This window comes from Rhizobium sp. BK619, from assembly GCF_014195245.1.
Taxonomy (GTDB): Bacteria; Pseudomonadota; Alphaproteobacteria; order Rhizobiales; family Rhizobiaceae; genus Rhizobium; species Rhizobium acidisoli.
On sequence record NZ_JACIBH010000015.1, the window covers coordinates 113,434 to 169,727 of the forward strand.

The following is a 56,294-nucleotide window of genomic DNA, read 5'->3' on the forward strand; positions in this document are numbered from 1 at the left end:
CTTGCGTTGTTCATCGGCCGCTTCTCCCTCCCAGTAGCAGAATTTCGACAGCCAATCTTTCGGATCGTCTCCATATTCTTCGAGCAGCATCTCGACCTCGCGCACGGTCTCCTCGCGGCCGGACAAGACCTTGATGAACTCCGGCATGTGGGACATGTCGACGCGCGCAATCACACTGCTCTTCGCCTGCTTGATCAGCATGAACCGCGAGCTCGGGTCGCCGTTCTTGACCCATTCGAATTCGGCCCTGGAGAGGCCAAAATGCTCCATGTAGGAGTGCTCATCGGCCTTCGGGTTGGCGAAAAAGATGTTGGTCGACGTCTGTTCGATGATCGTGCGGCTGACACTGGACCGCACGACGTCGTCGGCCGATTGCGTGCCAAAGATCACCAGACCGTTCCTTTTCCGGATGGTCTTGAAATAGTCTTTCATGGTGCGCTTGAACTCGTCGTCGTCGAGCAGTTTCCAGGCTTCGTCCATCAGGTTGATGATCGGCGCCTTGCCGTCGTAGATCTCGTCCAGCCTGTGGAACATGTAGAGGAGGGCCGCGGTGCGCACCGTCGGATCGTCGAGGATCGAGGTCATGTCGAAACCGATCATTGGCCTGGAAATGTCGAGGTCGTCGTCGGCATTGTCGAAGAGCCAGGCGTAAGGTCCCTTGTCGACCCATTTGTCGAGTCTGGCGATCAGGCTGCCTTCGGTCCTCTCGCTTCCGGCCAAGAGGGCACGCAAGGATGAGAGCCGGCGGTACGATCTGTCCTTCGTCTTGAGCACGGACTTGATCGCGTTGCGAATGATCGCCTCTTCCTGCGGCGTCAGGCTCTCGCCGTCCTTTGACGGCTTCAGCATGAAGCTCAAAAGCCCGTACAGAAAAACGCGGTTTTCCTCGGTATCGTCGAGCAGCAGCGGGTTCCACCCAGACGGTTCGCCGGGCTCGAGCGTCATGTATCGGCCGCCCGCCGCGCGCACCATGATGTCAAGGCCACGGTCCTTGTCGAAGACGATCGTTTTCAATCGAGGACTGACGCGGTAGGCCTGCAGGATCAGAAACGCCATGATGACGGTCTTGCCCGAACCAGTCGGTCCGAACACCGTCGTGTGTCCGACGTCTCCCTGATGGAAATTGAAGAAGAAGGGCGTGCCGGAGGTCGTCTCGAAAATGGTGATCGCCGGTCCCCAGTGATTGCCATCTGGCTTGCCATAGGGATAGGCGTGAAAACTGCTCAAGCCCGCGCAATTGAGCGTCGAGATGAGCGCGCGCCGCGCGATATAGGCCTGGTTGCCAGGCAGTTGCGCCCAGTAGGCCGGCTCGGCGTTCAGATCTTCGCGAACATAGGAGGCGCCTAGCGCCCCAAGTTCGTTTCCGATTAGCGCAACCGCATCATCAAGCTGGGTTGTTGTTTTTGCCACTGGCATGACGGTGAGGTGATGCTCGGTGAAGGCGACGCGTTTGCGGGCGAGTTCATCGCGAGCAATGTCGAGATTGGCCTGAACGCTGGAGCCGCCCTCGTCGGCTTTCGACATCTGACGATCGAGCCTTTCGATGCGGCTGCGGGCGGCCATGTCGTCGACGAACGACATCGACTGGGTCAGCACCATCTCGAAAGGGAGTTTGAGGATATAGTCGAGCATGCCGGCGCCGGTTTCGGGCGGATATTCCTTCAGCGACACCATCGCGGCATAGCGATCATCGCCGGATGTTTCGCCTTGGAGATGGATGATCCGGTTGCCGATCGACGTCCGCCGCGCCGGCAGCATCTCGTCGATCGGTGTATTGCCGAGACGGATCGGCCGGACCCGGCCGCCGTTCAGCAGTGTGTAGAAGAACTCGCATTGCTCCGAGAACCAGATTGTTCGCGTGCCTTCCTCAAGCATCGTGTCGTCGGAGATGGTCCGGTAGATCGTCTTTCCGTCACCAAGATCGACCTCGGCGCGCCGCACGTCGCGCAAGACTTTCGGACCGTAGGCAGCAAGCGATTTTTCCAGAGCTCTCGTTGCCTCGACAAGCTTGTCGCGCATCGCTCGGAACTGCTCCCTGCGCACGACATTGCCGCCGACGCCCATGATGCGGGACAGCGCCGAGCCTTGTCTGAACAGCGGCCGAACGACCACGGACACACAGGTGTCGTTGACGAACATCTCGTTCCTGGAGATGCTCGACTGATAGACGTCGTCGAGACGCCGCATAAAGGGATCGGCGAAAGCCGATGGCAGCGACGGCGCCACCTTGCGGCGGACCACATGGGTGTACAGCGCAAAATTGCCGACCGACGAGATCGCGCGGAACGCGGCGTTGCGCTGCCGCTGCAGCATGTTGATCGTCTCGATATCGGCAGTCTCGAACGAAAAGCCGGTCAATTGCACAGTGGAGACCAGGCAGTCGTTCTTCAGTCGGATAATGCCGTTTTCGATCGGCACATAGAACGGGACGTGTGTCGATATGCTGCGGTCGGCGAATATCTCCCAACCTTTCGACAAGCTCCCTTTCAACGATCTCGCCATGGTGCCCATCGATCACGCCCCATAGGTCCTGATGCCACCGCCGAGCCTTCGACCCAGAGGATTGACGCCGCACATGCTGAGGCGTCCGACGATCTCGAAAAACCAGAGGTCGAGCTTCACCGTCAGCACATAGAGGATGCTGTGAAGGATCACGAAAGAGACCGGGAACCAGAGGATGGAGCCCAGGACCATGAACACCATCAGCGAAATGAAGCACTCCGCCAGAAAGTATGTGTAAGGGATCCCCATGACCGTTGGCGGCCGCGTCAGAGCCAGGATGACGGGATAGGATTCGATATACTCATCGCCACCGTCGGCGGTGTTGACTGATCTAGCCATGGTTCAAGATCCGCTGCCAGCGAGGAAGTCGACGAGTTCGGCGGCCGCAAACATGCCGGCAAGGCTTCCCCCGACCCGAAGCAGGGCGCCCCAGGACCAGTATCCGAAGGCTGCGGCCAGAAACATGCCGATGAAGGCGATCGCTCCGACGGAGCGGCCGAAGGGGCCGGTAAAGAACTGCACCAGCCGGTCAGCGGCGTTTTGCAACGCGTCAAGGTTCTGCGCCGCCGCTGGCTCGAACTGGCTGACAAGCAGGATCAGGCTGGCCGCAAACACCATCGCGGCATTGCCGACCCACTTGCGCTTTGCCCTCGAACGCCAGGCGACGCTGCCATAAAGGACTGCCATTGCAATTACATTCATCAGTGCACCTCTTCCTTGACGATTTTCACGGGGTTGCCGATTTCGACCGGCCTCTCCTGCTGTTGAGAGAGGCCTTGTGGTGGGAGCGGATCTGCAACGGAAAAAACAAGCATCGGCGACTTTGCGCGATCGGCATTCCCTGCCCCGCGCTTCGAGCCGGACTCCGACGGAAGTGACAGGCCGCCATGCGGGCCCCTAGAGGTCGTCGCCACGCCAACGTAGAACCCGACGACCCGCGTGACATAGTCCGCGGTTTCCCGGATCAGTGGCAGGGAATGGCGAAGGTCTACGTTGGGTTCGCCGGCATTGTAGGCCGCGGCGATGAGCACTGGATTGCGATATTTGGCAATGAGAGCACGGAGAAATCGTGTGCCGGCACGGATGTTCTGTTCGGGATCGGTGAGATCACTGGCGCCGAAGGCCGCACCGATCCGCGGCATTACCTGCATCAATCCAATAGCCCCGGCGGAACTGACGAGACGTGGATCGTAGCCAGCATTTTCGGCCCGCATGATCGACAGCACCCAGTTCGGATCAACGTCTTCTGCAGCGGCGATCGCCAGTGCGAGTTTTGCATATTCTTTGGGAATGCCGGAAAGCAAATCGGGTCGGGGCTGTATCGACGACAGGTCGCTATCGGCTTTCGACGCGGTCTGCGGATCGACGATGTGAGGGGACGGCGTCTGCTCAAAGGAGAAGACGTCGATTGGCGAATGCACCGTGCGTTCGCGGCGCGTATTCGCGCTACCAGCCGCTTCTCCTGGTAATTTCGCGCGACTGTCTTCAAGCTCTTCCACCGTGTCCAATGAAAGAACGCCGGGTCCAATCGGATGTCCATCTTTCGGCGCGTCAAAGCGCTGACTGAAGCTGACCCAATCGATTGTCGGCTGTGGCGGCTGCTTGGCTGCAACGGCCAGACTTGACGCGGCGATTGGGTTCAACCGGGCTGCCACTCTCCCCACCCTCTCAGTCGTGATACCGCCAGGCCTACCGGCCTGAGCAGGCGTTTCCGAATAGGAGGGCAGATCGTTATCGCGAGGGTCGGAAGCGAAACCGGTGAGCAGGAAGCCCGACATTCCAGCAACCCACAGTACGCTTCGCGACCATGCCTTTTGCGGTCTCTTCACGGGCGAAAATGGGATGCGATCCATGGCCGAACCAGTCCAAAATTATACTGCGGTATAATATTTTGAACTGCATTCCGTTACGGAAATCAACCTTAAAGTTTCACTCGGGTATAATTAATGGCAGCAGTAGCGATGGCCGGGGTGCTCGTTTCCTGAGCAAATTCAGTCGTGTAGCCGCGACCATTTATCTGGCATCCAGCGATATTGGATCTGTTCGCGATCGCCCAGAACACGCGCCAGGCGCACCGCAGTGCCTCCTTTGATCAACACCGGACTGACATCCGTTCCTGATCGAGGCTCATAGATTCGGCAGACGAAATTGGGCAATTCCTTCTGGATCCTCGAGACCGGATAGCAGGACGCGACCTGATAGCGGCTGTCACCGCCACTGATATTAAGACCCATCTGCTGGACAGGACCGAGGCGTTGGCGTCCGAACTGGGTACCATACTCAAGCTGGCACTCGACGATATTGCTGGCATAGGCTCTGCAAGCGGTGAGGCTGAGGTAAGCAAATGGGACTGGGGGCAGCGGTCGCGGTGGGTGTATCAGGCCGCCACATCCGGACAACAGGATCACTATCGCCAAAGATCCCGATCGCGTTTTGGAAATCCGCATCGTGTTGCTTTCTAATTTTCCTGCCGATATCCGGCATGGGCAAGGGTTTCGAGAAAGAGAGCACGGGCAAGCCGGCAGTAGGGTGATGATGGCTGTGCCAGGTGGAGCTGCGTCAGGACCAGTCCGAGATTGGAAATAGTGGCTACTACGACCGCGAGGTCATCATGGAGGGTGTCACGGAAGATCTCCCGACCCTCATGACCTTTCACGGTGATGGCGTAGTCATTACGCGCGATGCTGTGCCACAGTTCGACGGTACCGGTTTCGCCGCCTGCGCTTTCCGCATCGCAAATCAGCATGAGCGCGTAATCTGGATGCGGCAGGCCGCTTTCCTCGATTGACGTGCCGCCATGGAATTCCGTCAACACAACGCGCGATGCGAAGAGCAGCATCCGTTCGTTGACCAGCAGACGTCTCTGCCCAAGGCGGACGAAGCCGTTCATGGCGCCAGAGCGGGTAGTGGCAGGTGAAAGACTCTCTCCGCAATGCTCACAGATCGACAGCAAGCGATCGTCCTTGAACTCGAACGCGCTGTGAAAGCGGTTGACGATGAACTGCTCGATGTTCTCCGTCCGACCGCCCAGCCACTCGACGAATGCAAAGGCCCCAAGCGGTGACCACGGCTGCTTCAGAACATCCTTCTCCGAGGCGAGGTCGGCAATGACGAGGCTCGATGGCCCGACGACAATGCTGGCGGACCGGGTCTGTGCGCCGCAGCCCGGGCAATCAGTCGATATCGGAACTTTGTACCATTCCTTCGTCAGTAGAGATCGATTGTGTGTCAGACGAGAACCGGGCTCCTGATAGGCGGTTCGATTACCGCAAGCGGGACGCCGGACCTGGGTACGAGTTCCCTACCCAGAGGTCAGCGTTCAAAAGGTGGACTTATACTTCAGTATAATTTATCATCCAGATGCGGAGAACTCAAGGCTCCTTCGCCGGGCTCGCCCGTTCCGCATTGATGCTGGTTTCTTGGATGCCAACTCTCATTCGAGGTTTCGCATTTCGCTGTCCATCCAGCCGCAGAATCGCCGAGTAGCTCTTGATTCCGAGCGGCGCGCTGGTAACGACATGTACCGCTCTCGACCGCCTCTTGGCGCCGATTGAGTGGCGTGTGGCGCAGTTTGCATTTGTCGGGCTGCGGTCTATATGCTGAATCTTCTGTTTCAGTGTTGAAGAGCCCGGCCGGGAGTATCCCAATGACACGCAATCAAACCTTTTCTATGGATATCGGGTGGCAAGCATTGCTTAAGGACTTCGGTGTCCAGCCCGGCCATGTGCTGCGTAGGGCTGGCCTTCCTGAAGACCTGTTTTCGCGTGAGGGACATGGGCTAACTACGGAGGAGTATTTCCGTTTTTGGCGGTCCTTGGAGGCGGAGGCCGGTGATGTCATGTTTCCGTTGCGGATCGTTGAGACCGTCTCAGTGGAATCTTTCGATGCGCCTCTGTTCGCAGCGCTATGCAGCGCCAACCTGATGCAAGCGGTGCAGCGCTTGGCGAAATACAAGCAGCTTTTGGCGCCCATGAGTCTCGAAGTCGAGGTGAGCAATGGCGGGGAATTGACGGTTTTGCCTCGCTGGCTGACCGTACGGATGCAGGTGCCGTTTTCATTGCAAGTGGCCGAAATCGCATTCTTTGTGCGGCTCGCTCGGCTCGCTACCCGCGAGCCGGTCAAGGCGTTGCGCGTAGCGCTTCCAGTACTCCCTCCGAGCCCTTATTCTCGGCGCTACGAGAACTTCTTCGGCGTTCCCGTGCAACAGGGGCCTGCGCCAAGCATCACCTTTTCGGCAGCAGATGTGTTGCGCCCGTTCCTCACCGTCAACGCAGGCATGTGGCGCGTTTTCGAGCCCGACTTGCGCCGCAGGCTTAGCGAACTGGATGCGACCGCCACGACAGCCGACCGCGTGCGTGCAGTTCTGCTGGAGCTGCTGCCGAGTAATGCGGCCACCATCGAGAAGGCCGCTAAACGCCTTGGCATGAGCAAGCGTACGCTGCAGCGCCGCCTGGAGAATGAGGGAGAGAACTTCCGCGCCATAGTCAATGCCACCCGAGAAAACCTGGCACGCCACTACTTGACTAACACCAAGATGTCCGGTGGCGAGATCGCCTTCCTGTTGGGCTTCGAGGATCCCAATTCCTTTTATCGAGCATTCCAAGGCTGGACTGGGCAGACGCCCGACAGTGCCCGCAACGCCATCCATTTGAACTGAGGAAATCATCCAAGGTGCCCGCTGACGTTAGCAACTGAAGTTTGGCGTAGTTTGCTTGGAGACTGGCGCGAATCGCTAGGGAGCTGATGCCTCCCGCTGCGTACAGTAGGCAGCACAGAAGGCGAACCAAACCCCAAGGCGCCATGCACATCAAATTCTCGAACCGTGGATTTTAGAGATGAATACGAAAGTTGCACTCGTCACAGGCGCATCGTCCGGCATCGGCGAAGCCACCGCCCTCAAGTTGAAGGCCCTCGGCTACACGGTTTACGCCGCAGCGCGCCGCGTGGACCGGATGCGTGCCCTAGCGGGCGCTGGCATCAACATCTTGGCTATGGACGTGACGGATGACGCCTCGATGCAGGCGGGCGTCCAGGAAATCATCGACAAGTCGGGCGGTATCGACGTCCTGATCAACAACGCCGGTTATGGCTCCTACGGTGCCGTAGAGGACGTACCCCTCGATGAGGCCCGCGCGCAGTTCGAGGTCAACGTGTTCGGTGCTGTGCGCCTTATTCAGTTGGCCCTGCCGCACATGCGCAAGCGGCGCTCGGGAACCATCGTCAACATCACCTCGATGGGCGGCAAGATCCACACGCCGCTGGGCGCCTGGTACCACGGCACGAAGTTTGCGCTCGAGGCGATCAGCGACTGCCTGCGCCTGGAGGTGCAGCCTCTCGGCATCCACGTGGTGGTCATTGAACCAGGCGGCATCAATACCGAGTGGGCTGGAATTGCTGCGGAGAAGCTGCGCGAGACCTCTAGCGAGGGCGCTTATGCCGGACAGGCCGATGCCGTGGTCAGGGCGATGGTGAGCGAAGCCAACCGCAAGCGCATGTCACCGCCTGATTTGATCGCGGATACGATCGGCAAGGCACTCAGCGCCCGCCGTCCAAAGACGCGCTATGCCGTCGGTTTCGGTGCCAAACCCATGATCTTTCTGCGCCGCCTGCTCTCCGACCGGGCCTTCGACAGTTTCATTCGCATGGCTATGGGGATTCCGCGTAAAGGCGTTTAAGACGGTGATGAGCAATTCCCGGGTATTGGGAACCGGCTGCCCACCGGCATTTCGGGCGCCTCGATGTCGTGCTGAACAGCGCAGGCTACGCACTGGTCGGCGCCATCGAAGAAGCGAAGCTGGAAGACGTGAAGGCGGAGTTCGCGACCACCTTCTTCGGGCGACATCGTGCTGGAGCCGTCGGCAATCATAAGGCCCTCCCGAAATGATTGATGAATCTGCCTCATATCTACAAGCGCACTGGCACCACTAATTCCGCTTCGCCCTATTTGCTAGTTGTTAAGCGAGAATGAGTATCCGGCGAAAGCTCGCCAGAAGCAGAGGCTGAACTGACGTTGCTCAAGCGTTTGATCGGATGACGCAGCATGTCCAGTCTACCGTGCACCGCAGATCGCTAATTGCATCTGCGACCGTCCAACTGAAGCCGGAGATCTGGAAACGAATCGTTCGGTACATCTCCAGGTGTGCCGCGCATCTCTTGTACGCAACAGGATTCATGCGGGAATGAAAATAAAGATTGGATTCTTTGGGGTCGCATTACTGGGCGGGCTACTGGTTTTTGCCGTCGGCTATCTCATGCTTCCTGAGGGGATCGGAGCGACACCTGCTCATGCTGAGACGCGTGCAGCGACTTTCCCCGAACTGGAGAAGCTCGTACACTATACTACCGTGCGCCGCGGGATAACACGCGAGCACATGCTTACCAACCAGACCGCACTCGACGCTATCCAGGCAGGGAAGCCGGTTCCGACCGGAACCCATGTCGTTCTGGTCGATCACCAGAGTGACGTCCTGGCCCGGTATCTCGTCGCCGAAAAAACAGGAAACGACCCCGACGACTGGGCGTATCAAGCATTTAATCCAGACCGGTCAATCAAGACGGATGATGAGAGTCCGGCACGCTGTTATTCCTGTCATCAATCCCGTCAGGACCGGCAATACATGTTCACCTTCAACGATGCGCGCAGTTTCGAGAACTAGCGCCTTAGCTTCCCATTCAAAGAGTACCTCATCGTGAAGTCGTCCCCTCTTATCAATCGTCTCTTGCTGCCCGGCGCAATGGCGATTCTGCTTCTGCTTTCGCTGGCCTATTGGTGGCTCGAAAACGTGCCTCACGAGATTTTCGGCACCGCGATGTTCGCCTTGCTCGCCTACCACATCGTGGTTAACCGGTTCTGGTTCAAAAATCTATTCACGGGCCGATATGATCGACGCCGCGCCTTCGTTGTCGCCCTCCATCTGGCTTTGATCGTCAACATGATCATCATGCTGGTTACCAGCGTCGTGATCTCGAAATCGCTGTTCAGCGCGCTCCCCATTCCCGACAGCATCTACCTGCGGGAAGTCCACTGGTTCTCGGCCTATTGGGTGATGATCATTGTCGGCATCCATCTTGGCCTCCACTGGGCGCGCGTGATGGCGTTAAGCCGTTCGATCCTGGGGCTTTCCCCTATTTGCGCCGTTCGGACGCTCTTGCTACGGATTGCTACCGTTCTTCTCGCCGGGCTCGGCGTGTGGAGCTTTTCGGTGCTCGGTGTCTGGACCAAGCTGACCTTCACTTACAGCCTCGATGTCTGGAACTTCAAAACCTCGGTAACGCCATTCTTCGGACACTGGGCGGCCGTGGTGGCGCTTCCGGCGATCGTCATGCACTATGCAATGGCGAGCTGGAGAAACCGGCAGCGTACACGGCCGGCAACCGGCAGGCTACGAAAGGCGTCACGGGGAGAAGTCGCGCAAATGCCTTGAGAGATCGGCGGGCTTCCTCTTGAAAGCGAGCTATGGCTTGGACAGCGCTGCACGACCGCATCGCCATCATGACTCCGCAATCGCACCAGATCGGTCCGCTACGTCGCTCCCTCTACGCACAACGGCGCTTGGCAGCCGTCCTTCCATCCTAGCACTACGTGCGATGGCGCAACGCTTCGACGATGGCGACGAAAGCCGGCGAGGACTGACGACGGCTCGGATAATATATGTAGTAACCATCCCATTTTGGGCTGAAGTCCTGGAGCACACGCACCAACCGTTTCTTCCCAATATGCGGCAAGGCGACATCCTCAGGCACATAGGCCAGACCGAATCCCGCAACCGCCGCCTCGACAGCCTGGTACGAGTTGTTGAAGACGAGCTGTCCCGTAACGCGGATTTTGATCTCCCGCCCCTGATCCTCGAACTCCCACGCCCAGAAGCCCCCACTGGTGGGAAGGCGCTCGTTAATGCAAGTGTGCCGGATGAGGTCTTGGGGGTGCTGCGGTTCCGAATTGTTCTTGAAGTAGGATGTCGCCCCTACCACCGCGAAGCGGAAGTCGGGACTGATACGCGCCGAGATCATGTCCTTCGCGAGTTGCTCGCCCATGCGAACGCCGGCATCGTATCGCTCTGTCACGATATCGGTGAGGCCGTTTTCGCGCAGAAGCTCGACCTTGATATCGGGGTAGTTGGGCAGGAATTTTTGAAGTTTCGGCCAGAGAACGGAATTGATCGCGTGGTCGGGGGCCGTAATGCGGATATTACCCGCGGGCTTGTCGCGTAAATCGCTCAGCGCGTCTATCTCCGCGTCTATCTCGTCGAAATGAGGGCCGATTCCATTCAATAGCCGCTCTCCGGCCTCGGTCAGCGAGACGGCTCGTGTCGTGCGCGTGAGGAGCCGAACGCCAAGCCTCGTTTCAAGCCCCCGGATGGTATGGCTCAAGGCCGATTGGGAAATCCCGAACTTTGCGCCGGCTTTGGTGAAACTTCTTTCCCGGGCGACCGCCAGGAAGGCAAGCAGATCATTGACATTCTCGCGCGACACTCATGAGTCCTCTTCATGTTATGATCTGATTTATAACGCCTAATCAGGCTGCGGAACAATCATTGGGTTAAAGCTCGTGCGCAAGAGAACTTCACGAACAAACCCCATTCGATGCATTTGCAGGTACGTCTTTGCTTGACGGCACCAGCGATGCCCACCCGACTGGGGCGAGACCCTGAACGACCACCGAAGTCGATCTCGCCATCCTGGGTGGCGGAGCCGCGGGTATTGCGGTGGCCCTGCGCCTCCCGCCAGTGGTTTCTCGACCTGGTTGCTGGACGGGTCGAGCTGCCTTGGCGGCGGCGTCTGGCCCCAGGCTTGCAGCTTCCCCTCGGTTGCGGATGGATCCACTCGGCCGATCGTAATCTCTGGACAGCCATTGCCGAAAAGGCAGGCTTTGCGATCGATCGGAGCGATGCTGGATTAGGCAGGCAACATGCAGATCTCGGCTTTCTCCGGAACAGCAGGTCGCTGGTGCAAGGCAGCAGTCATGTCTGGGAACAGAAACTGCCGCGCCTTGTCTCGATGAGCGACAGCGCCGAGGATCCCTTGCTACCGGGGGCCGAATGGAACCCGTATGTCCATGCGGTCCGCGGCTTCTCCAACGGTGTCGCACCGGATCCTATGTCGGCGGCTGACTATCTCGCCTATGAGCAGCGCGCAGCTATCGCAATTGGCGAGCGCCGGTGGCCTATAGGACCTTGATCTCCGCAAGGCTGCCATCCCACGGCCGTCCGCCTCGCAACACCGGACGAGGGCGAGCACCGCTACTGCCTGACGATCACCATTACCAGCTAGGACAATGCACGCCTGCCACCGCAATCCCCCACGTATCCACGAACGTGCTCGTTGCCCGTCAACCGGCCTGCCTTCAGCCATCGATCCATCGCGCCCTTCCACAAGCGTCATTCCGCTCGCAAGCGATGAGAAACTGTTCCTCCAGATCGACGGCCAGGCCCTTTTTCCGCACGAGCCCATCGCATCGAGGATCCTAGGACACCCGGACCTGCGACTACTATATCCGCCCGTACGGCTGGCCTGTTATCGATTGTTGACTGGGTGACAGCGCCAGGGTCGTTTCTGTGGAAGGGGTCGTCGCCGCGTTCGACCTGGTCCTCGAATAATTGATCAAGCTCGTGGGCTTCGGCGTCCGCTTGAAGCTGGAAGGTTTGGCCGCATCCGACTGGAGCCGCTCGAGACGGTTCGGCGGCGCCTATAGCTGCGCCTTGCCCCGTCATTCGCAGGGGCGACAAATTCCTTTCCCGTTCCTGGGAAGGCAGAATCTTCATTGCCGACAAAGCGACCCGGGGGCATGGTTTTTCTACCGCACATGGTGCCTACGACAGCGGCTTACGTGCGGCCGACGAAGTGCTCGCGGCGCTTCAGCCGTGCGAACTGCTTTCGCTGCGAGGCTGAAACCTCGCACGCTATCGCCGCCAGCGGTTGCGCGGTGCGGTCCATCGACAAAAAGAAACCCGAGTGGAACATCCCCTCGGGCTTTATCGCGTCACGATGCATCAGCCCCGCCCAGGACTCAGTTTTGGGCAGGGCCTTTCGATCCGCTCACCAGGGCAGGACCTGCTTATCCTGATAGAAGCCGCCGGTGCCGCTGTCGGCGGGCAGATCGATGACATGCAGGATGCTGGCTGCGCCCTCGGCGACGGGCCGTCCGCCTTCGCCGCCCAGTTCGGTTGCGGTCCAGCCAGGGCTTGCGGCATGGACGGTGATACCCTCGTCAGCCAGTTCAGCGGCAAAGACCCGCGTCAGGGCGTTGAGAGCAGTCTTGGATGTCGCGTATGCCGGAACGGCCGCGCCCATCCGATCGAGCGACGCAGCCTCGCTGGACACATTAACGATGCGCGCCGCCTTTCCCTTGCGCAGCAGCGGCAGCACTGCCTGCGTCACGCGCCAGGCGCTGAAGAAATTGGTTTCCAGTGCCTGCTGGGCAACCGCGAGATCGGCTGTGGACGCCTTCTGGCCGTAGTCGTAGATCCCGCCCACGTTGTTGACCAGCACGTCAAGGCGGCCATAGCCCGCTTCAATTTTCTCGGCCGCAGCGCTGATACTGGCAAGGTCCGAGGTGTCGAGCTGAATCGGGTGAACGTCGCGGCCAATCTCTGACGCCGCCTTTTTTGCGGCGCCCGCGTCGCGGGCGCTAAGCAGTACGGTGTCACCGGCTGTGGCAAGCTGCGCGGCAAGTTCGCGGCCGATGCCGCGGTTCGCGCCAGTGATGAGGATGATGCGGGTCATATCTGTATCTCTCCTTGAAATAGTGGTTGAGGCGGCCGCGACGAGCAGTGACTTCGGTCGCCTGTCGGCTTGCGTACAGCCATCATTTAGGCAGCAGCTCCCACATTGTCAAACTATTACCCATTGAAAGCTGTTTAGTTCAATAATGTGGAATTTCGCTTGAAGCACTTCGGGCCTGATGATCGTCTGCATTTGGCTGGAATATGCGGCAGGGGGATGATAATGTTCAGCATTATGGAATCCTCGCCCTCTTCCGACCGCGTCATTCAGTCCGTGCGACGCGCCTTCGATCTCCTTGAGCGTATTGCCGCGCAACCCGGAGGCGCGCGGTTGAGCGAGCTTGCAGATGGCTTGGGCCTCAACCGCAGCACCGCCCACAACCTCCTCGCGTCTCTCGAAGAGCTCGGCTACATCGCGCAGGAGAAGAAGGGCGCCGCATACCGGCTGACCGGCAAACTCAGTCGTCTCGTGCGGCCGGATGCCGAAGCCGAACACGCCTTGCGCGCCCGCATCCGGCCCGTGCTTCAAGCCATGAGCGCGGCATCCGGCGAGTCTGCCTTCCTGGGCCTGGCCGCCGGCGCCGACTATCTCTGTGTCGATGCCGTGCAATCGGAACAGCCGCTGCACCTCGCCGTCAGGCCTGGAGAACGCAAACCGCTGATCGCTGACGCACTTGGCCATACCCTCCTGGCGGCCGATGCCGAGTTGGCGCGAACCGTTCGGGCCGGCGATCCGCTTTCATGGGATAGCCATGCCGAGGAAATCGCCGAGGCGCAGCGCAACGGCTTCGCTCTCGACCTTGACAGCCACCGGGCTGGAATTTCCTGTGTCGCGATCGCCCTCACCCCTGGCGCCGCCGTCGCCATCGCCGGACCGACGAGCCGCCTGCCCAAGTCACGCCTGATATCGATCGCCGAGCAGATGCGCCAGGAACTGGATAAGGTCAGGCCCGCCGGCCAAGGCTGGCTGTAATCGCAGCTTCCGGGCGACGCGTCGTCGCTGCAGGCTGCCGACAGCCCTGGCTCACCTCGCGTGCACCTTTTCTGCGGGCACACTGGATGACGTTCCGACTACCGGTTGAGCGCTTCGGTCGGCACGATGTCGTGCGGGCCAAGCCGGTCGGAGGCCGACTTCGCATGATGCCAGAAGGGATAAATCAGCGCGGGCGCGGACACCCGTTCCAGCCGGACGCGCTCGTCATCCGTCAGGTGGAGGTCGGCTGCGGCAAGATTGTCGATGAGTTGCTGTTCGGTTCGCGCGCCGACAATCAGCGAGGACACGCCCGGCCGGGCGAGCAGCCAAGCCAGCGACACCTGCGCCGCCGACACGCCGCGCGCGTCGCCGATGGCGACGAGTTCATCCACGATATTGTATAGAGCATCCTCGTCGCGCACTGGCGGTTCACCCCAGCCGTTGAGCTGTCGTGAGCCTTCCGGCGCCCGCTGCCCGCGCTGATACTTTCCTGTCAGAAGACCGGCGGCAAGCGGGCTCCAAACCAGCACGCCGACGCCGGCATCCTCGGCAATCGGCAGCAGTTCATACTCGGCCTCGCGTGCCTGCAACGTGTAGTGGATCTGCTGGGAGATGAACCGCTGATAGCCAAGCTTCTCGGCGATACCAAGTGCCTTCGATAGCTGCCATCCCGCATAGTTCGAACTGCCCACGTAGCGGACCTTGCCGGCCCGGACGAGCGTGTCCAGCGCCTCGAGCGTCTCTTCCAGCGGCGTTTGGCCATCCCACTCATGGACCTGGTAGAGGTCGATATGGTCGGTGTCGAGCCGACGCAGGCTCGCTTCGCACTGCTCGATGATGTGCTTGCGCGACAGGCCCGCATCGTTCGGCCCATCGCCCATTCCCATGCGCACTTTCGTGGCGATCAGGGCGCGATCACGACGGCCCTTGAGCGCCTGTCCCAGGATTTCTTCGGAAAGCCCATGCGAATAGACGTTCGCGGTGTCGAAGAGATTGACCCCGTGGTCAAAGGCGACATCGAGCAGGCGCCGGGCTTCGTCGACGTCGGTGTTCCCGGCCTTGGCGAAGAAGCCCGTGCCGCCGAAGGTCATCGTTCCGAATGTGACGGTCGAGACTTTGAGGCCCGACCGACCGAGATAGCGGTATTCCATCTGCATTTCCTTTCGCATCCTGTTGCGGCCGATGGGACGCACCACAGAAGTTCACGTTCGGTGCGCCGATAGGAGCTGGCCCGCCAAGCAAAGCTGCTACATCGGTGCCAGCCCAGGATTCCGTCGATGCGTTCGAGCCAACTTCAATTGCTCATGGCGAAGAAATCCGGAATGAACGGTTTGTTCACCCAGCTTTCCGTCCAGGGTGTCACGACATCGATCTTCCCGTTGATACTCTGGAAGTACCAGGAGCCGTCGATCTTCGTGAACGTGTCGTTGAAGGTGCCTGCAAACATGTAGGCTTCATCTTCGCCGTCGTCGTTCTTCAGAGTCTGGAAATCCAGAATGTAGAAGCTGGCCTTGGCGGTGACGCCGTCTTCGCCGATCTCGATCACCGACGGGATGAAGTAGTGGATCGACCAGGAAATCTGCTTTGCCACGGTCACGCAGAGCTGCTTGATTTCCTCTCGTCCGGTCTGGGCAGCCTGATCCTCGCCGACCTGCCACGTGGCCAAACAGCGCGGAAACCTGATCGCCGTTGAACCGGTTGTCGAGCGCCTCGGCGTATCGCGCCTTCAACGTCCTGATCTGCTCGATATCTTCCAGCCGCTGGAGCCGCTGGGCGTCGCTCAGAGCATTGGTCGTCATGTATCACCTGTTATAGTATTGGGATCATTGAGATCGTTTTAGCGCCGGTCGACGTGGACGCGCCGCTCCGTGAACTGCCACTGGCCGTTGCGCAGGGCAAAGCTGTCCGCATACCGTCCGCGCGCGGCTACATGGATGCCCGGCCCGTCCACCAGCTGGGATACGATGAAATAGGAAAGGCTGGTGGCCGTCCGCCCGTCGTCGGCAACGTCGACGAGGACATTGCCGATCAGATGCTGCGGGCCGAGATAGGCGTCATGCGCGGGGGTATTCTCGCGCAGCCAAGCAAGTTTCTCTGCCTTGCCGTGCGTCGCCCGCTCCGGGGAAATGTGCCAGGCCGCGTTCTCGAAGAAGGCGGCGACGGCCTCGAGGTCGCGTTCGTCGAGCCGGTAGAAGTAGCTATGAATCAGGCGCGCTATCTGGCTTTCGGCCTCGCGGCGGTCGTCACGCGAAATCATCGCGCTGTCTCCCTTCAAACATCGGTTTCGGACCCAAGCGATCCCACGGCGCTGGAGCATGATCGTGCTGGCGCGACGCGCGCCGATCGTCGTCCCGTTGCGTTTGCCCGTTGGTCTGGGACTGACAGCCCCGCGATCAGAACCCTTCCAGCACGATCTTGCCGCGTGCCCTGCCGCTCTCCAGCAGCCGGTGCGCCCGCTTGAGATTGGCGGCGTTGATGGTGCCGAAAGTTTCGGCCAGAGTGGTCTTGATCTTGCCGGCCTCGATCAGTTCCGCCACTTGCCGCAGGATGTCGCCCTGAACGCCCATATCGACGGTCTGCATAAGCGAGCGCATGAAGACGGCTTCGAGGTGAATGGAGATGCACTTCCATTTGAAGGGGTTCGCATCGAACACCGCCGGGCTGTCGATGTAACCATAGCGCCCCTGCGGCGAAATCAGCTGGACGATGTCATCGCGATATTCGATTGAGCCGGCCGTCGCGAAAACGAAGCCCGGCGCGCCGATGCCCAGAGCCTCGATCTGCGGGGCCAGCGGCTGGCTGTGATCGACGACATGATGCGCGCCGAGGTTGGAGCACCATTCCCTGGTTTCCGGGCGTGACGCGGTCGCGATCACCGTGAGGTCGGTTCGGGCACGCAGCAACTGAATCGCCATCGACCCGACACCGCCGGCACCGCCGATAATGAGCACCGCCGCGGCCGCGCCGGGAACAGGCCGCGTCACGTCGAGGCGCTCAAAAAGCATTTCCCAGGCCGTCAGGGAAGTCAGAGGCAGAGCAGCCGACTCGGCGTCGGAGAGGGATGCCGGGGCTCTCGCCGCGATCCGGGCGTCGACGAGGTTGAACTCCGCATTCGTCCCTTGCCGCCGAAGGGCGCCGCAGTAGTAGACCCGATCCCCAATCTCGAAGCCTTCGACCAGCCCACCCTTCTCAACGACAATGCCAACGGCATCCCACCCCAGGACGCGGAACTCACCGTCTGCCGGTGCGGCATTTCGGCGGATCTCGTAGTCAATCGGATTGACGGCCGTGGCCGAGATTTCGACGAGCAGATCATGATCGGTCGGAACGGGCTTCGGTAGCGTGATGTCCATCAGGGCATCGTCGCGGTCGATGGGTCCGTTTTTGCTGTAACCCACTGCTTTCATGGCATTGTCCTTAGCTGCTGAGGCGATTGATTTGCTGACGCGACATGATCGCGACGCGAGCCAGCACGTCTCACCAACCTAATGATTAATTCCCTAATGTCAAACGAATGGCATTATGATTATCGCTTAGTTCATCATTACCAAACTAACGGTGAGCCTTATCCGTCGTTTGCCGCCGCCTGCAGCAACGCGGGGTCCTGCCGGCGAGATCGCGCGAGCAAGACCGCAGACTAGCTGCGACCGTCACTTGCCGATCAAGCAAGTTGGGCTGAGGAGACGTGCGACCCGCCGCGTTTCCTCAGCGATTGCGCTGGATTTATCGCGTCGACACCGGCACAAGTTCTGCAGAAGCTAGGCTGTTCGAGCGGACCATATAGCCGACCTGAGCAGCGCTCATCTCCGTGTTGATTTCCAGCTTCTCGACCGACAGCGCCCAGATCTTGAAGTGGTAATGGTGCGTCTTGTCGCCGGCTGGCGGGCACGCTCCGCCATATCCGGGCATGGCAAAATCGGTACGGCCTTGCACGGCGCCGGCAGGCAGTTTGCTGCCATCGCGCTGGCCTGCATTCCGATCCAGATGGTTCACGGAGGTCGGGATGTTCAGCACGCTCCAATGCCACCATCCACTTCCGGTCGGCGCATCCGGATCGTACATGGTTACAGCGAAGCTTTTCGTGCCGTCAGGCGCACCAGACCAGGACAGTGCCGGCGATTGATCCCCGCCTCTGCACCCGGACCCGTTCTGCACGTACAGGTCGGCCAATTGCTTGTTGTGCTCCACATCGGAACTCGACAAACGCATATCGGCGGCATTCGCCGTCGTCGTTAAGAGCGACAAGGCAGCCGCCAGAACTATCTTTTTCATTTTATCACCATCATTTTGGTTGCGCCGCCGAGCGGACTGTTATGTCGATTATTCGAGCTGGGCACTGTCACCCTATCACCGGCCGTGGGTTTCGGGCGGCGTGGCTGAGAGCGGCGCCTTTCAGCGCTGTTCCCAGGCGTCACTCACGCAACGAGGTGCTGTTGAAAGAAGGCCGTGAGCCGGTCGAACGGGATCAGGTTAACCCGGTCATAAAGATCAACGTGGCCTGCACCCTTGACCCAGACCAGTTCCTTTGGTTCAGCGGCGCGGGCATAGGCATCCTCGCTGAATTCCTTGGAATGCGCCTGGTCGCCGGTGATGAACAGCAGCGGCCGCGGCGAGATCGTCTCGATGTCGTTGAACGGATAGAAGTTCATCTGCTTGATTTCCGCCGTGATCGGGCGGTTCGTCGTGAGATATAGCGACGAGCCTTCCGGCACGAACTGGCCGCGCGGCGTGCGATAGAAGTCGAAGAACTCGCGCTCGATCGGATGGGCGTTGGGCCGCAGCGTCTCAAGCATGCCGTCGCCATACTTCTTTGCGCCACCCTGGAACTCGACGTAGCGCTGTTCCGCAGCGGCGGCGATCGCCTGCTTGCGCTGTTCCAGCGACTGCGACTTGTTGAGGCCATTGCGAGTGACCGAGCCCATGTCATACATGCTGACGGTTGCGATCGCCTTCAAACGCGGGTCAAGCTTGGCCGCGCTGATCGCGTAACCGCCGCTGCCGCAAATACCAACGATGCCGATCCGGTCTCGATCGACGAATGGCCGGGTGCCGAGAAAGTCTACCGACGCCATGTACACTTCGGTGTAGAAATCGGAGGCGACGGCGTTACGTGGGCCCTCGCTCTCGCCCCAGAAGGTCAGGTCGGGCGCAAGCGTGACGAAGCCCTGCTCGGCAAGCTTCTGAGCGTAAAGGCTGGAGCTCTGTTCCTTGACCGCGCCGTTCGGATGGCCGGCGATGATGGCCGGATATTTGGTCGCGGGATCCGCGTTCTTGGGCGTGTACAGGTTGGCGACGATGTCCATCCCGTACTGGTTCTTGAACGTGACCTTCTGGTAGTTCAGCTTATCGCTCTTATAGAAATTGTCGGCGCCATTCGACATGTCTTGGGCCCTCGCTGTTACGGGAATGTTGAGGATGGACATTGCTCCGAGCGCGGCCACGCCGGCGCCCGTGAGCTTCAGGAGTTCACGACGGCCGACGTCAAGATCGGATACCGGCTCGGGCTTGTTCAGGATTTCATTCTGCTGGGTCATGGCGAACCTCCTTCGATGTTCGGTTGCACGGGTCGTATGTAATTGACTGAGGCTCTAAGGATTAGATCGGCCGGCTCGCTTGTAGTGATGAATCGGACTCATGAATGAGAAAGGCTCGATCAGGTTAAAAACGCGACTTGTTCAATGAAGTGACGCCTGCAAGGAGCCACATCAATCCGATGGTGAGTACGCGGAGTCGTGGCCTCTCCTGCCCACGAGGAACGGGGCTCCGTCCCGTTGCTCGTGACCGCCGTGTAAGACGCAGACTGAAAACAATTTTCCCCACGTCTTATGGCTCAGGGCAGAGTGTGACACCCTGAAGCGGACGGCGGCACGGGTGAAACTTCGCTCTTCTGCAACTGCTTTTGAAGATGTCAGGTGAGAGATGATAGTCGAACGACATTAGTGAGCCATTGTCATAAGCCCTAGCGATTTGCGCCCACTAATCAATGAAATCGATACTTTGTATGGTTGCGTTAACGTCAGCCCAGTTAAGGAGATACCGGCATGAACACGCACATTACCAAGGCGATTCGAGCGGGCAGTTTTACCGGCCGGCGCGCAATTCTGACGCTGGTTATTGCAGCGATCGCGGCTTTCGGCGCGGCTGCCACCTTCGCGCCCCTCGCCGTTGCGCAGGACGCAGCCGCTGCGAAGGCCAGCGTTTTCGCGGTCATTTACGAGCGCGGTCCCGCCTATGAAGATAACAAGAACATCACTGAGCAGGCCAACATCAAGGACCACGTTGCCTACGGCCAAACTCTCGGGGACAAGTTCCTAGCCGGCGGACTACTCGGCACACTCACCGACGACAAGGTGCTAGGCATGGTCGTGTTCGAAGCTGAGAATATCGAAGCGGCGAAACAATGGGTGAGCCAGGACCCTGGAATACAAAATAACGTGCTAAGCGCGACTGTGCGCCATTGGCAGGTCACCAATATCAAAGCCTTTCAGGGCAAATAGCTGCACGGGCTTGCTCCCTCTCTCGCCGGATCATCGGATCTTGGGACCGTTGAGACGAGCCCTCTGTTTTCGTCTCGCTCCTAGCGGACGCGGCTGGGCAACGTGCGGCCGAAGCCAACGGAGGGGAAGTGCGATATACGTAGGAGCTCCGCTTGAACGAATTGGCCACCCGACCGGCGACGAGGTTTTTGACTTCTACCGGCGTCCAGAAGTGGAGTTCACGTCCGCCGGCGCGTCGGCGCAGAGCACCATGACCACGCTGGCGTAACGTGAAATTTGTGAACTTCTATCCTCTCCAAGACCGTGGGACGGGGTCGCCCGGGCCGCTTCTTTTTATCCCCGGGGACTAAGCTCACTCGAGAGATTTCACCGAATTGGCCTACTCCAAAGCCTCCGAGCCGAAGGAGCTGCTTTGGGTGGAAGGCCGGTCACGTCGATCTCTATGACCGCGTCGAGCTCATCCCGTCGCCAAGGTTTTCCATGGGAAGCGGCCGACCGTTGAAGCGGCACAACCGACCGAAGGATATACACATGTCTGACAATATTGCCGGCAAGGTGATTGTGATTACCGGCGCAAGCAGCGGCCTGGGCGAAGCTACCGCCCGGCACTTGGCCGAGCGCGGCGCGACTGTGGTGATGGGCGCGCGTCGTGCCGATCGGATCGAGGCGCTGGCGCAGGAGCTGAACGCAGCAGGCCACAAGGCTTTGGCCATCGCGACAGATGTCACTGTCGCTGACCAGGTCAAAAGTCTAGTCGATACAGCCGTGCGCGAGTTCAGTCGCTTGGACGTCATGCTGAACAACGCCGGTCTCATGCCGCTCGCACCGTTGGAACGTCTCCGCATCGATGAGTGGGACCGCATGATCGATGTGAATATCAAGGGCGTGCTTTATGGCATCGCTGCAGCTCTGCCGCATATGAAGACGCAGAAATCGGGCCATATCATCAACGTCTCCTCCGTCTACGGCCACGTCGTGGATCCGGGCGCGGCCGTCTACTGTGCCACCAAATTCGCGGTGCGGGCGCTGTCGGAGGGTCTGCGCAAAGAGGTGAAGCCTTACAACATCCGGACAACCATCATTTCGCCCGGCGCCCTCAAGACTGAGCTTCACGACCATATCAGCGAGAAGGACATCCATGACGAGACCAAGGCCTTCGTCGCGGAAATCGCTGTGCCGGCAGCCACATTCGCCAGAACGGTTGCTTTTGCAGTCAACGAGCCGGACGACGTCGATATTAACGAAATCCTGTTCCGGCCCACAGCGCAGCCGGTCTGAAAAAACATCAGGACGAGCAGGTGACACGTCTCTAGAATGAGACTGCTTGTTGTACCAAGTTCAGCAAGGCTGCCGTCCGTGATGAGTGCATAAATGATCAGCCGTGGTGGTCACGATCGGGCACGATGAACATATCCCAATGCCCAGCACCACCGCCCGTAATCCGCATATTAATCCTGCAAACGCAGCACCTTATGGAGCGCATTGGGCTACTGCACAATCACCCGGTTGCTTGAACACCGATTCGCACATTCGCCGATATCGCGCTTCAGACATTCGCCGATGCACTCCGTCGCAGATATGACCATTTGCCCAATCGCATATGTTGCGGTCCGCGCAGTATCGCATTCGCCATCTATCTCGATTCCGCAATCACCGATCCGCGTATTTGTCTGGGCACTGATTGGCCGAGTGACGGATACGCCGTCTAGAACAGTCGCCGAATTGCTATCTCGCTGATTAGCGCATTTGCCTATTCGCTGAGCGGTTGGTCTGGGGCCTAGAACGCACTACCGGTCATGGCGGTCTTCCCTTCCGGTAGAGCGATCCGCGTCAGAAAAGCCGGGCTATCCGCCAGTCCGTCTTCCGTCCGATCAGCCGGCAAACATCGCCAGGGCTGGGCATCGCATGCGCCGCCGCGACAATGGCCCTGCGGGCGACACGGCTAACGGTATACCGTTAGCCTATCCTGCCATCTATCACTAAGCCGACTTCGTCACCGTGCCCGAGGCGCCCATGCTGTTGCGAGTCATCAGACAAAGCAACAGCGCCGGAGGAACAGCAGTGCCGAAGTCGGCTTAGTGATAGATGCTGAAGCGAGCCGTCGTCGTGAGGTGCCGGGATGTGCGTGACCGGAGGGAGCTGACATCGATGGCACACGAGCGATGAGACGGTGAGCGCACCGCAGGAGAGGACGGCCACTTGCAGCCGGCGCCCGAAACATGAGGGCACAGCGCAAGGTAGCCGTCCTGTCCGTCATTGTTTGGGGAAGTCGCGGCAGCGTCCGCCAACCGGCCCGAAAGGCCGGGCGGGTCTTGACCCGCACCACAGGGAGAGGAGTGTTTGACGGGTGAGGCGGCAAGTCCTTCCCTTCACTACCGCACGCAGGCTCGATGCCTGCAAGCGGTCAACCATGAAAGAAGCGAGAGACGGCAATGCCGCCTCTCGCGCTCAACCTCAGCCCTAAACGACACGGGCAATGCTGATGGCAATGCCTGTCTCCCGCGCAATATCGCGGATGATCGTCGCGAGGGAGCCGATCTCCATTTCGCTCACGGAGACGGTCGTCGGATAGCGGATCTCGATGCCGTCGCAGTCTGCCGACAAGGCGTTATGCCACTCGCCGCCGTTGACCCGATATTCATTGGTTTCGTAGCCGATCTCCAATTCATCGAGCAGGATGATCGCGTGATTGGCAAGGATTTCCTCCTCAACTTGAAGCTGGCATGAGATCACCCCGTCGGTATCGTCCTCAGCGATCAATTCACGCTGCAGGGCAATGATATGGCGCGTCAAGTCGATCGCTCCATCGAGGCCGGCAAGCAGCCGGTCGTGGAGCATCTTTGAGAATTCATCCTCGAAACCGACACGGTTCGCGGTTACGAGAAGCTTGAAGCCGGCAAACTTGGCATGAAGCATGAGAAAGTTGAAATCAGACATAAGAAGCCTCCTTTTCGTTCTGACGAAAAGGTGCCCGCATTGGCGACCCAAGGGGTCAAGGATCGCGAGAGCGACCGCCAGCGGCGGCGAGCGGAGGAGCCGATTTTTTTGTCGTGTCGCGTCAGCGGCGCGGCGGAAAAATTGGAGGGGCCGCGATGTCCTTGAGGCCGCCGGGGCGAATGCGACAATAGGAAGTCAGAGAGAGATAGACCACGGCGCCACCAGGCGCCGTGACCGTTTGCGGGCTTGGTGACTGCAAGCGAATAGCACCGTCCGCCGCACGCGGTTTGCTCTCATCACGCGTTTCGCTGGCCCATCCATCTGCCGCGATAAATCGATCTGGATCGACCGATTCAGATCGATGGGCGGACGATCCGCTCTCCTCGACCAACTCTGTGTCGAACGCGATTTTGCGTCGCCGATCGAGACAACAAGGCTAGTCGTCCTCACCACCACCGAGCAGTCCATCAAAGACTTCCAGGAGTGCCTTGGTGATCGCTTGGCCAAGTGCGTTTCCCGCCAAGCGAAGCTCTTCCTCCGTCCCGTCCCGCGCTGCTCTCGCCAGCTCGAACCCCTGATCGCTGACGATCTGCTTGGCGGCTTCAATCGCCCAAAGCCCGAAGTCACCGCGATTATCGATCTTGATTGCGTCGTCCATTATGCTCTGCCCATTGTTGCAATGCGGCTTCTACCGCGACCGATCGTCAACCGCCAGCACTCATCAACGTCGTGAATCAGAACCCTCGCATCGATTCAAAACTGTCGTTGGACGCGAGCGGACGCCTTCGTCATGGTTTCACCATGACACTCTATAGTTTCAGGCTTTATTGCCAGCGTATCGACGCAACGAAAAACATGGCGCGCTATTATGCGCTCTCCATGCAGCCGACCCTGTTCGGCGAGACGGCGGTGGTTCGCTGCTGGGGACGGATTGGAAGACGCGGCGGAGAGAAGTGCGAGGTGTTCGCGACCGACAGGGAAGCTGCGCGGCATTTCCTGGAACTGGCACGGACAAAGCGCGCCAAAGGCTACCGACCGGTCGGAAACTGTGGAAATCCCGGCAATTCCACGCCACATGCCGCACCGCCTCAATGACATCGGCCAAATCCGCTGTCAGGGATTCCGTATCAACAATGATGCGGAGACGTAGAGTGACCACCACGAATGAAATCGCCGACAAGATCGCGGGCGAACACAGCCTGACCAAGGCACAAGGCAAGGCAATTGTCGAAGCGGTGATAGCCTCGATCACTCAAGCCGCGATTGCCGGCAACGAAACGAGCCTGCCTGGCTTCGGGAAGTTCAAGGTCAAAGCGACACCGGAGCGCGAAGCGCGCAATCCGGCGACCGGCGCGACCATCAAGGTCGCAGCGGCCAAGAAGCTGGCCTTCACGCCCGCCAAGGCTTTGAAAGATGCGCTGAACAAGTGAAGCGAAGCTTCGAGCCTGACGGCACCGGTCGATCCGGTGCGCCAGGCTCGATGATATGGCAAAAGCCGCCCTCAGAAGGGCGGCTCGGCGCTGATGCGGCCTTCCTGTTCGGCCATGACGACCTCGCGCTCGGCCAGCGCCAGATCGAGTTCGGCCTCAATCTGGCGACGCTCCGACGGATCGGCGTTGCGCAACTCGGCCTGCAGTTCCACGATGGTCCGTTCCAGTTCGTTCGTCATTGTCGTCTCCTTGACGTTTGTGAAAGACGACGTGCGCGGTCATGGCGGCATGGAGGGGTCAAGGATCGCGGAGCGACCGGCGGAGCCGGCGGGTGGGGGAGCCGAATTTCTGGTTCGGGCCGCAGGTCCGCGCCTGAAATTTGGGGGAACCGCTCGTCCTTGAGGCCTTTATGCCGCCATGGCACCCTCGGGCGGACTGAGCAGGCATTCCCTCTCCGTATGGCACCCGAAAGCGGCAAACAGGCTCGATGCCTGGTTGCCGCTTCTTCATAGTGAGAGAAGCCCCACCTTGCGGCGGGGCCCCTGGATCATGGATCAGGCGGCTTCGCGGTTGGGGCGGGACCAGACGAGGACGTAGTCGCCCTCGGCCTCAGTCGGCCACAGGGCCGCATTGATCGGAGCGTTGAAGCTCGGGTCGTCGAGTTTGAGCGAGATATAGGGCTCGCCGCTTCCCGAAACTGCCTTCCAGCCTGCGCCGAGCTCGGCGCCGTTGGGAGCGAGCGCCCGAAAGTCGGGAGCGTCGCGCGAGGTGCGCTCGATTGGGGTTAGGCGGAGCTTCATGCCGACCGTAAGGGTTCGAACGTTGCCCTGAATGACGTTGCCGTTGGTGGTGAATTCGCCGATGACTGCCATGACTTGGTTCCTTTCCGTTCTCGGGCCGCGCCCACCGCGGCCTCGATGGGGGTGTCAGGGCCGGTGGCGATCGCCACTGCACCCGCAGGGCCGGAACAGCGTGGAGGGCGGCTGGAAAGGGCTTTTTGTTTCGCGATGCAAAGGCGGGCTCGTCCCGCCGGCGGAAAATAGTCCGGGCCAGCCGTTGCGGTCAGGCAATCGAGACGCAGTCGTCCTCCGGTCACACCCAATCCATCGAGGGCTGCGTGGGTGTGCCGGTGTAGATCGGGAAGGAATCTGGCAGAGCGCAACGCCGTCGGCATTCGCTCACCGCGGCCGCAGCCTCATTCGGGTACTGTCGGTGCCTATCAAACGGGGATGGTCGCCCACCCGTCGGAGACTTCGCGGATGCCGCTCCCAGGGGATCATCCTTCGGTGGCTGCGCTCGCCGGCAGTGAACAGGCTTTGAGCAGAGGGGCGAGTTCCTCGATCAAACACGGTAGCCGCGGCACACTCCCGGTCGCTCGGCGCCGCCGACCTGAGATGAAACGCTGCACAGATAGATCGCCCCCGCCGGTAAAATGATATCTGGATTTCCGACTTCGCCGACGGTGGTTTTGTCCCGGCTCTCATCGGGTGCGATCGACGCGTCCGCGATGGGCGGCAAGGACCGGGCGAAGCGCCTGGCGGATGTCATCGAGAAAGCGCGGTCCGAAGCGCCCGCGCGGCGTCTGAGTCGGCTCGAAATGAAACGACCGTTCAGCGATGTCATAGTTGTATTCGCTGACGGTGATCCAGCCGCGCTTGAACACCGACAACCCAGCGCGGCGCAGTTCGAGGTCGGGGATTTCAAGCGCCGTCTGGTCGGCGCGCGGCGGCGTACCGGAAATCGGCAGGATGACAAGATGGGTGATATTCTGGCGAGGATCGGCGACAGTCAGCGCCAGGCAGACAGGCCGATCCTTTTCGCCATGATCGCGGCCCTCATCGGCCTGCCAGCGCCAGAGGTAGGGATAGCTGACGATGGTGCCGTTCGGGAAGCGATCAGTCATCCTTGCCCCCCTCCTCTCGATACGCGGCCGACTGGCGGTCGAGTTCGCTCAGCAACAGATCCGCCAGTTCCGGCGGCGTCTCGCCGGCGGCATAGACGCGGCGCGGATCGTCGCGTAGCAGACGCTCATAGACATCCGCCGAGAGCACGACGACGGAAGGCCGACCATGTTTGGTAAGCGTAATCGGCGAGCGCTGTGCCTCATCGTGATATCGCCCGAAGTGGCGGATGAATTCCACGGTGCTAATGGTTTTGGTGTCCATGACAGGCTCCCTGATTAGATTTCTGTATTATACAGAAAAGTCAGAAAACAGCAACCTTTCAGGCTCAAAGGCATCTCCACGCCAACACTGCCGGCGCCGGCTGCACGCCGCGTCTTGGCGCGGCGTGTCTTTGTGGGTTGGTCCATGGCAGAGTGTGGAGGCTCGTCACTTTTCCTCCCGGCGCGCACGGGCAGCAGCACGGACCATCCGCTCCGCAGCCCTGATGCTGCCGATCTCGCGTGCCGTTTGCGCCCAGACGGAGATGGGAAGGAGACCGGCGAAGAGAAGATCTCGTTCGATGCCCATGCCCCGTGGCAGGCGAAGCGATGCAATGCCCCTGAAGCCAAGCTCGGGATAGCCGACGTCGGCGAGACCAAAGACGCCCTCTCCCAGAGGGTTGAAGAATTTAACGACCGGGACATGATCGGCGCCGCGGTTGCGACCATTAATCAGCAAGGCTGCGCGGATTTCCAAAGTCAGGAGGCGCATGCGTGCCTCCTATCAGCCGCCCGAGCGCCGTCGGGATAGGAGGATCGGCCGGCCGGGAGAGCTACGCATGGCGGACCGAGCGGTTGAAGCTTGTCCATCACGCCGCCTCCCGCTTGACATCGGCCGCCGGTTGCACGCTATGCAAATAGGCGACGGCGCGTTGCGCGTGGGCGGCGGCCTGGAAGATTGCTCGCTTATCGTTGGAGAGAACGCGCAGCCAGCTTGCCAGGTACGAGGCATGATCGGGACGCGGCTCAAGTTCGGGAACAAGTCCGAGATCAGCGCAAATGAAGCAACTGCCGATTTCCGCGATCAGTTCCTCGCGTGCGCGTTCGCTTCTGTCCTTGGCATAGCGGCTGAGGTCGCGGCCGGCACGGTCGGCATGCGCTGTCCAATGCACGGATTCATGCGCGAGCACAGCGACATAGGAGGCTGCGTCCCGAAAACTCTCAAAGGCAGGCATCTGGATGAAATCGCCAGCCGGAGCGTAATAGGCCTGCGAGCCACCATGCCGGATCAGGGCTCCGGTATTGGCGAAGAATTGGTCGGCATGCTCGATCCGCTCGGCCCGATCGATGATCGGCTCGGGGTGCTGATAATAATGGTCCGGCAGCCCTTTGATCTGTTCGACGTTAAAGACGCTATAGGTCTTCAGGAAAGGGATATCCCGCTCGACTTCGTCGCCGCCAGCGTCCGTTTCCGTCCGCGTGAAGCGGCTGGCATAGACGACCGTGGTACCGCCCTCCCCCTTGCGCACATGAGCGCCAAGCTCGGACGCCTGCCGGAACGTCATCCAGATCTGCGCGGCAAAGCCCCGAGCGATGCCCTCCGACCACAACAGCAGCACGTTCATGCCGCTGTACGGTTCGCCGTTATGGCGCAGCGGACGGGTAATCCGACCGGCTGCGTTTCCTGAATTCCATGGCTGGACCCATGGACGCACACCCTTTTCGAGATTGGCGACGACGCGCTCGGTGATGCGAGTATAGACGTCGACGCGGTCGTTTCTGTCTTTGCTGTTCATTTCCTGAACCTCCATTTGAAGGCCGCGCCCATCGCGGCCCCTCACGGAGGTCCGCCAGCCGGAGCGGTCAGGAGGTCCGGGCACCCGTCAGGGCCGGAACGGAGTGGAGGGCGGCAAGGCCGTTGAGCGGACCGCCGGCTCCGGCAGGACCGTTAGCCGGGAGGGACCGCGATGGGCGGTTCTTTCCCATTGTTTTGCCTTTTCTGCCTGACTGTCTTGATGTACCGCCGGGGCCAGGAAGCACGAAAAGGGCCGCCTCCGGGACACAACCCTTCACAAAGAGGGAAGGAGCGAGGCCAAAGCCTCGCCCCCAACCGCGGCTCAGTCGAAAGCCGATATCTGCATCTCCGCCGCCCGGCGGTCGAGCGTCTGCCCGCTGTTTTCGGCCGGCCGTTCGAATGGCTTCCATGTCTCGCCGACGACCAGTTCGTATGCGGCGACGGCTCCCTCCGCTGCCATCCGGATCGCATGAGCCTGCAGACCGACGTCGGCGGCAAACTCGCGCTTGCGCTGGGCATTGCCGTCCAAGCCGACGGGACCGTCGAGGTCCTCGTCGCGGGCATCGCAGGATGCCTTGGCGGTGGCGTCGCGGGCATCCGTTACGGCGCGAGAGTAGAACTGCCCGGCGCCGTGGGCTGATCCGACATAGGCCCCGACGATGCGCTGCAGATGGATCTGCATGGCCCGTTCGGCGAGGCCTTCGTTCAGGGCATCGGCAGTTTCGGTGATCAGCCGCTCGTGCAGGTCACGGATACCGGTGCTATCGAGAACCGCGAGACCAAAACTCTCGGAGATCCGGCTTGCCTGCGTGGTGTCCGGGCAGGTGAGGCGGACCATTTCGAGTGTCGAGCCCTTGCGCAGCGGCACGATGCGGGTGGTCTGCTGAGGGGAGCGGTTGGTCTTGGTCATCGGAGTATCCTTCCATCGATCTCCCGAAGGCTCAGTCCGGCCCCTTGCCAGTCTTCCCTTCGGGTGCGGTCGAGTAAAACCGGCGCCAAGGCGGCCATGTGCAAGGTCCGGGACCGGCAAGGCGAGCGAAGCTCGGTTGCGGACAAGCGGGGCTTTCAAGCCCTGGCGCAGCACGCGGCCGACCTTTGCCGAGCACGACGGTTCCGGCCGCTCCGCGGCGCGGAACGCGACCTTGATATGGGCGGCTGCCGGTTTACGACCGTGACAAAACCCGAGGGGAGGAGCGGCACGGCGTTTGGTTCCAAGTCGGGGTCGGCGGAAGGGCAGCCGGAGCAGGAGCCCGGGGAATTTCCATGTATGTCCCGCACCCTAGTGCAGTTCCGCATCAGGCGTCGCCGCGGGCCTCGGCCTCGCCGGCCAATAGAGCTTCAAAGTCGGTGCGAGCCGAAGGCGGAGGACGATCGACACAGTCCAGAGTGGCCGCGCGCTGTCGGCCTGTCAATCATGACCGATCATTCCGCCCCGATCGGCCAGCGAATGGAGCGCATAGACAAGAGGACCGCCCGTCTCCAACCGGTCGCGCCGGTAAAATGTCGCCGAAGTTTCGGATGGCAGACGACGTGGAGGCCCTCCTAATTGTCTCGGGCGAGGCGCCATCCAAAAGCAGTTGCGATGATCTTCCAGTGCATGGTCCACTCCTCACCCCTTCCAGCCGACGAAGTCCGAAGGGCCGGCGTAGACGCGATGACAGCTCTCATCGATCACGAAGCCGACCTTGTAATCGTCGGATGGGACCAAAGAAGCGGCGCTCTTCGCCGTGCGCCTCACGACGGCCCCCCGTGTGGCAATGGCTTCGGTGCAGCCTTCGTGATGGTTCGACCGGATTGCGGAGATGACAAATCCAGTCGTCAGCATGCTCTTGCTCAAAGGCACGGCGATCTTTTCCATGCGACGCGCCTGGCTGCAGGATCGGCCCAACGAGCTCGGTGTCTCTGCCGAACTGATGACTACCCTTGCGGGCGCTGTGGCGCGAGCGATCCGCGTGCCCTGATTATGCGAATACTTGATTTGCCCCCTTTAAGGTGGCATATAAGGCCATGGAGAAGAAACGCCCGACTTATGATCTGGAGGCGGTCAAGGCCGTGCTTGGATCAGTCGAAACGTTGGCCGTGACGTCGTCTGCCCTGCGTGATGCAATAGCGCTGGGCATCGACCGCAATGGCATTGCCGAGACGATCCATGGCATGAACAGGCGGATGTTCTACAAGTCGATGACGACCTTCGCCGATCATCGCATCTGGCAGGATGTCTATCATGTCCCGGCACAGGGAATGGTGCTTTACGTAAAGTTTCAGGCGGACGTCGTGACAGAGTTCACGCTCATGTCGTTCAAGGAGAAATGAGATGGCAGTCGCGGAAAGGATATATCCGGAGACGATGGTCTCTCCCGAAACCGGGGAAACACTGTATCGCGGCGTCCGGCCATTCGTTGTGACCTACAAGGGCAAGAGCATCACGGTCGAGCTGCCGGGCTACTATCCGGAGAGCGGCGATGAGGGAGTTCATGTCGGTGACGACATGGCCGTGACCGATCTTGCACTACGGGCGCTGAAGGAAGAGATCGACGGCGTTCCATCGCCATCGACGATCCAGAGGATCCGGCGGAAGCTGAAACTCTCCCAGCGCGAAGCGGGCGGCCTGCTCAAGGTCGGCGAGAACGCCTTCGACAAATATGAACGGGGACTGATGGAGCCGAGTGGCCCGACGAGCCAGTTGCTGCGTCTCCTGGATCGCCACCCCGAGATGATCGAGGAACTGCGCCAGCCGGCGACATGAAAACGGCCGCCGCGCCATTCGACGCGGTCGGCCTTTCGCATATTGTCAATCAGGCTGCTTTCGCGCCGGCGTCATCAAGACCTTCGATATCGGTGGCCAGCGTCATCTCGATTCCGGCAAGCTGGCGGCGCTTTTCCAGCAGATCGCTGGCAAACGCAAAGTCACCACCCGCGCGACCGATAGCTAGCCTACGAGGGCCTCGCCCGGCCTCGTCGGATCGAGAGCGCGGCTCATCCTGCTGGATGTCCATCTTCTCTTCGGTCTTCCTGACCCCTCCCCCTGCGTCCGCCATCCCGGCCGGTCGGGTCAAGGGCCGGCTTCAGCCGGGCGAAGCTTCATCCTTGACGCGAGCGGCGGGCGTGCGGCAGACCCATTTCCCCTTCTTCTGTTCCCTGTCTCTCCATCGCCTTCAGGTCCTCATTCCAATCCTCGCCAGCCGGACGCAGCCGCTCGTAACCGCAGTCGGCATCTTGGGCGATCGCCGCGATGCGGCCGGCGTAGACATCGCCCTGCCCGTTATTGTCCGTCGCCGCGACCAGCAGCGTGCGCGGTCGCTCCGCAAGTCGGCGGATCGACGCGGCGGTTGCTGGCGCCCATCCGCCGCCGGTGCTGAGATACAGGCTGTCGGACAACCGGCGCTCGATCGCGGCGAGGCTCATTGCATCGATGGCGGCTTCGGTGACGCACGCCCGCGTCGCATCAAGCGAGCCGAAGCGGAAGAGCACTTTAGAACCGCCGCTGGCAAAACCGCGCCACGTTGGACCCCGCTCTTCCCAGCCAGTGACGCCTCCATCCTCGTCGGTGTGTGCCGCCCACATGCTGCCGTATGGCCCTTCGCGCACCCTGTCCTGCTGGATGCCCATGTCCAGAACTTCATCGGACAGGAAGCGCTCGCCAGCGAGGTATCGCCAAGTCAACGATCCAGGCCATGGTTTGCGCCGCCGGCGCCAGCGTTCGTCAATCTTAAGGTTCTTCGACCATGCCTTCGGCTGGATCGTCCACAGCGGCGTCTCCGGCTCATATGCGACCAGGTCGGCGACTCGATCAACGCCGTCAGAAAAGCCGACGCCTGCCAACTGCTCGACGAGCGAAAATACGTCGCCCTTTGCTTCGCTCAGCGGATCGAACCAACCTCGGCCATCGTGGATGACGATGATGATCTCATCGCCGCGGCGGTATTTGAGGGCGCGGCGTGTGCTTTCCTTGATGTCGACCGCAAACCCAGCCTTATCCAGCACGGCGCCGCAGGACACCTTGTCTCTCAATTCCTCAACCTTGTTTCTGTTCATCCTTCTTTCCGGCCATTCGTGCCGACCTTTCCCGTTTTCCTCACTCCCCCTGGGGGTCAACTTCGGGAAAGGCCGCGAAGAGCGGCGGAGGCAAGGGCGCGGCTGACCCAAAAACGGAAGAGCCCAACCCGGTGCTAGCGTAGCCAGGCGCGGCGCAGCCTCCCTTGCCGCCGCCTGCTCGCCAGCGGCAGCTAAAAACTTCCTGAGCGACAAAGGCCGGCTTGCCCGGCCGCGAGTAGAGCGGAGGAAAATGGCGGACATGCCAACAGGCGTTGACATCTACGCTCTACGCCGGGACGCAAACGCGGCGCTTGCGACCCAGATGAAGCGATTGTCATTTATGGCTTTCAGGCGCCGCTAAATCGCCGCAGCATGGATTCGAGCCGCTTGTTCTCGTCGCGGAGCTTCGCGACAACGAGTCGCTTCAGTCGACGGTTTTCAGCCTCGAGAGCGGCAAGCCCCTCCTCCGAGTCATAATCCACCACGAGAACGCTCGTGCGATCGAGCGCCGCCGTCTGTCGAGAGAGCTCCAAGCGGTCTTCGCCCTCGGCTTTGAAGGGTTCCGAGCTCGCGCCGGCGCCGAAGTCGCTTGCTCTTGGTGGGAACGACCGTCATCGAAGTCAGCGTTCTGAACAGCTACTGGCTTGATCATTTCATTGGATGGAGAAGCATTGGGAGGGCTGTTTGGCAAGCGATTGGGCTCGGTCCCCGCACGCGAGTCAATCATGCCGGCGTCGATTGCGGTAGCATTGCCCTGGACCGCAGCGGCTTGAACCAGGGCTGGCTCGTGCATGGCTCCGTCGGCCTCGACGGCGCGCGCCACCGCCTGCAAATCTAGATTACCCCAGATTGACGTTGGTCGAGCTTTGGGTTGGCGACGGTTTGTCTTGTACTCGACGACGAAGTTTGATCGTGGTGGTTTCATGCGTCAGAAAATCGGAACCGAATAGTGATCTGCAGTGCTCAGAGGGCCTGGACGATTTGATTGCATCGATTTGCAGCGGGATGGGCGAGAAGGGATGCTGTACAGCATCCGCACCGCTAGTCCATCCCAAGTCTCTTGCGCAAGTTGGCGTTTTCTGCCCGCAGTTTTTCAGAGAGAAGTCCTCTTAGTCGGCGATTTTCTTCCTCGAGCTGGATGAACTCCGCAAGCTCGTCATCCATCGAAAGAGGGGCGCCGGGACCCGGTGCGACTGATTGAACCAATGCTTTCTTCCATATATAAAAGGTCTGGTCCGAAATACCGGCGCTCTTGACGGCATCTTTCAAGGTCGCGCCGCCAGCCATCTGAGCTTCAATCTGACGGATCTTTTCCAGTTTGTCCTGGTCGCTGAAGCCCCGAACTTTCGGCTTTGCCGGTTTCGAGGAGCCCGCAGGTGTCCTTTCAGGTGTTGGTTTCTTTGTTCTTGAAACCTTTTTCGGAGCATCCGACGCAATCTCGGTCGCAACAATACCGTCGGGCGGGGTCTGAATCTCTTGGTCAGCCATTGATCGTCCTCTATAGGTTATCGCCTTGTCCGCCAGTTTGACCCGCGAGTCAACGTTCCCGCGCTGTCGCGTCCACTCGAACGGATCTGGCTGTGCTACACCGATGCGTCTCACGAAACTGGCGGGTAGCGTCAAATTCATCCAGCGCTCGGTTGGCTTGGAACGGGAGACGCCACGCTGCGCCAGTCACATTCAAGGCGGTACTATTTGGCGAGTGCCCAGCCAGACCCCATGCGGCATGGTTTCACGGTGAGGTAGTTGACCCGGCACTCAGCCGCAGACCGAGTGCTGGCGCAGGAGCGCTTCATGACCTTGACGCGAGTCAAGGAGCCACCCTCGCCGGCCGACGTTACGATTGAAGTTAGGCGCGCCTAACTCGCAGACACTCACCATGTGTACGTTCCAATGCACGCCTCGACCGTCAGCCTGTTCCAATTCTGGCGCTATTTCTTGGCGTCAATTCCAATGCTCAACTCATAAAAATGACGGGCAAATAGACGTCGGATCCATGTAGCGCGCGCCACGAAGACAGACGAGTTAGGCGCGCCTAACTTCACATGGAGCAAGTCACCCGGCCTTCTGCTCAACCTACGCGCTGTTCAGAGTGGCCAGCACCCCAGTTCCCTTATCTCGCATCGGAGGCGCCGACCCCGATGGGCTGATGGATGTTCGTCCGACTTGCGGAACTCATTCGCAAGCATCCCAACCAATTCGCAAACGCCGATGCTGACGGCGCTCGGGAGCTGCAATGATCGCCGCGCCGGTCCCAATATGTTCAAAGCTCCGACCTCTGCATACGCGTTGCTACTCTTACCAAAAAACCTCGAACCTCATTGGGGTCCGCCGACCGAACACTTGAAACACCGGCCAACTCCACATTTCTATATCGGCATCTCCGGCTCGACATCGAATGCAGCACTTTTTGAGATACAAACTCCGAGGAGAACTGGCGGGGCCGCGCCCGGCACGATGGGAACCCATCTCAAACGGCCATGAACCTGACGCCCCGAGAAAACATTCGAATAAAATATAGGGCAGGGGGTTAGGCGCGCCTAACTGCTCCCCCATTGTTTGCCTTCAGCTGCGCCATGACCATCGGCCCAAGCGAAAACTCTCCCCGTTCCCAGCGCCGCGTCAAGTCGCGCAGATAGCCACCAGGCGAGGTGATAAAGTTCGCCCTCTCGAGAATGCACGCGATCGCGATCGCAGCATTTTCCGGCCCCATCGCATCACAAGCATCTTGATAGGCCGATGGGCTGATACCCAGCATCGATCTGACCACAACCGCAGCCGACATCAAATCACGCCAGCCTCCCACCGCGCCGCCTTGTCCATAGTCACAAATCTGCGGGCATGCCTTCAGCACGACACCCAATGGGAAGGATGTGCTCGCCAGACGCGGCGGTAAATCAGTTCCACCAGACTTTGCCCCCGGCTCTTTTCGGGAGCTAGGTTCAAGTTCACGGATAGATTCGGGTTTTGAATTCTGTATGTGGCGCTCATCATGAGCATCATTGGTGCTAATAATTTCCGTTTCTTCGTGAGTTTTCAGGCGGCTAAGCACCTCAGCGTAAAGCAACTGCATTTCATCGAGCAGACTGTCTATCTCGAGGCGCGATGGTGTCCGGGGGAGGCGCGACGTCAGACTGATGTAGATGTCCTCGATTGCTTGCCAGTCGCCCTCCGCCCCTTCCTCGACTGCAGCACTGATTAATTTCCGGACGTCCCTCCGGCAAATTGTTAGCGTCTCCTTGGCCTTTCTGAACGCGACACGGGCAGCCACGACATCCTGCGCCATCAGAGCAAGCTCCTCAGCACGAGCCAGAAGCGGAGACAGGTCGAAGCCGAAGGCCGTCTCGACATCGCCATCACGATCCTTTCGCGCAAATCTCTTCCCATTGGCGCTGTCTTTTCGCACGATCAGGCCGGCGTCGACGAGGATTGCGAGATGGCGCCGGAGCGTGGCCCCCGCAATGCCGTGGGCACGGAGTGTCAGCTGGGTATTCGAAGGGAAGACAATCATCTGCCCGTCCTGTCGAAGCTCATTGGTCGGAAGGAATGTTAGAAGCGCATCCAGGATGGCGACGCTGCGATCCTGAAGACCAAGCGTTTCCCGGGCTTCAGCAACATCTCGGAAGACCTTCCACTTCTCGACAGACTTACCAGGCTTGATCTCGTTTACGGCCACCTGCCGCTTTACGAGGGCAAGCGTCATCGACCGCCGCCCAAACGGCGTCGTCACACTTCCCGTATGCATCGTCTCTTACCTTTCAGAAGGCAAAAGAAATCCACTCACCAAAACGGCGCCAAGACTCTTGACGAAGATTCATGGAAATGCGATTCTCTGTCTTGCTACAGAACAGATAAGGGCTTCCACGACGGCGACGTTGAGGGGGCTCTTTTCTTTTGCGGGTTTCACTCCGTGGTTCGTTGATTCAGCGTGCTATTTCGACGAGCGGTGCTCGCGATACAGTTCCTCAAGCTTCTCCAGGACGCGCGCGGCAAACTCAGGCGCTTCTTTCCTGTCGATGGCTATTTCCAGTTTCCCGTCCGTGTTCAGCACTTTCGCCAGGCGCTTTCCGTCGTTGGCCGTCCACACGTCAACAGCCGGCGACGCTGCCCGCGGTTTCAACTTCGCGACAACAGCCTTGAAGCGTGCCTCCGAGGGTAGGGACTTAACCTCAGCCGATTCGAGAAACACCTTAGCCAAGTCGGGCGAACCATCCTTGGCAAGCAGGTCTGCAAGCTCAACCCAGCTCCGGCGCCCCACACCCGGGGCAGCACCGATTGCATTGATCAGATCCCGGGGAATCCTGACCACGACAGACAACATGTAGGACAGATCACTCTTATAGACAGACAGGGCTGACATGATGACGTCCCTGGAAAAGCGCTGCTGCAGATTGTCGGCGAAGAGGGCCTTCTCGATATAGGTCAGATCCTCGCGCTCGTTGTTCTCCTGTCCCTGCGCTACAACAAGTTGCTCGTCCGTCAAATCGCGAACGATCGCCTTGACCGGCCGTTCAAGCGCCTGAACGGCGCGAAGCCGACGGTGACCAAACGCCACTTGATAGCGGCCGGCCTGGTCCGGGTGAGGGCGGACAAGAATAGGCACCTGTTGGCCTTGCTCCTTAATCGAAGCCATCAGCCCGTCGATATCGCCGGGCATGCGGTCTTGCACGAAGGAAGGCTCGATCTCGGCTGGGTCAATCTCGATCACAGTCTGACCCTCGGCAAGTCGTCGTTCGATCTCATCTGCACGGGCCTGACGGGCCTTTTCCTCGCGGATCGTGGACCCGACCTGCTTGACAAGCTTGTTGTCCGCTGTGGGTTCGTCAGACTGCGCAGACGGCGAAAGCAGCGGCCGACCTTGTGTCTTTGCCGGACGCGCTGCGTCGACCTGTACGAGGTTTAGAAGATTCTTCCGGCTCATGCGGCTCTCCCCCAGGACTTTTTGATCAGGGTTTCGATTTCCTCGTTGACGTTGTTCATCGCCTCGAGGGCACGATCGTACGTGCTGCGCGTAAACTGACCTCTCTCGACCTCGTAAAGTGTCTGGTTGGTCAGTCCGGCATCAGAAACGGCCGTGGTCTTGAGCATTGGGAAATTTAAGACGTGGGAACCAAAGATCGACCGCAAATAGCCAACCATCTGGTTCTGCGGTCCATCGGCAGGCTCAAAGCGCGTGATCAGATAGCGCATCCATGAAAAGTCGACGTTTCCCCCCGCTGTTGCGACCTCCCGAAGAAGTTCAGCCACCATCGCCAGGAACTGGTTCATCGACATGACATCCAGCATCTGAGGATGAACCGTCACGATCACCGACGTGGCTGCGGTGAGGGCGGACAGCGTGAGATAGCCAAGTTGCGGAGGGCAGTCGATGACGACCACATCGTAATTGCTCTCGACCTCGTCCAAAACTTGGCGAACCCGGTCGAAGAACATCACATCGCCCACCTGGCGCTTCATCAGCGCTCGCGGTGTATCGTGCTCAAATTCCATAAGCTCCAGATTGCCTGGGATCAGGTGGAGATCGGGAATGTATGTCGAACGGATGATCTCCTGGACAGGCCGGCGCTCGTCATCATAGCGAATGGCGCCGTACATGGTTTCGTTGGAACCGACATCCAGTTCGGGCTGGTTGCCGAAGAGCGCCGACAGGCTCGCCTGAGGATCCAGATCGAGAGCAAGAACCCGGTAGCCCCGCAGTCCCAGATACTGCGCCAGGTGGGCGGCCGTTGTGGTTTTGCCGGAGCCACCCTTGAAGTTCATCACGGATATGACTTGCAGGGCTTCACCATCGCGCCGGTGCGGAAGATACCGCCTGTCAGCGCGGCCGACACGATCGAGATGCCTGCGGATCTTGTCGATGTCTTCCACCGAATAGGAACGGCGGCCCCCGGCCGTCGTGCTCACCTCAAGATCCTCGATGTCGTTAGACACCTGACGAAGGTAGACTTCCTTGACACCCACGAGCTTGGCAGCTTCTGATGGTTGGAAATGCCGAATCCCTTTCTCAGCAACCGGTGGGAATGTGCTCAGGTGATGTGCTTGAAGCTGGGTCGCAAGCGCTGACGAGTGCCGTTCGATGAGCTCGACCAACGTCTCCTGTGCCGCTAATGTCTTTTCAGCCGTTCGCTTCATTTTCAGCCCGATATCTCGCAACAGCGCTTTGCGGTAGTCAAAACCGATCTACACCGCTGTTGCAATAAGCCCCGATTCTGACGACTGGGCAAGCCATTTATGGTAAACGAATTCTTAACGAACCCGCTGGTCTTAAAGGAAAATCGGCTCTCTTCGCCCGCAAACTCTAAGCGAAACAAGAGGTTGACGTTTGGGCGCGCACAGGAAAACCTCCTCAAAAAATCGTTGAGAATACAGACGTGTGGCTCGCATGTCGGTGCTTTGAGGCGGAGAGCCAAGCGACTCAGTGAACGTTAGTGTTCAGATGCCCGCATTGTCCGACTTCAAAGGCGCCGCGGTTAGCTGTGAGAAAACAAAAATGCCTGTGTCAACGCGCGCCGCGCCCAGACTCTCTATTGCAGAGAGAGTCTTAGATTAACTCCAAAACGGCAAAGTCGATCTAAACGATGTCGAAACACTTTCTACGATATCGCTGGCCGCTGGGTGTTTGAACTAGATCTACGGGAAGGCAATCACGTGGCACGACGATCGAGACGTTTCGCTCCTCCGACAGACCAAGAGAAATGGGACCTGAGCTCGGTTACGATGCAGATGCGCATGGATGTCGTCTCGAACATGGAGGCGAATACTCCTGTTCCGGTTTACTTCTCGAATTTCGATCATTTGGAGGCCTATTGCGGGTGGAACGAACTGATCATCGAGGAGATCAGGGGCGTGGAGCTGAAATATGCAGCGCTAGTACGGCATGAAGGCCTGCGCGTTGGGTATGGTCTCGTTTGGGTGAACGCGAAAGCGCCGCAACGTGACGTGCGAAAAGCGATGGTGCATCACATTGTAGATGCTTACCACCTCCGACCGGATGAACTCTCGCCAGTTGACGCAGACCACGTCGTAAATCGGGCCAGCCTCGCGAAGGTCCCTAGTTCCTGGGTAGCGGTGATGCCGGTCTTTTATGAGGTGAATCAACGTGCCGGGTTTATCTTCGAAAAGGGGTTAGAGGTCGACACCTCGCGGTCTAAAATCCATGCCAATCCTCTTCAAATGTTCAAGATTCTCTCAGACATCTGGCCAAAAACAGTCGGGGAGTACGAGGATGCAATGAAAAGGATCGAAAGCCAGCATCAGTTGGCGCACCTAACGCCAGACATCCGTAAGTGGATCGCCGGCGGCTTCCCATTTGTGTCTCAGTAAAAGCCGAGGCGCGTTCGCGCCAATTTGTTATATGAGGCAACCGACGTGAAGCAGGCTAGCCCTCTTGTATTGAGGGTGTCGTGACGCCTGATGCGAGTGCCTTGCACTGGCAAGGTAGCCGCGCCCACGTCTACCTTGTATGCGAACCCTATGACGGGCCGACGTCGTCAAAGCATGCGTGCGGCACGGCCAGTGCGTCGCATAGCGCCATTATAGTAGCCTGAAGCCTGTTGCACAGAGCGATGGCGCGACTGCTCCATCGCCTCGGGAAGGGGGATTCCTCTATTGGCTGCCTCCGTGAGATAGCCCGAGCGCAGACCGTGCGCCGAAAACTCATGAGGCTCCAGCCCAGCCATCTCGACCCGCTGCTTGACGATCGCATTGACGGACTGCGGATCGAGCGCCCGCCTTGAAACAGTCCCCCAGCGCCCGATCGAGCGAAAAATACTACCATTGTCGATCCTGGCCGCCGCGATCCAGGCATTCAGCGCCTCGACCGGCCGGCCGGTGAGATAAACGATATCGTCCTGCTCGCCTGTCGTCGTCTTGGTGCGGCCGAGATGGATGGCGAGAGAGGGGAGGGGAGGGCCATCCGGTATCTCGATCGGCGGCTCGACGGTCAGCTGCTCGCACCGCAGCCCGGCGATCTCGCTGCGCCGGCGGCCGCCGGAGGCGAAGGCGACCATCAGGATTGCCCGGTCGCGGAGATCGCGCAGACTATCGCCCGCACAGGTCGCCAGCAGTTTTGCCAGCACGTCGCTAGTGAACGCCTTGGCGCTCTTGCGAAGACGTTGTCTTGGCGCGGCTCGGATCGCCAGCCGAATGGCTGATTTGAGGGCAGGGGAGGCGAACGCGCCGGCGAGGCCGCGCCATTTGGTCAGCGTCGACCAGTTCGCCAGCCGCCGGCGCACCGTCGATGGCGCGTGTGGACCTATGGATTTGAGTAACCCCTGGCGCCGAAGGTTCTCGTCGACGTCGGCCGGCATCCCGTGAGCCGGATCGGTTTCGCGGCGTTGCGGGTCCCAGAGATGATGCGCGACAAATTTCAGCAGCAGCGCCTCGGGCGCCGGCCAGGGCAGGGAGTTTCCGGTGGCCGCCATGCCCCAGGCTTCGAGATAGGTCAGATCCGAGGTCAGTGCCCGAAGAGTATTGTCACCCATGCCCTGGTTGACGAGATGGCGCAGCGTCTCGACATCCTGGTCGGTGAGCAGCTCGGCGAGCTCGTCGCGGCGCTCGATCGGCAGCACCGCGGCAATTGTGTCGAGTTCTTCGGCGCGCCGCTCGACGGAAGTCTGTGATTTTCTGGGTTTGGCCACGGACGCTCCAAAATCGCGGGTTTCGCCAGCCGCTGGGGCCGTGATTTGCTGCGATTCTTGCTGATGTCGATTGGCTTGATTGAGCGGAATCGATTTCATTGTATTGGTAGCGTTTACAGCCTTCCAGGATCACCGGAATCTTCTCGGTTCGCCGGAATGCGCCAATAGGAGAGATCGGACTGTGAAGCTAACACTATTTCCGCTGTCTATGCCTGAAAGCATCGACGAACGCCGAGAAGGCTAGCGAAGGATTGCGCCGGCTCGGATAATAGAGATGGTAGCCTTGGAAGGTCGGACACCAGTCCGAAAGCACCTGCCGCAGCCGCCCACGCTCGACATGTCGCACGACGAGGTCGGTGGGCACATAGGCAAGACCGATACCGTCCAATGCAGCGTCTATCGCGGGTGCGATGTTACTCAAGGTGAGCTGTCCCTCCACCCGAACGCTGAATTCACGGCCGTCGCGCTCGAACTCCCAGGCATATAGCCCTCCGGACGTTGGAAGGCGAAGGTTGACGCATTTGTGACCTGTCAGGTCCTGCGGGATTGCCGGCGGCCCGTGCCGCTCCAGATAGTCGGGCGAGGCAACGACAGAATACGACACGTCGGGTCCGATACGCACGGCCACCATGTCCCGGGCGACGGCCTCGCCAAGACGAACGCCAGCGTCGAACTGTCGCTCGACAATGTTGGTGAATCCGTTATCGACAATGATTTCTACCGTCACGTCGGAGAAGTCCCGCAGAAACGCTGAAAGGCGGCGGCGGAACACAAGCTCGACTGCATCGTCCGGGCAGACGATCCGGACCTCACCAGACGGCTTGTCGCGCAGCGCGCTGATCGCGTTGATACCCGCGGCGATGCTCTCGAAGTGCGGCTGGATGCTTTCCATGAGACGTTCGCCTGCAGCAGTCGGAGCCACGTCTCGCGTGGTGCGGGAAAGAAGCCGAATGCCCAGCCGTTCCTCCAGCGCGCTGACTGTGTGACTGAGAGCCGAGCGCGTGAGGCCCAGCTTGGCAGCGGCGCGCGTGAAGCTCCGCTCCCTGGCAACTTCCAAGAACGCTCTCATTTCGGTGAACTCGTCCCGCCGCATTGTTGAATTTCCTTCACCTCGACATGCAGATTATACCTTCTAGTCTGTCTAACCCCGTTTGGCTATCTATTGCGGCAAGCGCAAAGGAGAGCCCTGAATGGCCATTGATCTGACAGCGAATGACGCAATCCCGGCAGAAACCGTAGAAACCCCATGGGCGGCCGTGACCTGCCTCTCGCTCCTAACCTTTCTTCTGGTCGGATTGGAGTTCCTGCCGGTCAGCCTCCTGACCCCGATCGCTGCAGAACTATCGGTATCGGCAGGACAGGCCGGGATGGCCATCACCGTCTCGGGCGTCTTCGCTGTAATCACCAGCCTGTTCGGCAACGGCTTTCTGTCGAAATGCGACAGGAAGGCAGTCGTTCTGCTCTATACCGGGGTTCTGGTCCTCTCGAGTCTGGCAGTCGCCTTCGCTCCCACCTTCGCCGTCTTTCTCGCGGGTCGGGCACTGGTCGGCGTCGCAATTGGCGGCTTCTGGTCGCTGTCGACGGCGATCCTCGCGCGTCTGGCTTCGAAGTCGGACCTGCCGAAAGCCATTGCTCTCCTTCAGGGCGGCACCGCGCTCGCCATCGTTGTCGCGGCACCTCTCGGCAGCTTTCTCGGCGGGCTGATCGGCTGGCGCGGCACCTTTCTGATCACGGTTCCGATCGCTCTCGTCGCCCTGATCTGGCAATTCGCCGTGCTGCCGAAGATGCCTGCGACGGAAACCGTGTCGGTCGGCCGAATGTTGCGCCTTTTGCGCAACCGCGCCTTCATGATCGGCATGGCGGCGACGGGTCTCGTCTTCATGGGAATGAACGCGCTTTCAATCTATCTGCGTCCGTTTCTCGAAGGTGTCACCGGGGTGGAACTCAACGCGCTCTCGCTGATGCTTCTGGGTGTCGGGCTTGGCGGTTTGGCTGGAACGTCGCTGATCGGTTTCGTTCTGCGCCGCCACCTGACCGCCGCGCTGATGGGTTTGCCGGGCACGGTCGCGCTGATTGCTCTCATGCTGATCGGCTTCGGGTCTTCACCGTCGGCCACCGCGGTTCTTCTCGTGCTTTGGGGATTCTTCTCGACCCCGACCCCGGTGGCCTGGAACACTTGGATGGCGAGGCTGGTCCCCGATGAACTAGAAGCGGCGGGCGGTATCCAGGTCGCTCTGATCCAGTTGGCCATTGCAGGCGGGGCGTTTGCAGGCGGCGTTCTTTTCGACATCGCAGGCTGGTGGAGCGCTTTCCTTCTGGCCGCCCTCCTTCTTGCGGGCTCCGCCGCGTTCGGAGCGCTCGCCGGCCGCCGCGTTTGACCTCTCAACAATCTCGAACGGGAGAACATCATGACTCAAGGAATCGAAAATAAAGTCGTCGTCATCACCGGCGCGAGCAGCGGACTGGGAGAAGCTACGGCACGCCATCTCGCCGAGCGAGGTGCCACTGTGGTGCTCGGTGCCCGGCGGCGTGACCGCATCGATGCACTGGCCGACGAACTCACCGCAAAGGGCTACAAGGCCAGGGCGGTCCAGACAGATGTCACGGACAGGCAGCAGGTTAGCAACCTGGTGGACACGGCGGTGAGCGAATTCGGCCGCATCGACGTCATGCTGAACAATGCGGGCCTGATGCCGCTTGCCCCCCTCGAACGTCTCAAGGTGGACGAGTGGGACCGCATGATCGACGTCAACATCAAGGGCGTGCTCTACGGCATCGCCGCCGCGCTGCCGCATATGAAGGCGCGGAAGTCCGGACACATCATCAATGTTTCCTCGGTCTACGGCCATGTCGTCGATCCGGGTGCCGCTGTCTACTGCGCCACCAAGTTCGCCGTCCGCGCACTCTCCGAAGGGCTGCGCAAGGAGGTGAAACCTTACAACATCCGCACCACCATCATCTCGCCCGGCGCGGTCAGCACCGAGCTTCTCGATCATATCAGCGAGAAGGATATCCAGGCAGGCACGAAGGAGTTCGTGAGCAAGATCGCCGTGGGTGCAGACACGTTCGCCCGGACGGTCGCCTTCGCGGTAAACGAGCCAGACGATGTCGACATCAACGAAATCCTGTTCCGGCCCACGGCGCAACCAGTTTAACAGGACCCGCATCATGGCGACGAACACCTTGGCTATGACCCGGCGGGGGATCGTAGGTGGCGCTCTGGCGGCCGCGACTTTGCCCTTTGCGGTACGTGGGCAGGACGGCCGCGATCCCGCCAGTCACGAGCCGACCGACGTCAAGGTCAAAATGACCTTCAACGACCTGTCGCTGACGGCCACGCTTTACGACAATCCATCAGCGCGCGATTTCGCCTCGATGCTTCCTCTGGACCTTAGGATCGAGGATTTTGGGGGGAACGAGAAGATCGTCCGTCTGCCGCGGAAGCTGACCGAGGAAGGCAGCGGCCCGTTCGGAAACGAGCGGCCGGGCGACCTCTGCTACTTCAAGCCATGGGGCAATCTCGCCCTGTTCTACGACGACTACCGCTGGGACGGGCTGATCCGTCTCGGCCGCTTCGACGGGGGCTTCGAGCCTCTGCTCGTTCGCGGCGCATACCCCGTGCGGATCGAACGGATTTGAACCATCCACGCCACCATCCGAAGAGGACCAACCGAATGAAAAACTTCAAGATCGCACTTATGGCACTGACGCTGGCCGCGTCCTCTCCCGCCTTTGCCGATGACGGCAAGTCTGCGATAACAGGGACGTGGCGCATGACGTCGCTACATGTCACCGACGCGAGCGGCAAGCAGACCGAAATCCCCTATTCAGGCCAGGTCATCTTCTCGCAAGGCGGAACGCTCTCCGTCCAGGCGATGAACCCGGACGCCGCCGCGGAACCGACGCCCTACACAGCAAATGGCTACGAGGCATATTATGGCCCGGTCGAAGTCGACAACGCTAAAAATACCTTCACCATCACCGTGGAATCCTCCCTCGTCCGCAATCTCATCGGTCAGCAAATGGAGCGCACGTTCGAGGTCGATCACGATCAGCTCACGATCACGCCCTCCGACCCCAAGGAAGGCTGGCGCGTGACCTACGAACGGCTCTGAGGAGAAGGACTCGACTGAGAGGAAGCTGGAAACGGAAGGAGGCGCCCGACCCGAACGGGGAGCGCCTGCGGTCCTTCCTCACAGGACGTTCAAGACGCAGTGTCTTCGAGTCGTCACGGTCAGCGAGCATTCTGAGCTGAGCAGCGATTGATAGTGGCCAAGCCGATTTGTCGGTTGGGAGGTCTCAGTGGCGCAGACACCCGACAGTGTGCTCAGCAGCGAGATGGCTTGGCAAAAGGCCGTGGCTCGCGAGGCGGTCATTCGTTCGCTCGCTTTCGTAGGTATTCTGAACGCTGCGGAGAGAGCGTTTGCCTGCCGGCAACTGGGTCTCAGACCATCGAGATTCTATCAGCTACTCAGCCAATTCCGACGAAAGCCGGTCACCAGTTCGTTGTTAAACCAGAGGCCCGGCCCGGAGAAGGGGAGGCGGCTTCTATCTCCAGAACAGGAAGCGGCTGTCGCGTGCGCTATCCAGGAGATCTATTGCCGCCGCGAGCGCACGACAATCACCGCCGTCCACGACCATGTTCGATTGGTTTGCCGCGAGCGAAACCTGCCGGCCCCCTCCTGGAAGGCAGTGAAGGTTCGCATCGATCAGGCCGACCGGCAAAAGCTGACCAAAGCCCGAGAGGGCGCACCGGCCGCACGTCAGCGCTTCTCTGCCGTCGTCGGTGAATATTCGGCATCGCATGCGATGGAGATTGTGCAGATCGATCACACTTTGGTCGATCTTTTCGTCGTTGATACTGTAAACCGCCAACCGCTCCAGCGTCCCTGGCTGACCTTGGCAATCGACATCGCCAGCCGTATGGTGGCCGGCTTTTATCTGAGCCTCGAACATCCATCGTCAACGTCCGTGGCCTTAGCCATCCGGCACATGGTTTTACCGAAGACGCCTTGGCTTGCTGAGCAAAATGTGATCGGCGACTGGCCAGTCTACGGCCTACCCACTGCCATTCATCTGGATAATGCTCGGGAGTTCCGGGGAAGGGCCCTCGCATGGGGCGTGGCTGAGCATGGCATCAATCTCATCCACCGGCCGGTTGCCCGACCACATTACGGCGGTCACATCGAGCGGCTTATAGGCACTGTGATGGGCGCCGTTCATTTCCTGCCCGGCTCAACATCGAGTGATGTAGCCTCCCGCTGCGGTTATGATCCCCAAAAACATGCCGTCATGACCTTTGACGAGCTCGAGCGCTGGCTGACCCTGGAAATTGTTGGCCGCTATCATGCCGACATTCATCGCGCTCTTCGGATTCCGCCTCGCCTGGCTTGGGAAGACGCCATCCTTGCACGTCACGAGCCTTTGCGAGTCCCATACGACGAGCATCGTTTTGTCCTCGATTTTTTACCGTTCGAGGAACGGGTCATCCGCCGAGACGGACTTCACCTGTTCGGCCTGAAATACTGGGACGATGTCCTGAGCCCATGGACAGGTGCGCCGGACAAGATGCGGGTCCGTTACGATCCTCGAGATATTTCATGCGTGTTCGTCGATGGGCCAAACGGCGAAAGCTGGCCGGTTCGGTTTGCGGACCTTGGCCGGCCACGGATCACGCTTGGGGAGCATCGACAGGCCGTTGCCGCCTTGAGAGCGCGTGGACTGCAATCGGTCAACGAGCACCTGATTTTCGAGACCATCGAAGCCCAACGGCAGATCGTCGAAATGGCCGGCCGTCAGACACGCAGCATGCGTCGAGGAGTGGAGAGGCAGGCGCGAGCATTTGCCGCCACCGAACGACGTATGATCGAAACGACGGATAATGCAGATGAGAGCGAATTCCTCGACTTGTCGCCGTTGTCGGTAGAGGAGTGGTCATGACGGAATACCGCCATCTGCAGCCGATGTATCAACAGTATGCTGACATGGGGATCGAAGAACGGGTCGCCTGGATCCGGGCAGATCGTTGGTTGGAAACGGCCGATGCGAGGGCAGCGTTGGCGCGGCTTGAGGATTTGCTCTCCTATCCGCCGCGAGACCGAATGCCATGTCTGCTCCTCTACGGCGACACCGGGATGGGAAAGACCAAGATCATCCGAAAGTTTCTTCGCGATCACCAACCCACTTTCGATCGCGGGACCGGGGTGACGACCATGCCGGTCGTGGCAATGCAGATGCCTGCCGAACCTGTTGAGCGCGACGTCTATGGTGAGCTTCTCAATGCGATGAGCGCGCCTGGTCCGGGAGGAGATGCAACTTTCCGCCTGAAGACCACTTGCCGCACCTTGATGCGCAAGATGGGGGTGCGGATGCTGATCATCGATGAGATCCATGCCATGCTGACCGGTACCTATCGGCAGCAACGGGTCTTCCTCAATGTCATTCGCTTTCTCGCAAATGACCTAAAAGTTCCGCTGATTTGCGCCGGCACGGATCTGGCCCGCCAGGCATTGTTGACGGATCCGCAGCTTGCGGAGCGGTTCGAGGCCTTTCATCTCAAGCGCTGGTCCAATACACAGCAGCTTGCTCAACTGCTTTCAAGCCTTGGGAGCATCCTGCCTTTGCGCGAGCCGTCGCAGCTTGGCTCTGCGGCGGTGCGGCGCAAGGTGCTGGACATGACCGACGGCGTCACTGTCCGGATTTTTCGGCTCATCGAGACCGTTGCAGTTGAAGCGGTCCGGACTGGGGCGGAGGCAATCACAATGGACAGTTTCGACGGTGACAACCTCGTGCTGCCACTGGTCGCTATGGCGCGACGATCGGAACGCCGCCTACAGCGGCAGGAAAGCTAATGAGACAGGTGCGGCTGCTGGCCATAGCACCTCGTCCCTTTGACGATGAACTTCTCAGTTGCTGGCACTGGCGGGTCGCAAGCCATTATTCCACCTCGCCTCAGCGCGTTGAAAGCTGGATATCCGGGACGCCTGGCGGCCAAAACCAAGACTTCTCCAGCCGCGACTTTCATCCCGTTCGAGACCTAATGCGGCTTTGGGCACTTGCCTGTCGCATCCGTGAAGCCGATCTGGACCGACTGTCACTGCAAAGCGCCGGGCGGCCCAAGAGTTCTTTTGTGGGTGATCCCTTGGAAAGAGGCGTCTGTCCGGTCTGCCTTGATGAGGACATCGATGAGGGGAGGGACCATTATTGCCGGCGATCGTGGGCATGTGTCGAAGCGGTCGTCTGCCCTCGGCATGGAATTGGCCTCGAGAATAGCTGTGGTCGGTGTTTCCGCACTGGGCTGTTTCAGTTTCGGTCGATACCCACCGGTGTAGCCAGACTACTTTGCCGTCATTGCGAAGCGGTCGTCTCGGCTCGGCGGTTCCAGCGGCGCGGTCAGGCAGACTTGGTGCAGGTTGCGTCGGTGATTGGTGAGGCCATCGACAAAGGCGGACCGGACCTTGAACGTATATCTACGGCAAGTCGCTTCCTTTGGTCGCCGACTCCGGAGGGAACGCCCTACATCACCGCACTGGGTCTGCCACTGCCCTATGGCCAACATCCAGCGGTATCGGCAGACATGGCCCCGCTGACGACCCTTTCGCCGGCATGGCGAGCGGTGACGATTATGGCTATCACGGGCCTGCTCTTTGGGCTGGCCTCTGAAACGACACGACTCCCTACCTACGTTCGCAAAGCCTTTCGGCAGTTCGAGCTCGGACCCACTGCCCCAGATCCTCACGTCCCATTACCGACACAGGTGACGTCAGTCCTGAAACTTCGCCCCGAAACTGAATACCGCGAGCTCGCCAGCCATATTATCCGGAGCCAAGGCTGGAAATCCCTGCCGCGGCAATCAGGCAGGGCAAGAAACCGCGCAATCGGCAAATTGATGCTCCGTGCCCTCAATGACGGATGAGACCAAACCGATGCGCCTCATCCAGCAGGTGACGAACGGATGATGGCTGCCATTTGCGTCCGCCGCGCGCCGGTCGCTCTCCCATCTGATCAAGCTGGCTGGCAATGTCGCGCAGCGATAGGCCGGGATCGGCAATGGCGATCGCTGCGACGAGCTTCATCAGGTGATCTTCTGGCGCGCGGCGCGGAGAACGGACCAGAAGCTCGGGCTCGGCCAGTTTTTCGCGGACCATGCGATGCACGGCGCGACGTAGCCTTTCCACCGTCCAGTCATGGCCTCTGCGATTGAGGACCCGCACGACATTGTCCCAGCTATGTTTTGGGCGAAGTTGCCGAACAGTCGGGAGCCAGGTCTGGGCAGAGGAGATCAGCTCGTCGAGATAGAGTTTTTCACGCGCCTTCGAGACCGCCTTGATCGCTTCCGGTCGTCTCTCCCGAAGGCCTGGATTGCCTGGGAGCTTGCCGCGGGCTTTTGCCGCCTTGATGCCGGCCTTGGTTCGCTCAGCAATCAGCGCACGTTCGAGCTGCGCGACGGCACCAAGGACCTGGAGGGAAAACATGCCCTGTGGTGTAGACGTATCGATCGGATCCCGGATCGACCGGAAATGGACGCCACGCTCTTCAAGATTTTCGATCACTTGCAGAAGGTGGCTCACAGATCGGGCAAGGCGATCCAGCCTGACGACGACCAGAACGTCGCCGGCGGTGAGGTCTCCGAGCAGCCTTGTCAGAACTGGTCGCGCCCGCGATGCGCCGGAGCCCTGCTCCTGAAATATCCTCTCACAGCCGGCGGCACGCAACTCGTCCAACTGTGCGTCATGCACCTGATCGTCGGTCGAGACACGCGCATAGCCTATAAGACGTTTTGGGGCCGGCGATGGATTGACGACTTGCCGTTTTGCCATGGTTTTCTCGCGCGCTTTTCAGGGGCTTTGTACAAATAAGGAATGCGTGAGAAAATGACCAGTTGCAAGCGTGTTTTATGATCCAAATGCAGCCCCGTCAGACTCGAAAAGCCGCATCGGAGGAGCATCCGATCGTAACCAACATGAAACGCGCTCTGGTGGCCGTCTGCGTCCAAAATGCCTGAAAATAAGGAGATCGGAGAAGGGGAGAGCATGAAAGCCGGTTTGAGCGAAAAGATGATGGAGGTATCTGCTGCTCATCGGCAGGGGAAGGCCGCCGTGAGTAGCACGCAGAGCAGAGACGTTTCCGCCGAACCTCGCCGAAACCTGCCCAAAAGGCCGGACAGCCGGGCTTTTCCACTCATCCAAGGCGACCGACAGCTGATTTGCGCCGCGAAATCAATCTACTATCGATAAACGTTGGTTATCGATGGTTAGTGCCTCAACCGCCAGTCATACCATGTGAGGAACCATAATATTCCGATAGCGTTCGTATAGCAAATCATTTACCATAAAATCAATGGCTTATGATTTCGGCAGATTGGCAATTTCGAGTTTTTTGGAACCGGCGGTTCGCGCGGGGGTCGCCCTCACGCGGCTCGACGAGCGCATCGCCCGCTCGCCGGTCGGCGCAGGTTTCCTCGAGCGCGCCCACTTTACCGACGCGTGCGCGTCGCTGTGGATCGACGGCGAACTCGTTCATCTCGAAGACCTCGTCCTCCACGACGATGTGAGAGATATTCGCACACCCACCCATGAACTGACCATCGCCCGCGACGTGCTGCGCACCCGCCGGCGCATCGCAGCTCAGCTCCCGGCCTGGGCCTTGTCTGCAGAGGGTATTCGAACTTTGCGACAAACGTCGGACATCACGTCGGTCGGCGCAGACGAGGGAGAGACGGCCGGCGGCATTCGGCGCGCGGACGCGTCGGATCCGGAAGGGGAGGGGGACGATGTCGATGACGTCGAGAACCTCCCGGGTGTCGACTACGCTGCGATCGATGCGGTGCTGGCGCGGTCGGAAGCGGCGATCGAGAACGCGAGGCGGCCTGGGCGTGGCGGCGGCCAAGACAAAGATCCGATGATCTATGATCTCGACTGGGACGAGGACGCGCGGCTGGACGAATGGCGCGGCGTATTGCGGCAGGTGCAAGACCTGCCGGCGGTGCTGCAGGCGATCGTCGCCCTCGATGCCTGGAACGAGCTTTTCGTGCTACAGCACGCGCCTTGGCTCGGTCGGCTGTTGTCCGCTTCAATCTTGCGGGAAGCCGGCATCACCACCGGGGCTCATCTGGCCGCGATCAATCTCGGCCTCAAAACCATTCCCGTCGATCGGCGCCGGCACCGCGATCACGAAACCCGGTTGCTCGCCATCGCCCAGGGTTTGCTGGCAGCCGCGGAGATCGGGTTGAAGGAGCATGACCGGCTGACGCTGGCCCGCACCCTGTTGGAGCGGAAGCTGGACGGCCGCCGGACATCGTCAAGACTGCCGGAGCTGATTGAGCTGGTGATGGCAAAGCCGCTGGTGTCCGCAAAAATGGTGGCGGAGACGTTGGAAATGACGCCGCAGGCGGCGCGGCGGATCGTGTCGGAGCTGGGCCTGCGCGAGATGACGGGGAGGGGGAGGTTTCGGGCTTGGGGGGTGGTGTAGTGTTCGTCGGCGGTCGGTACAATCTGTTGGCCGCAGCGTTTCGGCCCCGTGCAATCATGACAAAACCCAGTCTTCGACCTTGCCAATGAAATGATCGCAGCGCCATCCGACTGCATCGCCGATCCGCTTGCTGACTGCGTCGGTGGTGTCGGGGTCGACAATCGTGACCTTGGCGCGCCCTGTCGCTGCTGCACGGCGGCCGTCCTGGCGCAAGGCGCCAGCCTCTTGGTTGTGGAAGCCGCATCGCAGGATGAAGCGCGCATGGAAGTCGGCGGTAGGGAGGGAGTAGCCGATGAAACGGACCTCGCTCGCCGTGCTGATAAGGGAGACTGTGCGTTGCCAAAGGCTCCGGAAGATGTCTTCCTGGAATTCCTTCATGAAAACTGGTGGTACGATTAGTGGCATGTACTCCCGCTTGCTCGAAAGAGGCGACCGGAAAGGCTTGAAAGCGTATATCTCGCCGCCCTGTTCCCCAGCGAGCCGAAATTTCTTCGCATCGCTGAGGAACCGGCCGGTCTCGGCGCGATACCAATTCAGCGAGCCGTGCGGCTTGATCAAAGTAGGGCCCGACAACTTCCGAGCAAAGCCATAGCTGCTACGCTTGAGTTCCACACCAAAGAGCATCTGATCCAAGACTAAGTCCCAATTAAACGAGATGATTTGAGCCTCCTCGGCTTTCATCCTGTCAACGAGTGCGTCCAACCAAGGTTTTGGCTTCGCGAGAGCTTCCCGCTGTAGCTCGTGGAACCACTTCGCGAGCTCCAACAGCAGCATTTGCCGGCACTTCTCTAGACCGGCACTCGTGAAGTTCCCGGTCGCCGGCCGGCTTGAATCGAAGAGTTGGCTGTTGGCCTGCATCTCCGAAAGCAGTTCTTCAATAGACGGATAGCTGTCCGGATGCGCCGGGTTGAAGCTAGGATGGTGGAACCGCACGATGGATGCCATCTCGTTTGCGAAGCCCGCAGCTTCAATCCTGTTCCACATCCGAGGAAGAAGGTTTCCAATAGTGGGGAAGCCTAGGCCCGCTGAAAAGCCGGCGCCGATAACATATACCGTCCTGGGGCTGGTTGTTGATTTCGCAGTAGCGTGAGTTTGAGCAGGAGAGCGAGTTTTCTTCAAGAATGCATTCCTTCTTCCTGTTCGATCAATGCGGTGGGGCTCGCTCGCGACAGGCCTCGTGCCAATAATCGAAGAACAGCTGCAGCGCCCTCTCGGACGTCGCCTCGTCGACTTTCAGGCTAAACCTCTCGGCTGGATGGCGCAGCGCGAACTGCGTCAAATTCGCACTTCCGGTCAGAAGCAGCAGACTGTCGAAGACGATCTGCTTTGCATTGAGGTCCGGCACGAGCCTGACTTCAAAAGTCTTGGCTTGGCGAGCTTGCATGAGATCCATGATCCTATCCCCCTGGTCCGGCCGGACCAGAAGGCGCACGGAGCACTTCGCAGCCATGAAGTCCAAGACCGACAGAATGCTCTCGTTGATGTAAGGCGTCGAGACAAGCAGGCTGTGTTCTGTCGCATGGAGTGCCTGATAAAGCATTGCTTGACGTTCGGACGGATTCGCTTCGAACAGGCGCGCGATCCGTGAAAAAAGCCGCCGCTTCCTGGCGAACGCCTTCTTTGCCTCCCCTGCACAGATCCGGCTCCACTCTGGAACGGTATTAGCATTTACTAGATTTTCGAAAGGGACGGTCAGCCGCCAGCCTCGGTCGCCCTCTCGGATATTGGCTTCGGAAACCGCCTGCCAATACGCGGTCTCCGTAGCCGGATCGAACAGCACAACAAGTATCGGGAGGCTGTGCCCTCTCCAGTAAGTCAGGTGTTCGAAGTCTCCTCGATAGACGTAGCCCGCCTTGTTGCGTTCCCGGAACCATTACGTGCCGGATTTGATCTGCAGGCCGATCAAGCGGCCGGTCGCTTCCCCATCCAAGACCTCCTCGACATGGGCGTCGACGCCTTTGTCTTGATTCGGCTGCTCCCTGAAGATCCAGCCGAGCCGGTTTGCGACGGCAAATCTCAGCCATCCGACGCCAGCCTCGGACACAGCTTCACTTTTTCCAGATTTCATTTGTCTCTCTGGTTCTGATAGCGAGTTTCTGCCGCAACGCTGCACCACTATATGCCAAGAGCTAGCAGCCTTGTAGCCGAGTTGGGTAACCCCTCGGCAATCCTACTCCTATCCCAGCTCGCGTTGTGTCTCGTCGAATAGGCCCGCTGCGCGCACCTTGGCCACACTTTCTAGCCCGTGCTTTGCTTGTTTGATCGAAGGACGACGGCTCCAGCCACCCGCGGCGTAGTTGGCGAGTGTCATGCAGATGCTAGCGAGCTTGAAATGAAGCACTCCGCTGCGCTGTCCGGCTTCGGCTGTTGCCACCCAAACCGCAGGCGGTATGCGCATACATTCTTCGATCCGATCATAGTCAGCGACCTGCAAGGCTTGTCCGGTTCGTTCCACCGCTACACCGGCCGCTTTTAGCGGGGCGCCGTTCAGCTCGGCCGGGAGCGGATCCGACAAGGTGGGAAGATGAGTGCGGACCTCAGCCCAACATTCTTCCTTCTTGAACCACTCTGTAGGATTGCGGCTCCCAACACTAGCGCGCAGCGCTTGATCGATGAGCGGCGCCCAGGCGGAGATCAATGCCTCCATCTCTGCCGAAAGTCTTTGGTGTTGCCACACATAGTCGAAGTCGATACGGCCTCCGGTACGTTCGCCGAGCGCGGCGATCACATACGCAACGATATTGGCACCATATGCCGGAAATTTTAACGCTCGGACAAGGCGCTCAGTCGTCCGATAGAGGATAGCGAGAGCAATCAGCCGGCGGAACCAAGCGTCGTCCGGAGGCGGAGCCGTCAGCTCCTTCCGACGCTGCATGAAGGCCTGGAAGTTCTTCTGACCGCCAAAAGCGACACGCCAAGGGAAGCCGTCCCACGCCGAAAGATAGCGAGCAAGGTCGAGCTTGCCGAAGCGCCGAGCCTTTGGAGTCTGTTCCCGGAAAGCGCGTTGTTCAGTGGTGCGGTAGGAGGCTTTCTGCTCTGCAGCGATCCATGACCCACGCGCACGCTCATAAAACCAGCGCCCGCGGCCATTTGGGAGCCACTCGTTGTTTGCAAGCGTCTCCACCTCGCGGTGAAATGGATCACTGGCCGAAAAATCGGCCTGCTGCACGGTATTCTGCCGGTTCGCGGCGCGGGAGATCGAGGTGACCATCTGCTCCAGATCTCCCCCGGTTACCCTGATAATCTTGACTGGTACCTCCACCGCGCCAAGTGCGACGCTTTCCTTGCGCCGAGCGCGGTGGAGCGACGCCGTCGTCTGTCCGCCGTTGACGATCTGCAGGCCCCGCAGCCCGGTCAGGTACACTGCGCCACCTTCTCGCTCGAGCCGAACCTCATCGGCGGTTGCGACCACGCCATTATTGAAAGCGAGAAACATCTCCGGCTGTTCGACCAGCGTGCGGCGCAACTCCGCATTCACAGACTTGCGCCCCGAAAGTCCCAGAAATGCTCGAACGTTCAACTCCAGGAGGTGCGTGCCGTACCGATCATAGATGCGTGACAGCGCCTCTCCCGGGAATGCGGCAAGGAACGCCTCGTAGTGCCCTGCGCCGGAGGCGACTGGCAAACAGGCGATCCGATGGCCAGTTAGAGCGACTAGGTCGACATCGATATCGGCGCGGGTCTGGCCTTCTCCAAGAACTCGATGAAGTCGGACAATGTCATAGACTTCGATTTCCACTGACTTTCCATGACTGCCGATTGTCGCGGGCAGCGTGCCGCTTGCAATGCAGTCGGTCAGTACGACGATCCGAAAGCGATCAATGCGCTCGCCTAGCGACGCTATGCGGCGCGCAAGGTCGGAGGCTTCTGTGTTGGACGGTTCGATGCGATCCGCAAGACCGCCAATGCATGCTGCTACATAGGTGCCGGCCCTTTCTGCAGTCTTTAGCAGTTCCGATGCGAGAACCCGACGCGGCGGCACGTCGCCCGAATAATACGTTGAAAATAGCGTCAGTTGACCGACGTCCTCATCAATAGCAAACCCGCTGATGCGGAATGGCGACCGTCCCACCTTCCCCTCTTGAGGAAGATCAAAGGCTGCTTCGAAATGACCTATTTCCTCCAGCTCGTCGATGATAATGCGGGTGAATAAAGCTTCAGTTGACGGGATGTCTATCGTCGGATCATCACGAGCTTCATCGACTTCATCTGCAAGTGCCCGAGCGAACTCCACTGTCGCATTCTCACTCATTCTCCGCCCCCCCGAACGTGTGTAATAGTGCCTCTGTGTTGACGGCAAACCCGACGAGTGCGCGCACCTCAACCTGATATGTCGCGTCGGCGATCCCTAGCGCCACATCACTCCTTTGTAGCCGGGGGAAGCCATCGCCCACCTCGTAACCATCGATCCCG

General features: G+C 59.9%; 59 protein-coding genes and 1 pseudogene (3 of these 60 cut by a window edge). 20 read left to right on the forward strand and 40 right to left on the reverse strand.

The window, feature by feature from the left end; translation table 11 throughout:
• On the reverse strand, positions 1-14 hold the beginning of the coding sequence (locus FHX14_RS26685) for a transglycosylase SLT domain-containing protein (RefSeq protein WP_184379849.1). The gene continues 1,162 nt to the left of window position 1, outside the view; the window shows 14 of its 1,176 coding nt (coding positions 1-14); it begins with the start codon at positions 12-14; its stop codon lies beyond the left edge, outside the window.
• Positions 1-2,511, reverse strand: the 5' portion of a protein-coding gene (locus tag FHX14_RS26690; RefSeq protein WP_184379851.1) for a VirB4 family type IV secretion/conjugal transfer ATPase. The gene continues 9 nt to the left of window position 1, outside the view; 2,511 of the gene's 2,520 nt are visible here — the first part of the coding sequence; its start codon is at positions 2,509-2,511; its stop codon lies beyond the left edge, outside the window. The genes FHX14_RS26685 and FHX14_RS26690 overlap by 23 nt, the downstream gene beginning before the upstream one ends.
• 3 nt (positions 2,512-2,514) lie before the next feature.
• On the reverse strand, positions 2,515-2,841 hold the full coding sequence (locus FHX14_RS26695) for a VirB3 family type IV secretion system protein (protein WP_168320279.1): 327 nt from the start codon (positions 2,839-2,841) through the stop codon (positions 2,515-2,517).
• Between the two features lie 3 nt (positions 2,842-2,844).
• Positions 2,845-3,204 carry a TrbC/VirB2 family protein gene (locus tag FHX14_RS26700; protein ID WP_131631665.1) on the reverse strand — a complete coding sequence of 120 codons (360 nt, stop codon included), beginning with the start codon at positions 3,202-3,204 and terminating at the stop codon, positions 2,845-2,847.
• Positions 3,204-4,280, reverse strand: coding sequence for a lytic transglycosylase domain-containing protein (locus tag FHX14_RS26705; RefSeq protein WP_184379853.1), 1,077 nt, complete (start codon positions 4,278-4,280; stop codon positions 3,204-3,206). The genes FHX14_RS26700 and FHX14_RS26705 overlap by 1 nt, the downstream gene beginning before the upstream one ends.
• Positions 4,281-4,493: 213 nt before the next feature.
• Positions 4,494-4,949, reverse strand: a complete 456-nt coding sequence (locus FHX14_RS26710; RefSeq protein ID WP_130815713.1) for a hypothetical protein — start codon at positions 4,947-4,949, stop codon at positions 4,494-4,496.
• 11 nt (positions 4,950-4,960) lie between these two features.
• On the reverse strand, positions 4,961-5,455 hold the full coding sequence (locus tag FHX14_RS33170) for a hypothetical protein (RefSeq protein WP_246713465.1): 495 nt from the start codon (positions 5,453-5,455) through the stop codon (positions 4,961-4,963).
• A 693-nt stretch (positions 5,456-6,148) separates the two neighbouring features.
• Here FHX14_RS33170 and FHX14_RS26720 point away from each other — a divergent pair.
• From FHX14_RS26720 to FHX14_RS26740, 5 genes are all read left to right on the forward strand, one after another.
• A complete protein-coding gene (locus FHX14_RS26720) occupies positions 6,149-7,159 on the forward strand; it encodes an AraC family transcriptional regulator (protein ID WP_184379855.1) in 1,011 nt (336 codons plus the stop codon).
• Between the two features lie 178 nt (positions 7,160-7,337).
• The gene (locus FHX14_RS26725) at positions 7,338-8,177 is read left to right on the forward strand and encodes an oxidoreductase (protein ID WP_130815716.1); all 840 of its coding nucleotides are present in this window, start codon (positions 7,338-7,340) and stop codon (positions 8,175-8,177) included.
• A gap of 68 nt (positions 8,178-8,245) precedes the next feature.
• The gene (locus FHX14_RS26730; RefSeq protein ID WP_246713466.1) at positions 8,246-8,386 is read left to right on the forward strand and encodes a hypothetical protein; all 141 of its coding nucleotides are present in this window, start codon (positions 8,246-8,248) and stop codon (positions 8,384-8,386) included.
• Positions 8,387-8,681: 295 nt separating this feature from the next.
• On the forward strand, positions 8,682-9,158 hold the full coding sequence (locus tag FHX14_RS26735) for a cytochrome P460 family protein (protein ID WP_132575258.1): 477 nt from the start codon (positions 8,682-8,684) through the stop codon (positions 9,156-9,158).
• Positions 9,159-9,221: 63 nt separating this feature from the next.
• Positions 9,222-9,926: a DUF4405 domain-containing protein gene (locus FHX14_RS26740; RefSeq protein WP_246713467.1), complete on the forward strand. Its 705-nt coding sequence runs from the start codon at positions 9,222-9,224 to the stop codon at positions 9,924-9,926.
• 154 nt (positions 9,927-10,080) lie between these two features.
• Here FHX14_RS26740 and FHX14_RS26745 read toward each other — a convergent pair whose 3' ends face one another.
• From FHX14_RS26745 to FHX14_RS26760, 3 genes are all read right to left on the reverse strand, one after another.
• Positions 10,081-10,974: a LysR family transcriptional regulator gene (locus tag FHX14_RS26745; protein WP_132575260.1), complete on the reverse strand. Its 894-nt coding sequence runs from the start codon at positions 10,972-10,974 to the stop codon at positions 10,081-10,083.
• Positions 10,975-12,324: 1,350 nt separating this feature from the next.
• Positions 12,325-12,492: a hypothetical protein gene (locus tag FHX14_RS26755; protein ID WP_165932267.1), complete on the reverse strand. Its 168-nt coding sequence runs from the start codon at positions 12,490-12,492 to the stop codon at positions 12,325-12,327.
• 45 nt (positions 12,493-12,537) lie between these two features.
• Positions 12,538-13,224 carry an SDR family NAD(P)-dependent oxidoreductase gene (locus FHX14_RS26760; protein ID WP_184379857.1) on the reverse strand — a complete coding sequence of 229 codons (687 nt, stop codon included), beginning with the start codon at positions 13,222-13,224 and terminating at the stop codon, positions 12,538-12,540.
• Positions 13,225-13,446: 222 nt separating this feature from the next.
• Here FHX14_RS26760 and FHX14_RS26765 point away from each other — a divergent pair, with 222 nt between their 5' ends.
• Complete coding sequence (locus tag FHX14_RS26765) at positions 13,447-14,196, forward strand: IclR family transcriptional regulator (protein ID WP_184379859.1); 750 nt, start codon at positions 13,447-13,449, stop codon at positions 14,194-14,196.
• A gap of 98 nt (positions 14,197-14,294) precedes the next feature.
• On the opposite strand, the gene FHX14_RS26770 is transcribed toward FHX14_RS26765, so the two are convergent.
• The 6 genes from FHX14_RS26770 to FHX14_RS26795 form a co-directional block, all read right to left on the reverse strand.
• On the reverse strand, positions 14,295-15,347 hold the full coding sequence (locus FHX14_RS26770; protein ID WP_132575268.1) for an aldo/keto reductase: 1,053 nt from the start codon (positions 15,345-15,347) through the stop codon (positions 14,295-14,297).
• Between the two features lie 143 nt (positions 15,348-15,490).
• Positions 15,491-15,862 (reverse strand): nuclear transport factor 2 family protein, encoded by a 372-nt coding sequence (locus tag FHX14_RS26775; RefSeq protein WP_184379861.1) that lies wholly within the window; start codon positions 15,860-15,862, stop codon positions 15,491-15,493.
• Between the two features lie 171 nt (positions 15,863-16,033).
• Complete coding sequence (locus FHX14_RS26780) at positions 16,034-16,453, reverse strand: nuclear transport factor 2 family protein (protein WP_184379863.1); 420 nt, start codon at positions 16,451-16,453, stop codon at positions 16,034-16,036.
• Between the two features lie 136 nt (positions 16,454-16,589).
• Complete coding sequence (locus FHX14_RS26785; protein ID WP_184379865.1) at positions 16,590-17,603, reverse strand: zinc-binding alcohol dehydrogenase family protein; 1,014 nt, start codon at positions 17,601-17,603, stop codon at positions 16,590-16,592.
• Between the two features lie 316 nt (positions 17,604-17,919).
• On the reverse strand, positions 17,920-18,468 hold the full coding sequence (locus FHX14_RS26790) for a YbhB/YbcL family Raf kinase inhibitor-like protein (RefSeq protein ID WP_132575276.1): 549 nt from the start codon (positions 18,466-18,468) through the stop codon (positions 17,920-17,922).
• A gap of 143 nt (positions 18,469-18,611) precedes the next feature.
• The gene (locus FHX14_RS26795; protein WP_130815729.1) at positions 18,612-19,730 is read right to left on the reverse strand and encodes an alpha/beta hydrolase; all 1,119 of its coding nucleotides are present in this window, start codon (positions 19,728-19,730) and stop codon (positions 18,612-18,614) included.
• A gap of 507 nt (positions 19,731-20,237) precedes the next feature.
• Between FHX14_RS26795 and FHX14_RS26800 the strand changes: the two genes are divergently transcribed.
• Entirely contained in the window at positions 20,238-20,693 is a 456-nt protein-coding gene (locus tag FHX14_RS26800) for a YciI family protein (RefSeq protein WP_132575280.1), read from the forward strand.
• Positions 20,694-21,224: 531 nt separating this feature from the next.
• The gene (locus FHX14_RS26805) at positions 21,225-21,971 is read left to right on the forward strand and encodes an SDR family oxidoreductase (protein ID WP_184379867.1); all 747 of its coding nucleotides are present in this window, start codon (positions 21,225-21,227) and stop codon (positions 21,969-21,971) included.
• A gap of 1,182 nt (positions 21,972-23,153) precedes the next feature.
• Here FHX14_RS26805 and FHX14_RS26810 read toward each other — a convergent pair.
• Together FHX14_RS26810 and FHX14_RS26815 are read right to left on the reverse strand one after the other, a co-directional pair.
• Positions 23,154-23,630 carry a hypothetical protein gene (locus tag FHX14_RS26810; protein ID WP_184379869.1) on the reverse strand — a complete coding sequence of 159 codons (477 nt, stop codon included), beginning with the start codon at positions 23,628-23,630 and terminating at the stop codon, positions 23,154-23,156.
• A gap of 436 nt (positions 23,631-24,066) precedes the next feature.
• A complete protein-coding gene (locus FHX14_RS26815; protein WP_184379871.1) occupies positions 24,067-24,288 on the reverse strand; it encodes a hypothetical protein in 222 nt (73 codons plus the stop codon).
• A 143-nt stretch (positions 24,289-24,431) separates the two neighbouring features.
• On the opposite strand from FHX14_RS26815, the gene FHX14_RS26820 reads away from it, so the two are divergent.
• Positions 24,432-24,725 (forward strand): WGR domain-containing protein, encoded by a 294-nt coding sequence (locus tag FHX14_RS26820; RefSeq protein WP_184379873.1) that lies wholly within the window; start codon positions 24,432-24,434, stop codon positions 24,723-24,725.
• Positions 24,726-24,781: 56 nt separating this feature from the next.
• On the forward strand, positions 24,782-25,060 hold the full coding sequence (locus FHX14_RS26825; protein WP_112401277.1) for an HU family DNA-binding protein: 279 nt from the start codon (positions 24,782-24,784) through the stop codon (positions 25,058-25,060).
• A gap of 71 nt (positions 25,061-25,131) precedes the next feature.
• On the opposite strand, the gene FHX14_RS26830 is transcribed toward FHX14_RS26825, so the two are convergent.
• The 8 genes from FHX14_RS26830 to FHX14_RS26865 form a co-directional block, all read right to left on the reverse strand.
• Entirely contained in the window at positions 25,132-25,299 is a 168-nt protein-coding gene (locus FHX14_RS26830; protein WP_184379875.1) for a hypothetical protein, read from the reverse strand.
• Positions 25,300-25,614: 315 nt separating this feature from the next.
• Positions 25,615-25,932: a DUF736 domain-containing protein gene (locus FHX14_RS26835; protein WP_130815734.1), complete on the reverse strand. Its 318-nt coding sequence runs from the start codon at positions 25,930-25,932 to the stop codon at positions 25,615-25,617.
• Positions 25,933-26,540: 608 nt separating this feature from the next.
• Positions 26,541-26,963 carry a hypothetical protein gene (locus FHX14_RS26840; protein ID WP_184379877.1) on the reverse strand — a complete coding sequence of 141 codons (423 nt, stop codon included), beginning with the start codon at positions 26,961-26,963 and terminating at the stop codon, positions 26,541-26,543.
• On the reverse strand, positions 26,956-27,225 hold the full coding sequence (locus FHX14_RS26845) for a type II toxin-antitoxin system Phd/YefM family antitoxin (RefSeq protein ID WP_184379879.1): 270 nt from the start codon (positions 27,223-27,225) through the stop codon (positions 26,956-26,958). Before FHX14_RS26845 ends, FHX14_RS26840 begins: the two co-directional genes overlap by 8 nt.
• A 165-nt stretch (positions 27,226-27,390) precedes the next feature.
• Positions 27,391-27,714: a DUF2958 domain-containing protein gene (locus FHX14_RS26850; protein WP_184379881.1), complete on the reverse strand. Its 324-nt coding sequence runs from the start codon at positions 27,712-27,714 to the stop codon at positions 27,391-27,393.
• Between the two features lie 97 nt (positions 27,715-27,811).
• Complete coding sequence (locus FHX14_RS26855) at positions 27,812-28,738, reverse strand: zincin-like metallopeptidase domain-containing protein (protein WP_184379883.1); 927 nt, start codon at positions 28,736-28,738, stop codon at positions 27,812-27,814.
• A gap of 321 nt (positions 28,739-29,059) precedes the next feature.
• Positions 29,060-29,647 carry a hypothetical protein gene (locus FHX14_RS26860; protein ID WP_184379885.1) on the reverse strand — a complete coding sequence of 196 codons (588 nt, stop codon included), beginning with the start codon at positions 29,645-29,647 and terminating at the stop codon, positions 29,060-29,062.
• 699 nt (positions 29,648-30,346) lie between these two features.
• A complete protein-coding gene (locus FHX14_RS26865) occupies positions 30,347-30,595 on the reverse strand; it encodes a hypothetical protein (protein WP_184379887.1) in 249 nt (82 codons plus the stop codon).
• Positions 30,596-30,744: 149 nt separating this feature from the next.
• Here FHX14_RS26865 and FHX14_RS26870 point away from each other — a divergent pair, with 149 nt between their 5' ends.
• A complete protein-coding gene (locus FHX14_RS26870; RefSeq protein ID WP_184379888.1) occupies positions 30,745-31,050 on the forward strand; it encodes a type II toxin-antitoxin system MqsR family toxin in 306 nt (101 codons plus the stop codon).
• Between the two features lies 1 nt (position 31,051).
• Complete coding sequence (locus FHX14_RS26875) at positions 31,052-31,483, forward strand: type II toxin-antitoxin system MqsA family antitoxin (RefSeq protein ID WP_184379890.1); 432 nt, start codon at positions 31,052-31,054, stop codon at positions 31,481-31,483.
• Between the two features lie 49 nt (positions 31,484-31,532).
• Here FHX14_RS26875 and FHX14_RS26880 read toward each other — a convergent pair whose 3' ends face one another.
• The 6 genes from FHX14_RS26880 to repA form a co-directional block, all read right to left on the reverse strand.
• Complete coding sequence (locus FHX14_RS26880) at positions 31,533-31,733, reverse strand: hypothetical protein (protein WP_184379892.1); 201 nt, start codon at positions 31,731-31,733, stop codon at positions 31,533-31,535.
• An 85-nt stretch (positions 31,734-31,818) separates the two neighbouring features.
• Positions 31,819-32,772, reverse strand: coding sequence for a DUF3991 and toprim domain-containing protein (locus tag FHX14_RS26885; RefSeq protein WP_184379894.1), 954 nt, complete (start codon positions 32,770-32,772; stop codon positions 31,819-31,821).
• A 1,041-nt stretch (positions 32,773-33,813) separates the two neighbouring features.
• Positions 33,814-34,260 carry a transposase gene (locus FHX14_RS26890; protein ID WP_184379896.1) on the reverse strand — a complete coding sequence of 149 codons (447 nt, stop codon included), beginning with the start codon at positions 34,258-34,260 and terminating at the stop codon, positions 33,814-33,816.
• Between the two features lie 1,042 nt (positions 34,261-35,302).
• Positions 35,303-36,517, reverse strand: coding sequence for a plasmid replication protein RepC (repC, locus tag FHX14_RS26895; RefSeq protein WP_184379898.1), 1,215 nt, complete (start codon positions 36,515-36,517; stop codon positions 35,303-35,305).
• 186 nt (positions 36,518-36,703) lie between these two features.
• Positions 36,704-37,693, reverse strand: coding sequence for a plasmid partitioning protein RepB (gene repB / locus FHX14_RS26900; RefSeq protein ID WP_184379900.1), 990 nt, complete (start codon positions 37,691-37,693; stop codon positions 36,704-36,706).
• Positions 37,690-38,904: a plasmid partitioning protein RepA gene (repA, locus tag FHX14_RS26905; RefSeq protein WP_130815817.1), complete on the reverse strand. Its 1,215-nt coding sequence runs from the start codon at positions 38,902-38,904 to the stop codon at positions 37,690-37,692. Before repA ends, repB begins: the two co-directional genes overlap by 4 nt.
• A 597-nt stretch (positions 38,905-39,501) precedes the next feature.
• Here repA and FHX14_RS26910 point away from each other — a divergent pair.
• Positions 39,502-40,095 carry a hypothetical protein gene (locus tag FHX14_RS26910; protein ID WP_184379901.1) on the forward strand — a complete coding sequence of 198 codons (594 nt, stop codon included), beginning with the start codon at positions 39,502-39,504 and terminating at the stop codon, positions 40,093-40,095.
• A 167-nt stretch (positions 40,096-40,262) separates the two neighbouring features.
• On the opposite strand, the gene FHX14_RS26915 is transcribed toward FHX14_RS26910, so the two are convergent.
• Positions 40,263-41,411 (reverse strand): site-specific integrase, encoded by a 1,149-nt coding sequence (locus FHX14_RS26915; protein WP_184379903.1) that lies wholly within the window; start codon positions 41,409-41,411, stop codon positions 40,263-40,265.
• A gap of 193 nt (positions 41,412-41,604) precedes the next feature.
• Positions 41,605-42,504 carry a LysR family transcriptional regulator gene (locus tag FHX14_RS26920; protein WP_184379905.1) on the reverse strand — a complete coding sequence of 300 codons (900 nt, stop codon included), beginning with the start codon at positions 42,502-42,504 and terminating at the stop codon, positions 41,605-41,607.
• A 97-nt stretch (positions 42,505-42,601) separates the two neighbouring features.
• Between FHX14_RS26920 and FHX14_RS26925 the strand changes: the two genes are divergently transcribed.
• The 6 genes from FHX14_RS26925 to FHX14_RS26950 all read left to right on the forward strand — a co-directional run bounded on the left by FHX14_RS26925 (position 42,602) and on the right by FHX14_RS26950 (position 48,262).
• Positions 42,602-43,789 carry an MFS transporter gene (locus FHX14_RS26925; RefSeq protein WP_184379907.1) on the forward strand — a complete coding sequence of 396 codons (1,188 nt, stop codon included), beginning with the start codon at positions 42,602-42,604 and terminating at the stop codon, positions 43,787-43,789.
• Positions 43,790-43,819: 30 nt separating this feature from the next.
• On the forward strand, positions 43,820-44,566 hold the full coding sequence (locus FHX14_RS26930; protein ID WP_115113840.1) for an SDR family oxidoreductase: 747 nt from the start codon (positions 43,820-43,822) through the stop codon (positions 44,564-44,566).
• Between the two features lie 13 nt (positions 44,567-44,579).
• On the forward strand, positions 44,580-45,050 hold the full coding sequence (locus FHX14_RS26935) for a cyclophilin-like fold protein (protein WP_184379909.1): 471 nt from the start codon (positions 44,580-44,582) through the stop codon (positions 45,048-45,050).
• Positions 45,051-45,085: 35 nt separating this feature from the next.
• Entirely contained in the window at positions 45,086-45,526 is a 441-nt protein-coding gene (locus FHX14_RS26940; RefSeq protein ID WP_184379911.1) for a lipocalin-like domain-containing protein, read from the forward strand.
• Positions 45,527-45,713: 187 nt separating this feature from the next.
• Complete coding sequence (locus tag FHX14_RS26945; protein WP_184379913.1) at positions 45,714-47,351, forward strand: Mu transposase C-terminal domain-containing protein; 1,638 nt, start codon at positions 45,714-45,716, stop codon at positions 47,349-47,351.
• Complete coding sequence (locus FHX14_RS26950) at positions 47,348-48,262, forward strand: TniB family NTP-binding protein (protein ID WP_184379915.1); 915 nt, start codon at positions 47,348-47,350, stop codon at positions 48,260-48,262. Before FHX14_RS26945 ends, FHX14_RS26950 begins: the two co-directional genes overlap by 4 nt.
• Positions 48,263-49,312: 1,050 nt before the next feature.
• Here FHX14_RS26950 and FHX14_RS26960 read toward each other — a convergent pair.
• On the reverse strand, positions 49,313-50,230 hold the full coding sequence (locus tag FHX14_RS26960) for a recombinase family protein (protein WP_184379919.1): 918 nt from the start codon (positions 50,228-50,230) through the stop codon (positions 49,313-49,315).
• A 520-nt stretch (positions 50,231-50,750) separates the two neighbouring features.
• On the opposite strand from FHX14_RS26960, the gene FHX14_RS26965 reads away from it, so the two are divergent.
• A complete protein-coding gene (locus tag FHX14_RS26965; protein WP_184379921.1) occupies positions 50,751-51,881 on the forward strand; it encodes an RHE_PE00001 family protein in 1,131 nt (376 codons plus the stop codon).
• Positions 51,882-51,935: 54 nt separating this feature from the next.
• Here FHX14_RS26965 and FHX14_RS26970 read toward each other — a convergent pair whose 3' ends face one another.
• From FHX14_RS26970 to FHX14_RS26990, 5 genes and pseudogenes are all read right to left on the reverse strand, one after another.
• A complete protein-coding gene (locus tag FHX14_RS26970) occupies positions 51,936-53,000 on the reverse strand; it encodes a hypothetical protein (RefSeq protein WP_184379922.1) in 1,065 nt (354 codons plus the stop codon).
• A gap of 25 nt (positions 53,001-53,025) precedes the next feature.
• Positions 53,026-53,421: a phospholipase D-like domain-containing protein gene (locus FHX14_RS33175; RefSeq protein ID WP_246713477.1), complete on the reverse strand. Its 396-nt coding sequence runs from the start codon at positions 53,419-53,421 to the stop codon at positions 53,026-53,028.
• 114 nt (positions 53,422-53,535) lie between these two features.
• A pseudogene (locus tag FHX14_RS33180) lies at positions 53,536-53,949 on the reverse strand (DUF4365 domain-containing protein); the annotation flags it as partial.
• A gap of 108 nt (positions 53,950-54,057) precedes the next feature.
• Positions 54,058-56,133 carry an AIPR family protein gene (locus tag FHX14_RS26985; protein WP_184379927.1) on the reverse strand — a complete coding sequence of 692 codons (2,076 nt, stop codon included), beginning with the start codon at positions 56,131-56,133 and terminating at the stop codon, positions 54,058-54,060.
• On the reverse strand, positions 56,126-56,294 hold the end of the coding sequence (locus tag FHX14_RS26990; RefSeq protein ID WP_184379929.1) for a PD-(D/E)XK motif protein. Its footprint extends 827 nt past the window's final position; only the last 169 of its 996 coding nucleotides appear in the window; its start codon lies off the right edge, out of view; its stop codon occupies positions 56,126-56,128. The genes FHX14_RS26985 and FHX14_RS26990 overlap by 8 nt, the downstream gene beginning before the upstream one ends.

Coding starts and splice junctions, on each gene's coding strand:
- FHX14_RS26695 (WP_168320279.1), bottom strand. CDS start 2,841: ATGGCTAGATCAGTCAACACCGCCGACGGTGGCGATGAGTATATCGAA.
- FHX14_RS26700 (WP_131631665.1), bottom strand. CDS start 3,204: ATGAATGTAATTGCAATGGCAGTCCTTTATGGCAGCGTCGCCTGGCGT.
- FHX14_RS26705 (WP_184379853.1), bottom strand. CDS start 4,280: ATGTCGGGCTTCCTGCTCACCGGTTTCGCTTCCGACCCTCGCGATAAC.
- FHX14_RS26710 (WP_130815713.1), bottom strand. CDS start 4,949: ATGCGGATTTCCAAAACGCGATCGGGATCTTTGGCGATAGTGATCCTG.
- FHX14_RS26720 (WP_184379855.1), top strand. CDS start 6,149: ATGACACGCAATCAAACCTTTTCTATGGATATCGGGTGGCAAGCATTG.
- FHX14_RS26725 (WP_130815716.1), top strand. CDS start 7,338: ATGAATACGAAAGTTGCACTCGTCACAGGCGCATCGTCCGGCATCGGC.
- FHX14_RS26735 (WP_132575258.1), top strand. CDS start 8,682: ATGAAAATAAAGATTGGATTCTTTGGGGTCGCATTACTGGGCGGGCTA.
- FHX14_RS26755 (WP_165932267.1), bottom strand. CDS start 12,492: ATGCATCGTGACGCGATAAAGCCCGAGGGGATGTTCCACTCGGGTTTC.
- FHX14_RS26760 (WP_184379857.1), bottom strand. CDS start 13,224: ATGACCCGCATCATCCTCATCACTGGCGCGAACCGCGGCATCGGCCGC.
- FHX14_RS26765 (WP_184379859.1), top strand. CDS start 13,447: ATGTTCAGCATTATGGAATCCTCGCCCTCTTCCGACCGCGTCATTCAG.
- FHX14_RS26770 (WP_132575268.1), bottom strand. CDS start 15,347: ATGGAATACCGCTATCTCGGTCGGTCGGGCCTCAAAGTCTCGACCGTC.
- FHX14_RS26780 (WP_184379863.1), bottom strand. CDS start 16,453: ATGATTTCGCGTGACGACCGCCGCGAGGCCGAAAGCCAGATAGCGCGC.
- FHX14_RS26785 (WP_184379865.1), bottom strand. CDS start 17,603: ATGAAAGCAGTGGGTTACAGCAAAAACGGACCCATCGACCGCGACGAT.
- FHX14_RS26790 (WP_132575276.1), bottom strand. CDS start 18,468: ATGAAAAAGATAGTTCTGGCGGCTGCCTTGTCGCTCTTAACGACGACG.
- FHX14_RS26795 (WP_130815729.1), bottom strand. CDS start 19,730: ATGACCCAGCAGAATGAAATCCTGAACAAGCCCGAGCCGGTATCCGAT.
- FHX14_RS26800 (WP_132575280.1), top strand. CDS start 20,238: ATGAACACGCACATTACCAAGGCGATTCGAGCGGGCAGTTTTACCGGC.
- FHX14_RS26805 (WP_184379867.1), top strand. CDS start 21,225: ATGTCTGACAATATTGCCGGCAAGGTGATTGTGATTACCGGCGCAAGC.
- FHX14_RS26810 (WP_184379869.1), bottom strand. CDS start 23,630: ATGTCTGATTTCAACTTTCTCATGCTTCATGCCAAGTTTGCCGGCTTC.
- FHX14_RS26815 (WP_184379871.1), bottom strand. CDS start 24,288: ATGGACGACGCAATCAAGATCGATAATCGCGGTGACTTCGGGCTTTGG.
- FHX14_RS26820 (WP_184379873.1), top strand. CDS start 24,432: ATGACACTCTATAGTTTCAGGCTTTATTGCCAGCGTATCGACGCAACG.
- FHX14_RS26830 (WP_184379875.1), bottom strand. CDS start 25,299: ATGACGAACGAACTGGAACGGACCATCGTGGAACTGCAGGCCGAGTTG.
- FHX14_RS26835 (WP_130815734.1), bottom strand. CDS start 25,932: ATGGCAGTCATCGGCGAATTCACCACCAACGGCAACGTCATTCAGGGC.
- FHX14_RS26840 (WP_184379877.1), bottom strand. CDS start 26,963: ATGACTGATCGCTTCCCGAACGGCACCATCGTCAGCTATCCCTACCTC.
- FHX14_RS26845 (WP_184379879.1), bottom strand. CDS start 27,225: ATGGACACCAAAACCATTAGCACCGTGGAATTCATCCGCCACTTCGGG.
- FHX14_RS26850 (WP_184379881.1), bottom strand. CDS start 27,714: ATGCGCCTCCTGACTTTGGAAATCCGCGCAGCCTTGCTGATTAATGGT.
- FHX14_RS26855 (WP_184379883.1), bottom strand. CDS start 28,738: ATGAACAGCAAAGACAGAAACGACCGCGTCGACGTCTATACTCGCATC.
- FHX14_RS26860 (WP_184379885.1), bottom strand. CDS start 29,647: ATGACCAAGACCAACCGCTCCCCTCAGCAGACCACCCGCATCGTGCCG.
- FHX14_RS26865 (WP_184379887.1), bottom strand. CDS start 30,595: ATGGAAAAGATCGCCGTGCCTTTGAGCAAGAGCATGCTGACGACTGGA.
- FHX14_RS26870 (WP_184379888.1), top strand. CDS start 30,745: ATGGAGAAGAAACGCCCGACTTATGATCTGGAGGCGGTCAAGGCCGTG.
- FHX14_RS26875 (WP_184379890.1), top strand. CDS start 31,052: ATGGCAGTCGCGGAAAGGATATATCCGGAGACGATGGTCTCTCCCGAA.
- FHX14_RS26880 (WP_184379892.1), bottom strand. CDS start 31,733: ATGGACATCCAGCAGGATGAGCCGCGCTCTCGATCCGACGAGGCCGGG.
- FHX14_RS26885 (WP_184379894.1), bottom strand. CDS start 32,772: ATGAACAGAAACAAGGTTGAGGAATTGAGAGACAAGGTGTCCTGCGGC.
- FHX14_RS26890 (WP_184379896.1), bottom strand. CDS start 34,260: ATGGCTGACCAAGAGATTCAGACCCCGCCCGACGGTATTGTTGCGACC.
- repC (WP_184379898.1), bottom strand. CDS start 36,517: ATGCATACGGGAAGTGTGACGACGCCGTTTGGGCGGCGGTCGATGACG.
- repB (WP_184379900.1), bottom strand. CDS start 37,693: ATGAGCCGGAAGAATCTTCTAAACCTCGTACAGGTCGACGCAGCGCGT.
- repA (WP_130815817.1), bottom strand. CDS start 38,904: ATGAAGCGAACGGCTGAAAAGACATTAGCGGCACAGGAGACGTTGGTC.
- FHX14_RS26910 (WP_184379901.1), top strand. CDS start 39,502: ATGGATGTCGTCTCGAACATGGAGGCGAATACTCCTGTTCCGGTTTAC.
- FHX14_RS26920 (WP_184379905.1), bottom strand. CDS start 42,504: ATGCGGCGGGACGAGTTCACCGAAATGAGAGCGTTCTTGGAAGTTGCC.
- FHX14_RS26925 (WP_184379907.1), top strand. CDS start 42,602: ATGGCCATTGATCTGACAGCGAATGACGCAATCCCGGCAGAAACCGTA.
- FHX14_RS26930 (WP_115113840.1), top strand. CDS start 43,820: ATGACTCAAGGAATCGAAAATAAAGTCGTCGTCATCACCGGCGCGAGC.
- FHX14_RS26935 (WP_184379909.1), top strand. CDS start 44,580: ATGGCGACGAACACCTTGGCTATGACCCGGCGGGGGATCGTAGGTGGC.
- FHX14_RS26940 (WP_184379911.1), top strand. CDS start 45,086: ATGAAAAACTTCAAGATCGCACTTATGGCACTGACGCTGGCCGCGTCC.
- FHX14_RS26950 (WP_184379915.1), top strand. CDS start 47,348: ATGACGGAATACCGCCATCTGCAGCCGATGTATCAACAGTATGCTGAC.
- FHX14_RS26960 (WP_184379919.1), bottom strand. CDS start 50,230: ATGGCAAAACGGCAAGTCGTCAATCCATCGCCGGCCCCAAAACGTCTT.
- FHX14_RS26965 (WP_184379921.1), top strand. CDS start 50,751: ATGGCTTATGATTTCGGCAGATTGGCAATTTCGAGTTTTTTGGAACCG.
- FHX14_RS33175 (WP_246713477.1), bottom strand. CDS start 53,421: ATGCTTTATCAGGCACTCCATGCGACAGAACACAGCCTGCTTGTCTCG.
- FHX14_RS26985 (WP_184379927.1), bottom strand. CDS start 56,133: ATGAGTGAGAATGCGACAGTGGAGTTCGCTCGGGCACTTGCAGATGAA.